Genomic DNA, 51,303 nt, shown 5'->3' with positions numbered 1-51,303 from the left:
AGAAATCAAGGGATTTTTATCATTTTCACTGTCTTTTCTGATACAAACGAGAGTTAATTACCATGGAAGTTCACATTTAATGTCAAGAGCACTTTTTTAATAAAATATCCTATTAAACCTATTGACATACTATGGAAATGGTGCTATTATTCATTCCAGAAAAAGGAAGGGAGAACAGTCATGGTTCCATTCCTTTATTTATAGAATAGAATAGAACGAAAAGGGTAGGGTATGAAAAAATACAATGAACTGGGAATTTATAGCGAAATATTTGCCGCTCTATCAAAAAGCAGCCTGGCTTACAGTCAGAATAGGCTTTGCCGGGGTTGCGTGCTCCGTCATACTTGGGCTGCTCTGTGCAGTGATCCAATATTATAAAGCTCCGGTATTAAGAAGGATCGTATCGGTCTATATTGAACTCAGCAGAAATACGCCGTTGCTTGTTCAATTGTTTTTTATATACTATGGGCTTCCCAAAATAGGAATCCAAAGTCAGGCGGAGACCTGCGGTATTGCAGGCTTAGCCTTTCTGGGAGGAAGCTATATGGCGGAAGCTTTCCGAAGCGGATTGGAGGCAGTGGCGGAAATCCAGACAGAGAGTGCGCTGAGCCTGGGAATGAATCATTATCAGGTCATGCGGTACGTGATCCTTCCCCAGGCAGTTTCCATCAGCGTCCCTGCATTTATGGCAAATGTTATCTTTCTGTTAAAAGAGACAAGTGTTTTCAGCGCCATCAGCTTAATGGATCTGATGTTTACAGCAAAGGATCTTATCGGTCTGTATTACAAGACAACAGAAAGCCTGTTCTTACTGGTAGTGTTTTACCTGATCATTCTGCTTCCGGTATCAATACTGGGAAGCCTCTTGGAAAGGAGGCTGCGCTATGCCGGATTTGGGGCTTGAGGTCCTTCTGAAAGGACAGAATTTTCTAAGACTTCTCGGGGGACTTGGAGTGGCACTGCAGATCAGTCTGATATCGGTATTGATCAGCATTCCTCTGGGAATCATACTTGGGGCACTGATGACATGGAAAAATCCTGTGACGAAAGCCATACTCAGGCTTTACCTGGAAATTATCCGCATTATGCCGCAGATGGTCTTGCTTTTTCTCGTGTTTTTCGGGACCACAAGAGCATTTGGTTGGAATCTGTCAGGGGAAAGCGCATCGATCATCGTATTTTCCCTGTGGGGAACCGCTGAGATGAGTGACCTGGTGCGCGGCGCTTTGATCAGCATTCCGGTCCATCAATATGAGAGCAGCGAAGCCTTAGGGCTGAATAAAATACAGACATACCGATATATTATTATTCCACAGACAATTCGGAGGTTAATTCCGCTGTCCATCAATCTGATCACCAGAATGATCAAAACCACAAGCCTGATCCTAATGATCGGCGTGGTGGAGGTTCTGAAAGTGGCACAGCAGATCATTGAAGCAAACCGAATGTCAAGTCCCAACGCGGCTTTTGGAATTTATCTGGTGGTGTTTCTGCTGTACTTTATTGCCTGTTGGCCGATCAGTATGGCTGCAAAATATCTGGAAAGAAAATGGAGGTGAGAGTTTGTGGCAGAGCCATTGCTTACAATTAATCATCTTACCAAGCTATTTGACGACAATCTGATTTTGGATGATATCAGCCTGACGGTTCAAAAGGGCGAGGTCATTGTGCTGGTTGGATCAAGCGGCTGCGGTAAGAGTACCATGCTTCGATGTATGAACGCCCTGGAGCCGATTCAGGACGGAACGATCCGGCTGGATGGCGAATTGATCGATCCCAAAAGTAAATCGATCACCAGTCTCAGGCAAAAGATTGGAATGGTATTTCAGAGCTACGAGCTGTTTCCGCACCTGACAGTTTTGGATAACATTCTGCTTGCACCGATGAAGGTACAGAAGCGAAAAAAGGCTGAGGCGGCTGCGGAGGCAATGGAGCTTTTGGAGCGTGTTGGTCTGAAAGAGAAAGCCGGCAGCTTTCCAAGACAGTTGTCCGGTGGACAGAAACAGAGAGTAGCGATCGTCCGTGCTTTGTGTATGCATCCGGAAATCCTGCTGTTTGATGAAGTGACAGCAGCGTTGGATCCGGAAATGGTCAGGGAAGTGCTGGATGTGATACTGGATCTGGCGGCTCAAGGGCGTACAATGGTTATTGTTACCCATGAAATGCAGTTTGCCCGTGCGGTTGCGGACAGAATACTTTTTCTAGACGGTGGAAAGATTATAGAAGATGAACCGCCAGAAGAGTTTTTTGAAAATCCAAAGACGGAAAGGGCAAGGCAATTTTTAAATACATTTACATTCCAGGCAGTGAAAACTGCGGACAAATTCATACAGTAAAAAAAAGGAGACTAAAACTATGAGAAAATTTGATGTGAAAAAAGTGATCGCAGCAGCAACCGTTTTGGCAACCGTATTTACAGTGCCTGCATATGCCGGGTCAGAGGATGCGGTATACCGTACTCTGGATGAGATCAAAGAAGACGGAACCATTAATATCGGCGTATTTTCCGATAAGAACCCATTCGGCTATGTGGATGAAAACGGAGAGTATCAGGGATACGATGTTTACTTTGCAAACAGGATCGGGGAAGATCTGGGCGTGGATGTGAATTTTGTTTCTACGGAAGCAGCAAACCGTATCGAATATCTCCAGACAGGAAAAGTAGATGTGATCCTGGCAAACTTTACCGTAACAGAGGAACGTGCGGAGGAGGTTGATTTTGCACTGCCGTATATGAATGTTGCACTGGGTGTTGTATCACCGGACAGCAATGTAATAGAGAGTCTGGATGACTGGAACAGCGATGACCAGATGATCGTGATCTCCGGTACAACGGCAGAAACCTTTCTGATCGAAAACTATCCGGATATTCCGTTGCAGAAATATGATTCTTATGCAACCGCAAAGAATGCACTTGAAAATGGAAACGGCGCTGCATGGGCAAATGACAATACGGAGGTTATTGCATTTGCGCTGCAGAATGAAGGCTATACGGTAGGGATTCCGGAACTGGGAAATAAAGATACCATAGCTCCTGCTGTTTCAAAGGGAAATGAGACGCTGCTGAACTGGATCAATGAGGAGATCAAGGGACTTGCGGATGAGGAATTTTTCCATGCAGATTATGACGCTACCCTGGTTGACACCTACGGTGATGAATATAAAGAAGAGCTTGTGGTAGAAGGCGGCAAAGCGACAGATGAGAACTAAAAAGAAAGCGCTGATAGCGATGAGCGGTGGAGTTGACAGCTCCATCGCTGCTTTGCTTACATGTAAGACCGGAGATGAATGTGTGGGGATCACATTAAAGCTATACCATAATGAAGATATCGGTGTGGATCGCCAAAAGACCTGCTGTTCCTTAGATGATATTGAGGATGCAAGAGCTGTTTCAAGAAAACTGGGAATGCGGTTTTATGTGTTTAATTTTACGGACTGTTTCAAAGAAACTGTCATCGATCATTTTACAGAAGCTTATCTTCAGGGAGTCACCCCCAATCCCTGTATTGACTGCAACAAATATCTGAAGTTTGGAAAGCTGATGCAGCGGATGCGGGAGCTTCAGATGGATTATGTTGTGACAGGACATTACGCCCGGGTGGAATATGATGAAAAAAGGGAAAGATACCTTTTAAAAAAGGGAAAGGACAGGGAGAAAGACCAGTCGTATGTATTATATATGCTTACCCAGGAACAGCTTGCGCATATTAGATTTCCTCTTGGAGAGTACACGAAAAAGGAAGTACGCCAGATAGCAGAGGAGAATGGGCTGATCAATGCAAAAAAACGGGACAGCCAGGATATCTGCTTTGTACCGGACGGTGATTATGCCAAAGTGATCGAGGTGGTTACCGGGGAAAAGTCAGTTCCCGGAGATTTTGTGGATGTAAATGGAAATATTCTTGGAAAGCATAAAGGCATTATTCATTATACAGTTGGCCAAAGACGGGGTCTTAACATTGCCGCAAAAGAGCGGCTTTATGTGGTGGAAATTTTGCCTGACCAAAACCGTGTGGTTTTGGGCTCGGACAAGGATTTATATAAGAATGAACTGATCGCGGAACAGGTGAATCTGATCTCCTGTGAAAGAATAGAGGAGCCAATACATGTCACGGCAAAAGTGAGATACCGGCAGCAGGAGCAGCCGGCATTGGCATGGCAGAGTGAGGATGGGAAGCTGCATGTGAAATTCCAGTATCCGCAGCGTGCGATCACAAAGGGACAGGCTGTGGTCCTGTATGACGGCGAGCTGGTCATCGGCGGAGGCGTCATAAGTGAAATATTATAGAGATGATTTGTTTATCAAAAATGGGAGCGTGACAAATTTTTGGTCATTGCGCCCTTTTTGTCAATTGAACCGCGAATAGAATCACGATATGATGGCAACATACAGAGAAACAAAACAAATCGATCATATATAAGAAAGGCGGTTATTTTTTATGGCAAAAAAAGGAATGAAGCTTGGAACGGCGACAGTGCTTATCGCAGGTGCCGGGGCAGCAGCTATGATGGCAAAGAAAGCAAAAGAAAATGAAAAAGAGGCTCCAAAGAAGGCTCCGGAGGTAAAAAATGACTACCGCAATACCGAGCGTGGAAAAAATGCCAAAAACGGCAAGGGCATTTACTATACAAATGGAAACTACGAGGCATTTGCCCGTCCGGAGAAGCCGGAAGGTGTGGAGGAAAAAAGCGCTTATCTTGTGGGAAGCGGACTGGCATCCCTGGCCGCAGCATGTTTCCTTGTAAGAGACGGGCAGATGCCTGGCTCCCAGATCCATATCCTGGAGGCTATGGATATTGCCGGAGGCGCCTGCGATGGGATCAACGACCCAACCCGCGGATATGTGATGCGCGGCGGACGAGAGATGGAGAATCATTTTGAGTGCCTGTGGGATCTGTTCCGCAGCATCCCGTCCATTGAAACACCGGGTGTTTCCGTACTGGACGAATACTATTGGCTGAATAAGCATGATCCAAACTACTCCCTGTGCCGTGCTACAGTAAACAGAGGCAAGGATGCGCATACGGACGGAAAATTCAATCTTAGCCAGAAGGGCTGCATGGAGATCATGAAGCTTTTCATGACAAAAGATGAAGACTTATATGATAAGACCATTGAGGATGTGTTTGATGAGGAAGTATTTGATTCTACCTTCTGGCTGTACTGGAGAACCATGTTTGCATTTGAAAACTGGCACAGCGCCCTGGAAATGAAATTGTATTTCCAGAGATTTATCCATCACATTGCAGGACTTCCTGATTTCAGCGCATTGAAGTTCACAAAATATAATCAGTATGAATCCCTGATCCTTCCTATGCAGAGATATCTGGAGGCTGCGGGAGTAGATTTCCAGTTTAATACGGAAGTGACAAATGTTGTATTTGAATTCAAGGATGGCAAAAAAATTGCCAAAACCATTGAATGCAATGTAAAGGGCGCGAAAAAGCAAATCCTGCTTACGGAAAATGATCTTGTATTTGTAACAAATGGAAGCTGTACAGAAGGAACCATCTACGGTGACCAGAATCACGCGCCAAACGGCGATGCCGAGGTACGCAAAAGCGGATGCTGGGATCTCTGGAAAAATATTGCAAAACAGGATCCGGCTTTCGGTCATCCGGAAAAGTTCTGCTCCGATATTGCAAAAACCAACTGGGAATCCGCTACGGTCACCACACTGGATGATAAGATCCTTCCTTATATTACAAATATCTGCAAGCGCGATCCAAAGAGCGGAAGGGTTGTAACGGGAGGTATTGTAAGCTGTCAGGATTCAAGCTGGCTGATGAGCTGGACTATCAACAGACAGGGTCAGTTCAAGGAACAGGATCCGGATAAGGTATGCGTTTGGGTATATGGATTATTTACCGATGTTCCCGGCGATTACGTGAAGAAGCCAATGAAGGATTGTACCGGAAAAGAGATCACGGAAGAGTGGCTGTACCACCTTGGCGTTCCGGTGGAGGAAATTCCGGATCTGGCTGAGAACAGCGCAGTGTGCGTTCCAACGATGATGCCGTACATCACTGCATTCTTCATGCCCAGAACAAAGGGTGACCGCCCGGATGTTATCCCGGATGGATGTGTAAACTTTGCTTTCCTGGGCCAGTTTGCCGAGACACCGAGAGATACCGTATTCACAACCGAGTATTCCGTGCGTACCGCTATGGAAGCTGTATACGGACTCTTGGGCGTAGACAGAGGCGTGCCGGAGGTTTGGGGAAGTGTCTATGACATCCGGGAGCTTCTAGATAGCTCCGTAAAGCTGATGGACGGAAAATCCCCGCTTGAGATCCAGTTGCCAGGACCATTGAACGCGCTGAAGAAGCCGCTGATCCATGTGGTTAAAGGCACCGTTGTGGAGAAGGTACTGAGGGATCATGATGTTTTGAAGGACTATATGCTTTAATAGGATATGCAAAGCGCCGACGGGAAATCCTGCCGGCGCTTTATATTTTTTAAAGATGGATCATATCTTTGAAGCCCTTGGCAAAAGGACCGGGAATGGGTGTTATGTCTCTCTTGTTTCCGAAATAGTCACGGTCAAACAGGATCGGGGAACCATCCGGCGCTTCAAATTTTTGTTCAGGCTCAAAGGCTTCTCCCAGCGTTGAGGTGCTGACAAAAGGTATCTCGAAGTCAGGAAGATGATCATACAGATTTGTTTCCAGGGTAAGTGTACCCTCTGACTCTTTTAATTCCAGCTCTATTTTATTCGCATCGTCAATCTTATAATTCTCCTCATTGTTACAGGGCACAGCACCGTTAAAGTATACATTTCCGCCTGTGTAAACCGGAAGGTGGTCATAGTAAATATCCTTTCCCAGATGATCAAGGGCGCTGTCCGGTGTGAACTGTGCAAAATAAGTCTCCGCTTTGGGATAATCGTCATAAGGCTTGGTGCCACAGGAAAAATGAAGGAGATCGTCACCCGCCAGGCCGCTTTTCTGAGCATAAGCTGTCAGATCTTCCCGGATTTCCTTTTGAACAAAAATATTATTGTAAAAGCGGGCATCGCCGTGAAGAATTGTCATAAAACCAGCCACCTCTGTGCGGTGGGGCAGATGATACGGTGTGTAGCGTGTGGTTGGCAATCTTTGACCGCCGTTATCGGTACCGGAACCTACATAAGTAAAGGAACCGGCGATCAGGTTGTGCACAAAGGCAATGCCCTGGGTGCTGATGCGTGCCGCACAGTCCGACAGCAGCAGGTTGTTGTCCACCAGCGTAGGACCATGCGATACCTCAATGAAAATATCTTCTCCCACATCATCGATTTTCGATTCTCTGGGAGGTACATTATCGTGGAACAGATTCTGGGTGACGCGGGTGCCCTGTGCCTGCCAGTCGAGCCAAAGCCCTCTGGTACAGTGGTGAAAGTGATTGCGGCGTATGATAACATCAATGGCAGCGTGCATTTTGATTCCGCCGATCTCTGCACCAAGTAGCTCCTGTTTATTATTGATGTGATGGATATGATTATCTTCAATGACAGAAAAAACACCGCCCAAATGACCGACGATACCAGTCTGGCCGCAGTCATGGATATTGCAGCGGCGTACCATATGAGAGCCGATTTTTTCTTTGCACCAGCCCTCTGTCTGAGCCTGGCAAACGGCATCTCGTTCTGTCTGGGTTCCATCTTTGAAGAATTTTGTTGTCCATTTGTTTTCGTTATTCGGCTGCAGATATTTTCCGAGTGAGATACCGGAACATTTTGAATGAGAAATGTCACAGTCTTCAATGATCCAGCCTTTGGACCAGTGAGGCCCTACCATACCCTCCTGATAAGCCGTTGGAGGCGCCCAGGTGGTGGCTGCCTGTCTGATCGTGAAACCGGACAGAGTAATATAGCTGATACCGGTTTTGTCGGGATAGAAGCAGTTGCGTCGGACATTGATCTCAACATTTTCCTTACGGGGGTCGAAGCTTTGAAAATTCGCATAGATGACCGTTGTATTTCCGTCCTGCTCCGTATACCATTTGTAGACTGTAAAGTCAGGATCCCAGGAATAAGGATATACGGAGGGGTGCAGCACCTCATCCAGTGACGATGCTTCATATAGAGATTTTCCGTTTAGATAAACCTCCCCTGTGTGAGATGACATGGTGGGCTTATACCAGTCACCTTTGATAATAGTAGTATATGGATTATAATCACCGAAAATCCCGTTGGGAATACGCGTCATCCACACGCTGCCTTTATATTTTTTCCAGTCTTTTATTTCCTCTGCGCCTGTGATGACTGCACCCAGCGGAACCTGGCTGATGTAGGTAATGCGATGGCGGTCATCCGTCCCGCCATGACGGGGGTTGACATATTCGCGGTAAATGCCGGGGGCAACGATGACAGTATCTCCGCTTTCCGCGATCCCGGCTGCCTGACTAATGGTTTGAAATGGCTGTTCTTTTGTGCCGCGGCCCTTGGCTGAAGCATCACCGGCTACGTAATAAATCATAAATGTATCCTCCTTTATCTTGACTTATGCGAAAAAAATGTTGATATAATAATACTGTAATAAATGGCTGAAATAAATAAGAATACTGCCTATAAATATAAAAATACTGCCAGAAAGGTGCGGATATAGTGGGAAATCAAAAAAAGAACGCAGACAGGAAAAAAAAGGAAACTATCATATACCGGCATCAGATGCTGAATTACGGATTATATTTGTCACAACCGGAGGATGCGGGAGGCGATATCCCCTGGCACTGGCACGATGAATTTGAGATCGGTTACGTTGCCGAGGGAAGTATACTTTATAAGACAAATCACCATGAATTTATATTAAACAGCGGGGACGGTATATTTATTAATTCCGGTGTCCCCCATTATCTCCATCCTGTGGAGGAGGGGCGGAAGGTAAATCTTCACACTCACTTTTTTGATAAGTTATTTCTGGCAGGATCGCCGGGAAGTCTGTTTGATATAGAATATATAACTCCTGTACAGGAGCAAAAGCATTTGGACGCAGTGCCGTTGTATCAAAATTCGGCAGAGGGCAGGAGATTTTTAGAAAAAATGCAGCAAGCAGAGATGTTGTGCCTGAAAGAGGAAAAATTTTTTGAGTTACGGTTAAGGGGCTTACTTTCTGAACTATGGGAGACCATATATACCTGGGCAATGGAAAAGAAAACAGGAGAGAAGTCCTATAATTCTCTGGAGGATGAGCGGATCAAAAAAATGTTGTCGTATATTCAAACACATTATGATGAAAAAATCACAGCAAATGAACTGGCGGAGGAAGCATATATCAGCGAGAGGGAATGTTACCGCCTTTTCCGGAACAGCTTAGGTACCACCCCTACAGAGTTCATGATATCCCTGCGTTTGCAGAAGGCCCAGGAGCTTTTGCGTTATACGGAGAAAAGTATAATTGAGATTGCCCATGAAACCGGGTTTGGTACCAGCAGTTATTTCTGTAAATTGTTTAAACAGAAGTATCACCTTACACCAAATCAATACCGGAAATATCAGGAGCATATAAAAATTTCATGAGAAAAATTGGGGAGGGGTTTCATGTCGTCTATTTTACAGAGAAATACCTATTTAAAGAGAGTGGTTCTGGTGCTTGTATTTTTTACTATAGTCATTTGTATTCCTTATGCCGCTACGATTTACAATACAGCGCAGGGAAAGGTTTTGAGTACGATTCAGAATGCCAATGACCAAAGCCTGCAGCAAATAAAATATAATTATACAGTTAATGAGGATACCATGGCGAATCTCTGTATGTCGATCTATTATGACCATGAGAATCAGGGACTTCTGTATAACAGCAATATTTCTTATGCGGAGTCGGGACAGCAGATGAGGGATATGAAAGCTACGATCCTTGCGATCTATCCATCCATTTATGAGGTATCCATTTATAATGGAAGCCGTAACGAGTTATATTCCACAAGGGACAACCAGCTTGGATACTTTAATAATACTACGGAATTTATAGAGAATGTCCAGGAAATCCCCAAGCTTCAGCCTATTCTCAGACGAGTGCCCTATGCTGGTACTGATAATTATATTTATGTATTTTCTTATTTCTTTTATGAATATACAGACGCTGAGAATAAGCCTTCAAGCTATGTGCTGGTTGAACAGAATGCAAACTGGCTGATAAATAATTTTACAACAGCGGGCTATATGAAGGGTGATCTTCCAAGCCGAATTTATTTGGTAGACAAGGAGAATAATATTTGTTCGGACACGGAGGTTTCCGATGTGGACCTGCAGTTGTTAAAGAATAATTCTGTGTCTGGGGAACGGACGGAGGAAGAAAAAGATGCGGTATATTATACTGATAGTGTTTCAGGCAAGGAATATCTGATCACAAGGCTATCCCTGAATAGCTGGGGTGATTCGCTGATCATGATTCAGGATTACGACCAGGTTTTAGCCGAGCTGAAATCACTTCAAAATACATATTGGCTGATCATCGGAATCTGGGCAGTTGTTTATCTGGTGGCAATTATTATAATAGGAAGGCATTTGTATCGTCCCATCGATAACCTGGTAAAATTCATCAATGACCTGGATGGTAAGGCAAAGGTGGCAGCCAATGCCAATGAATTCAGCCAGATCATGGAATTGTACAAAGAGGCCCACGAAAAGCTTCTCGATAAAAATGTGGCAAAACAGGCATTTATGAGAAGATATCAGTTCGAAAAACTGCTGACCGATGAAAAAGGTTCTGTCTGGAAAGAAATATGTTCCTATCTTCCGGAGCACTGGCTGGTGACAGCGAGGACGTATACTTTGCGTGTTTTGAAGCTGAAAATACAGATTAATACGGAACAGGTATGCGCAATCCCGGAGGATGACCATAATCTGTATCAGTTTGTTGTACAGAACGTGCTTTCTGAGTTGATGGAAAAAGAGTATCCGGCAGAGATCTTTCAACTGGGTGATGATTCCATCTGCGGGATCGTGCAGGCTTCAGAAGGAAATACGGATCTCATACTTGAGGGGATTCTTCAGGAAACGCAGCAATATGCGAAACGCTATATGAACATCTCGTTTTGCGCCGCATACAGCGATATTGCAGAGAGTCCGTTGAGTCTGAATGCTTTTTATAAGCAGACGGATTATCTGCTGCAGTACAGTTATGTCTTTGGCAAAGGTGCTATTATTAATTCACAGTTGTGCAAGGAAAATATTGATAACGAAAACGGCATGTATCCGGAAAGCCTGGAGCGGAAGCTGCTTGCAGAGGTGAAGTGCGGAAATATAGAAAGCGTACAGCGTCTGACAGAGGAAATCTTTGACCATATTGGAACAATGCGGTATGAGAATATCCGCACCTGTATTATGACGTTAGCCAATAACTTAAATACTACGCTAAAGGAGCTGTACAACCATAAGGGCGTACTGGTCAAATTCCAGTTTGACCAGATTTATCATTTGATCGAGGAAGCCGATTATCTGGAGGAGTTGGAAACCCATTGGAAAGAATACATAGAATCTGCTCTGTGTACACTTACACAAAAGAATGAAGAAGACAAAGGGCAGATATTTGTGACAAAGGTGCAGGCATATGTGGAGGAGAATTATAGTGATCCAAATCTGTCCTCCCACAGTGTGGGCGATTGCCTTGGGTTGACTGGCAAGTATGTGATGAAAAAATTTCAGGATTATACAGGAGGTTCCCTTAACGATTATATTTATAAAGTACGTATGCGTAAGGCTGCACAGTTGCTGATAAGCAGTAATACTCCTATTAGTAAAATAGCGGAGCAGGTGGGAATCATGAATGAGAATTATTTTTACAGGCTGTTTAAAAAGGCATATGGATGTACACCGAGGGAATTCTCGAAGCAAAACAGGCAAGCCTGAGAACAGGATATGGGAAGGGGTGCTGCAGGTATTCTGCGGTACCCCTGTTTTTAGCCGCACAGGGACTGTAATATTGTCTCTTTTTCTCCACAAAAGGCTGCAAATATGATAAAATCAGCCTTTTTTAACATAGATCAGGAAAATATTATACTATTTTTTTCAAAAAAATCCTCCTATACTGACAACCAGGAAGAGCAAATTCAGGAAAATAATTTACAAAACAAAATGAAAAAAGATAGGGGGTATAAATTTGAAAAAGAAAAAGAGCAGGAAAAAAATGAACTGGAATCTTATGATACTTGCAATTCCGGGTCTGTTTTTTTTACTTGCATTTAATTATGTTCCTTTATTTGGTTTGATCATTCCTTTTAAGAATGTGGATTATGCACGGGGTATATTTAGAAGTGAGTGGGTGGGATTCGACAATTTTAAATTCTTTTTCCAATCACAGGACGCGCTTAGAGTTACAAGGAATACGCTGCTGCTGAATTTTACATTCATTGCAGTAACCATGGTGTTGGCTATCGTACTGGCATTGATGTTGTTTGAATTATCAAAAGGAAAGGTGAAAATATATCAGACAGCGCTGTTCGTACCATATTTTATTTCCTGGATCGTAGCCAGCTATGTACTTTATGCTCTGTTGAATCCACAGTTAGGAATGATTCCAAACTTACTGAAAGATATGGGGAAAACAGTTCCGAATTTTTATAATGAACCAAAATACTGGCCGTTTATATTAACCATTTGCTATTTATGGAAAAATATCGGGTATATGACTATTCTGTTTTATACAACCTTAATGGGAATTGATACTTCTTATTTTGAGGCAGCTGCCATTGACGGAGCTGGAAAGCTGAAAAGAGCATGTTACATCTCCCTTCCCTGCCTGAAACCGGTTGTCATCATTATGGCTTTATTGCAGATCGGTAAAATTTTCTATGCGGATTTCGGAATGTTCTATTTCCTGACAAGAAATTCCGGAACCTTATACCCTGTGACAGATGTGATTGATACCTACGTTTTCCGTGCGCTGCGTGTTACCGGAAATATAGGAATGTCGTCCGCGGTAGGTCTATATCAGTCCTTAGTTGGGTTTGCACTTGTACTGATCAGCAATTTAGTAGTACGAAAAATTGACCGTGACAGTGCGATCTTCTAGGAGGTGACAAACTATGATAGAAAAAAAATCAAGCAGATATATACAGAAAATTGTTTTTAACGGAGTCTTTATTTTTCTGGCGGTTGTCTGTGTGTTCCCGCTGCTGCTGATCGTATCTGCGGCATTTACAGAAGAGACAAGCCTGGCGATTGAAGGATATAAGCTTTGGCCCAGCAAGTTCTCTCTGGACGCTTTTTCGTACATACTGCAAAGCCCCAAACAGATTCTGATGTCTTATGGGGTAACGATTTTTGTGACGGTTGTGGGGACTATAGGCGGACTGCTGACAACGTCAATGCTTGCCTATGTGATTGCAAGAAAGGACTTTAAATTTTCGGGAATTCTCTCTTTCCTTGTGTTTTTTACGCTGCTGTTTAACGGAGGCATGGTTCCTTCCTATATCATGATCGCGAAGTATTATCACCTGAAGGATACCATATGGGCATTGATACTGCCCTATATCGTCATTCCGTGGCATGTGTTTCTGATGAAAGGATTTTTTGCGGATATACCAATGTCCCTGGTGGATGCGGCTAAAATGGATGGAGCCGGAGAGATACGTGTTTTTTTCAATATTATTGTTCCGGTGTCTAAGCCTGCGTTTGCGACAATCGGACTTTTGACAGCATTTACCTATTGGAATGACTGGTGGCTGTCTATGCTGTACATTGATGATGCAAAGCTGACATCTCTTCAGTATTATTTATATCGTATCATGAATAACATACAGTTCCTTACAACATCTATGCAGGCGGGCAACATTAGTATTGATATCAGCAATATGCCAAATGAGACGGCGCGTATGGCGCTTTGTCTGCTGGCGGCAGGCCCTATGCTGGTGATCTTCCCGTTTTTCCAGAAGTATTTTGTGAAGGGGCTGACCGTAGGCGCCGTAAAGGAATGAAAAGAGAACCCGGTCAAATAAAAAGGGTTTTCGGCATTTTTATAAATGCCTATAAAAATGATAAATAAAAGGAGGAAAAGAAAAAATGAAACGAAAAACAGCGATTGTATTAGCCGCATCTTTGGTACTTGGTGCAATGGGAACAGGGGTTACCTGTTACGCAGAGGAGCCGGTAGAGCTGGTATGGTATGTGGGAGGGAATGGCCCGCAGGCAGATCTGAATACGGTATTGGAGGAGGTTAATACCTATTTGGAGGAAAAATTGAACTGTACTCTGAAAATTGTGGAGACCGATTTCGGAAGCTATGATCAGAAGATGCAGATGGTCATTGGTTCAGGCGAGGAGTTCGATCTTTGCTATACCGCAAACTGGAGCAATAATTTCTATAATAACGTAAATAAAAACGCATTTTTGGAGCTGAATGACCTGCTTGAAGAGTACGCTCCGGAGCTGATGGAAGCCGTACCGCAGGCGGGATGGGATGCTGCAACAGTAAGCGGAAATATCTATGCAGTTCCAAACATGCAGATCTGGACGATGACAAACTGCATTAGTATTGATAAAGAGTATGTGGACAAATATAATTTTGACGTGGATTCCGTAACAGAGCTGAAGGATCTGGAACCGCTTCTGGCCGCGATCAAAGAGGATAACCCGGATATGTATCCATTTGCTGCGGATGCAGGCGGAATCCTTGGAATGATGACACAGGCCATGGGTTATGATGAGCTTGCCGGAAGAAATATCCCGGGAGTTGTTATGCTGGATGATGAAGAACTGAAGGTGGTGAACCAGTTTGAGCTTCCGCAGGTGATGGAACACTATAAGCTGATGTATGACTGGAGCCAGAAAGGTTATATCCGTCCGGATGCTTCGACTATTACCAGCTATACGGCAGATCTTGCGGCAGGAAAACATGCGGTCAGAGTTGTAGGTAACTTAAAACCTGGCCTTGAGGTGGGCGAAGCAGAAATGTATGGCGGCAAAGAGGTGGTAATCGTACAGATGTCCGATTCCTGGCTTCCTACTTCCGGAATTACAGCAACTATGACAACCGTAAGCCGCACTTCTAAAAATCCGGAGAAAGCAGTGGAATTTTTGAATCTCCTTAACACAGATAAATATCTGTATAATCTGATCACACAGGGTGTGGAGGGCGTACATTACGAAAAGCTTGACGGAGAATATATTGCTCCTATCGAAAACTCCGGCTATGCGCCAAATGCAGACTGGATGTATGGAAACCAGTTCCTGGCATACTTAAAAGAAGGCCAGGTAGAGAATGATTGGGAACAGACTATTGCCATGAATGAAGCGGGAAAGACTTCTGTAGCATTTGGATTTGTCTTTGATTCCACAACTGTTCAGAATGAGATCGCAAGTGTCAGCGCAGTGGTGCAGGAATACCAGTTAAGCCTGGATACAGGAGCGGTAGATCCGGAAAGCGTTATGCCGGAGTTTCTGAATAAGCTGGAACAGGCTGGCAGCCAGGTCATTATTGATGAAATTCAGAGACAGTTAGACGAATGGAACGCAAATAAATAAGTCAATAGATGAATACGACAGGCGGCGGTCCAGGTTCATATAACCGGACCGCCGTATTGTTTAGAGAGAGGACATTATGGGATATCAGGTGATTTTGAAGCAGTATAATGGAAGCAGTCCTGTAAAAACGGAGCGATGGGAGCTTGATGAAAGGATGGCAGGGCAGTGTAAAAATATGGAGGAACTTCCCTGTGTACTCTGGTGTGGCAGAGAGGAAAAAAACGGAGCCGAGCGATTTGCCATCAAACTTAATTACCGGCAGCAGTTTATAACGGCAATCGTATGACAAGTATAAGGATTCCGTATCCGCCCTATCACGAAGAAAAAAAAGAAACTGGCTGGGAGCCGATTATCACGGATATTCCGCATTTGGATAAGGATGGAAACGCTTCCCGTATTCAATTTTGTTCCGGGGATATGAGTACCCCTGCTATGGGATATTATTCCCGGGAGAAAAAAGAGGGCTTTTTGATTCTGGCAAAGCATATGGTACACGGAAGATACACGGGATTCACCGTGAGTCAGGAGCCGGGACGGATGAGCTTTGCTGTGTCCTGCCCCGGGGTGAGGGAAGAAACAAGGTATTTTTTTGGAGAGCTTCCCGACGGTACCGGCTTTTTTCCTGCCTGTGACGTTCCTTCTGATGATGAGGGGATCATATTGCAGGCGGGAGAAGAACTGGAACTGGAGGTACTCTGTTGCCGGATTCCGGCACAGAATTTAAATGATTATTTTACCGGATTCCATGCTGTGAGGGAGAGCCTGGAAACGGGGGAAAATTATGTAAGCATCCCATTTTTCAAGGCATATACAGCTATCAAAGAAAAATATGTTCAAAAGAACTTCTCAGAAGAAGGATATTTCTGTGTTGGAACAGAAAGTGAAGCGCCCCCGGCTTGCTGGCAGGCGGGATGGGTAGGAGGCGGGATAAACTCTTATCCGTTTCTGGTGGAAGATGAGGGGGTGGCATATCAGCAGGCGCTCAGCACGATACATTTTATTACAGAGAAGCTTCAGTATGCAAACGGATGGTATGTTCCTATGTATGCAAAAGGGGTAAGATATGGAGACGGTTCTATGGAACCGGATGGTCAGCTCCTTCTGGTGCGTAAGGATGCGGATCTTCTGTATTTCCTGATAAAGCAGGCAATATACCTCCGTGCATATGGACGGCAGTGGGAGGGGCTGGAAAAAAGCATTGCACTCCAGGCAGACGCAATAGTACGGCTTTATAAGAAAAACGGTCAGTTAGGGCAGTTCATTCATATGAAAGAGGAGAGACTTGCGCAGGGCGGTACTGCCAGCGCTGCTATTGCGCCGGCTGCGCTGGCTTTGGCATATGAATATCTGGGCCAAAGGGAATATTTAGCCGCAGCGGAAGAACTGGGAGAATTGTACTGGAACCAATATTTAAAGCAGGGGATTATGAATGGAGGACCGGGAGAGATCTGTCAGGCTCCTGACAGTGAATCTGCCTTTGCTTTTCTGGAAGCCTGTGTACTATTGTATGAGACAACAGGAAAAATAAAATGGCTGCAGGCTGCAAAAGAAGCCTTTGAGCTGGCTGCTACCTGGATCATCAGTTATGATTTTTCCTTCCCGGAAGGCAGTGAGGCGAAAAAGCTTGGCATCCATACTATGGGAACCGTATTTGCAAATGCACAAAATAAGCATTCAGCGCCGGGTATCTGTACCCTTTCCGGAAATTCGCTTCTGAAGCTTTACCGTTTTACAGGAGATAAAAAATATCTGCACTGGCTTGGACGTATCAGCCATGCTGTTTCCCAATTTGTCTCCTTAGATGAAAGACCTGTTAAATCCCTGAGTGGAGAGTATCTTCCGTCCGGATATATCAACGAGAGGGTGCAGACCAGCGACTGGGAAGGAAAAGAAACCGTCGGCGGATTTTTGTATGCCTCTAATTGGCCGGAGGTGACAATGCTGCTTACTTATGTAGAAATTCCGGGAATTTATGTGGATCTTGACCGGAAGGAATTGTTCTGTTTTGATCATGTGTCTGCTAAGCTGGTTCAGAAAGAATCAGGAGAAATGCTGCTGACAGTGTCAAATGATACAGACTATGATACAGTTGTAACCCTGATGGCGGATCACAGCAGAAACGGAGAAGCTATGGGGCATGTATATTATGAAAAGATGAAAAAAATTCAGATTGGATCAGGAAAGGAAGTAACAATTGGATTTTGAAAAAAGAGCAAGAGAATTAGTTGGAAAAATGACCCTTGCGGAAAAAACGGCACAAATGAAATATGATGCTCCGGCAATCGAGAGACTTCATGTTCCGGCATATAACTGGTGGAATGAATGTCTGCACGGGGTTGCCCGGGCCGGAAGGGCAACTGTTTTTCCGCAGGCAATCGGAATGGCGGCAAGCTTTAACACGGAGCTGATGTTTGAAACAGCACAGGCAATATCGGATGAAGCGAGAGCAAATTACAATGAATACAAAAAATTCGGAGAAACCGATATTTACCAGGGGCTTACTTACTGGGCGCCGAATATCAACATATTCCGCGATCCAAGATGGGGACGGGGACATGAGACATACGGCGAAGATCCGTATTTAACAGGGAGAATGGGAGTTTCGTTTATTAAGGGGCTGCAGGGAGATGGAAAATACCGCAAATTGGATGCAACGGTAAAGCATTATGCAGTGCACAGCGGACCTGAGAGCGAGCGCCATTCCTTTAATGCGGTTGTTGAGAAAAAGGATCTATATGAGACATATTTATGGGCGTTTCAGTATTGCATAGAAAATGCTGATCCATCAGCAGTTATGGGAGCATATAACAGGGTGAACGGAGAACCCTGCTGCGCAAGTGCGTATCTGCTGGGAGATGTTTTGCGCGGGGAGTTTGGATTCAAAGGCTATGTTGTGTCCGACTGCGGCGCGGTCTGCGATATAAACCAGCATCATCACGTAACAGAAAACGAAGCGGAAAGTGCGGCGCTGGCGGTAAATAACGGCTGTGACTTAAATTGCGGAACTGCGTACAAGTGGCTGAAAACGGCTGTGGCAATGGGATTGCTTAAGGAAGAGATTATTACGGAAGCGGTTGTAAAATTATTTACCGCCCGTTTCAGGCTGGGCATGTTTGATGATGACTGCGAATATGACAAAATCCCGTATAGCGTTGTGGAATGCGAAAAGCATATGGAATTAAACCGGAAAATGGCAAGAGAAAGTATTGTTCTGCTGAAAAATAACGGGATACTTCCGCTGGGCAAAGATAAAAAAATAGCGGTGATAGGGCCAAATGCAGATTCAAAAAATATTTTGTTGGGCAACTACAATGGAACGCCTTCAAAATATTATACCATTCTGCGGGGAGTGCAGGAATACGCGGAAACGGTTTATGCAAAGGGCTGCCATCTCTTTGATGATAAAGCAAATGTAAACAGTCTGGGAACAAGTGAAAAAGAAGCGCTGATCGCACTGAATCATGCGGATGTTGTCATCTTGTGTATGGGGCTTGACCCATCTCTTGAAGGGGAGGAGGGGGATGGATATAACAGTGACGCAGGCGGTGACAGGCTTGATCTGGAGCTGCCTCCTTCTCAGAAGAAGCTGTACCATACTGTGATAAAATCAGGTAAACCCGTGATCTTTGTAAATGTAAGCGGGAGCTGTGTAAATCTTTCTGACCAGAAAAAAGAATGTGATGCAGTCATACAGTGCTTTTATCCGGGTGCAATGGGAGGCCTGGCTCTGGCAGATATTCTTTTTGGGGAGGTATCCCCAAGCGGAAGGCTTCCGGTTACCTTTTATGAAAACACAGATGATCTGCCGGATTTTCATGACTATTCTATGAAGAACAGAACCTATAAGTTTTACAAAGGAGAGCCAGTATTTGCGTTCGGGCATGGGCTTACTTATGCTGACATATTGGAAAACTGGATCGATGACAATACAGTGGAAGTGACAAATAAGGGAAACATGGATACCGATTATTCCGTACTGAAATTTGAACATATTCCCCATAAAAAATTGTGTGGATTAAAAAAGGTATTTATCCGCAATGGTGAGACCGTGAGGATAAAGTTTGACAGTGAGCAGTAAGGCAGAAACTGGGAATGGATACCGTTGTTTTTCCAAAAACTCTTAAAAAAAGAGAGAGCAGGTCTGGCAACATTATCCGAAAAACCTCTTGCATTTCCAATGTATTGGTGCTAGAATAAGAGAAACTTAGAACTTGTTGGCATAGGAGTGGGTATTAGCCCACTCCTATTTGCTGATATAAGGGAATGAAAGGCAGGTGGGAAAAATGAGCAGACGAGAGGAATACGAAAAGAAGGCAGAGGAATTGCTCTTGCCCATAGTGGAAGGACAGGGCTTTGAGCTTGTGGATGTGGAATATGTAAAGGAAGCAGGAAACTGGTATCTGCGCGGCTACATTGACAAGCCAGGCGGCATCACGGTAAACGACTGCGAAGCAGTGAGCAGGGTATTCAGCGACAGGCTTGATGAGAAGGACTTTATAGAAGACAGCTACGTTATGGAGATCAGCTCTCCGGGACTGGACAGACCGCTGAAAAAAGAAAAAGATTTTGCCAGAAGCGTAGGAAAATCAGTGGAGATCCGCACCTACCGGCCAATCGAAAAACAAAAAGAGTTTTGCGGCGTACTGACCGCATATGATAGTAACAGTGTGACGATTGAGGAGGATGGAGTGCCGAGAACCTTTGAGAAAAAGGAAATTGCCTTGATCCGTTTGGCTATCGAGTTTTAAAAATCAGGAGGAAAAGAGAAAAATGAACAGAGAGTTAATGGAAGCGCTGGATACTCTGGAAAAAGAAAAAAACATCAGCAAGGATACGCTTCTGGAAGCAATTGAGCAGTCCTTGATCCAGGCTTGCAAGAACCATTTCGGCAAAGCAGACAACGTGCATGTGAGCATTGATCCGGAAACATGTGATTTTGGCGTATATGCAGACCGTACCGTTGTAGAATATGTAGATGACCCGGCAGAGGAGATTTCCCTGGTGGAGGCTCAGAAGGTGAACACCAACGCGGAGATCGGCGATATTATCAAGGTACAGATCCACTCCGACAAATTCGGACGTATTGCTACCCAGAATGCCAAAAACGTGATCCTCCAGAAGATCCGCGAGGAAGAGCGCAAGGTTCTCTATGACCAGTATTACGGCATTGAGAAAGAGGTGGTTACCGGTATCGTACAGCGTGTCATGGGCAGAAATGTCAGCATCAACCTTGGAAAAGCCGATGCGATCCTCAGCGAAAACGAGCAGGTAAAGGGCGAAAGCTTCAAGCCTACCGAGCGTATTAAGGTATACATCCTGGAGGTTAAGGACACGCCAAAAGGACCGCGTATTCTGGTATCCAGGACACATCCGGGACTTGTAAAGCGTCTCTTTGAAACTGAGGTGACAGAGGTACAGGAGGGTACGGTAGAGATCAAGAGCATTGCCCGCGAGGCAGGGTCCCGTACAAAGATCGCAGTTGCCAGCAACGACCCGAACGTAGACCCGGTAGGCGCATGTGTAGGAGTCAACGGTTCCCGTGTGGGAGCAATCGTTAATGAGCTTCGCGGAGAAAAGATCGACATCATCAACTGGGATGAAAACCCGGCGATCCTGATCGAAAACGCTTTAAGCCCCGCTAAGGTCATTGCAGTTATGGCAGACCCGGATGACAAGACCGCTCTTGTAGTGGTTCCGGATTACCAGCTTTCTCTTGCCATCGGCAAGGAAGGACAGAACGCACGCCTGGCAGCCCGCCTGACCGGCTTTAAGATCGACATCAAGAGTGAGACACAGGCAAGAGAGTCCGGAGACTTCTACGACTATGATGAGGACGAGGACGAATACTACGATGATGAGTATGAAGAAGGCGGCTATGAGGAAACTGGTGATTACGAGGAAGGCGAAGCTGCCGACTCCATGGAAGAGCTTCCATTAACAGAGGAAGAACTTGCGGTTGAAGAAAATTATGAAGGCGAAGAGTAAGATCCCCATGCGCCAGTGTACTGGCTGCAGGGAAATGAAAAATAAAAAGGAAATGATCAGGATATTGAAGACCCCGGAGGATGAGATCGTTCTTGACGCAACAGGAAAGAAAAACGGACGCGGCGCATATCTCTGTCCATCTGGAGAATGTCTGGCAAAGGCCAGAAAAAACCACGGACTGGAACGCTCCCTGAAGGCAGCCATCCCGGATGAGGTTTTCGAGACTCTTGAGAAGGAGTTAAACGCGATTGAACAACAATAAAGCACTATCTTTGATAGGACTTGCCACAAAAGCGGGAAAAACCGTGAGCGGCGAATTTTCAACGGAGAAATCCGTAAAGACAGGAAAAGGGTTTTTAGTTCTGGTTGCAGAGGATGCCTCTGATAATACGAAAAAGAAATTCCGGAATATGTGTACCTTCTACGAAGTTCCGTTATATTTCCTTTCTGACAAAGAAGCTCTGGGCAGGGCAATGGGAAAAGAATTCCGTGCAAGCCTGGCGGTTCAGGATGAAAATTTTGCGAAAGCGATCATGAAAGTACTGGAGGAAAGATAAAAAGCGAAGTTAGCTTAAACAGGAATTTTGGTAAGAAGGAGGTATGGCATATGGATACGATCAGAGTCCATGAGCTTGCCAAAGAGCTTGGAAAGCAGAACAGAGAAGTTATTGAGTTTTTAAAGGCAAAAGGGGTGGATGTAAAGAGCCACATGAGCAATTTGTCACAGCCCCAGGCAGCCTTGGTAAGAGAAAAATATAAAGATACGGGAAAGGAGAAAAGTAAAGCATTGGATACTCCTAAGACAGAAGAACAGAAAGTAACACCGAAGAACGACGCTGAGAAAGCAGCAGAGGCGCCGAAAAAGAAGAAAAATATCATTCGTGTATATCACGCACAGAATGCCAGCGATGGCGGAAAGAATAGAAAACGACCGGCAGGAGAGAGAAAGCCCCGTCCACAGGGAAGCGCCCAGGGACAGAGCCGTCCGGCACAGCCGCGTCCAGCACAGGCAAAACCGCCTGTTAAGCCTCAGGAGGCAAAAGCACAGGAGCCAAAGCCGCAGGAGATGAAAGCGCAGGAGACGAAGGTACAGGAGGTCAGAAAAGAGACTGCCGTACAGCAGCCGAAGCCGCAGGCAGCGCCGGTGCAGCCAAAAACCACAGCACCGGTACAGCCAAAAACCGCAGCAACGGCACAGGGAAACCAGAGTGCAGCACCGGCAAGAAGCGCAGGAGCTGCTTCTCAGCCAGCGCGTGAGCAGAGAGATAACCGGAATACAGACAGAAGAGGCGACCGTCAGAGCCGTCCGGTCAGAAATTCTGATGGTGGAAACAGACCTTTCAGAAACTCTGATGGAGGAAACCGCCAGCCCAGAACAAACGATGGAAACCGTCCGGTACGTCAGGGTGACGGAAACGGACGCCCGTCACGTCAGGGTGACAGCAGAAACGACAGCAGGACCCCAAGATTTGGTCAGAACAGAAGCCAGGGTCAGGGCGGCCAGGGCAGATTTGACAACAGGAATGACAGCCGCGATAACAGAAACGAAGGCAGAAGCGATAACCGTTTCGGCGGACAGAACCGTCAGGGCCAGCGTCAGGGAAGCAGAAGAAGCAGCGGAGGCGGAGAGGCCTTGTTTACACCGGAGCTGACCAAGACTTCCAAGGACAGCAAGCGCGAGCGTGACAGAGAGAATAAGAATAAGAAAAAAGATTTTGATAAGAGCAGCGTAGGCGGACATAACAGACCAAACCAGGGCAATCACAAGCAGAGCCCCAGACTTCCAAAGGCTTTGCAGAAGATGGTTCCGCAGCCTAAGCAGGAAGAAAAGAAGATCGAGGTAAAGGAGATCACCATTCCTGAGAAGCTGACCATCCGTGAGCTTGCCGAGGCTATGAAGGTACAGCCGTCCGTGATCATAAAGAAGCTTTTCATGCAGGGTCAGATGGTAACGGTAAACCACGAGATCGACTTCGAGAAGGCAGAAGAGATCGCAATGGAGTTTGACATCATTGCCGAGAAGGAAGAAAAAGTGGATGTGATCGAGGAGCTTCTGAAGGAGGAAGAGGAGGATGAGTCCACTCTGACAGCAAGACCTCCTGTAGTCTGTGTTATGGGTCATGTTGACCATGGTAAGACATCCCTTCTGGATGCGATCCGTAATACAAATGTTACCAGAGGCGAGGCCGGCGGTATTACCCAGCACATCGGTGCTTATGTGGTGGATATCAACGATCAGAAGATCACCTTCCTGGATACTCCGGGACATGAGGCGTTTACCGCTATGCGTATGCGTGGCGCAAATGCTACCGACATCGCAGTTTTAGTAGTGGCTGCCGATGACGGCGTAATGCCTCAGACTGTTGAGGCAATCAGCCATGCAAAGGCAGCAGGTGTAGAGATTATCGTTGCCATCAATAAGATCGATAAGCCAAGCGCCAATGTGGAGAGGGTAAAACAGGAGCTTTCCGAGTATGAACTGATTCCTGAGGATTGGGGCGGAAGCACTGCTTTTGTACCGGTATCCGCAAAGACCGGCGAGGGTATTGAAGACCTCCTGGAAATGATCCTTCTGACAGCCGAGGTGTGTGAGCTGAAAGCGAACCCTGACCGTGCAGCAAGAGGTCTTGTGATCGAGGCTCAGCTTGATAAAGGAAAAGGTCCTGTTGCCACCATCCTTGTACAGAAGGGTACCCTTCATGTAGGTGATTTCATTGCCGCAGGCGCTTGCAGCGGTAAAGTACGTGCCATGATGGATGATAAGGGACGCCGTGTGAAAGAGGCAGGCCCATCCACTCCTGTTGAGATCCTGGGACTTGGAGACGTGCCGAACGCAGGAGAGGTTCTTATGTCCTTTGAAAATGACAAAGAGGCAAAGAACTTTGCAGGAGCCTTTGTTTCTGAGAATAAAAACCGTCTGCTGGAGGAGACTAAGAGTAAGCTTTCCCTGGATAATCTCTTTGACCAGATCCAGGCCAGCGATCTGAAAGAGCTTCCGATCATTGTAAAAGCAGACGTGCAGGGTTCTGTGGAGGCAGTAAAACAGAGCCTTGTGAAGCTTTCCAACGACGAGGTTGTGGTACGTGTGATCCACGGCGGCGTAGGGGCCATCAATGAGTCTGACGTCAGCCTGGCAGCTACTTCCAATGCCATTGTCATTGGCTTTAATGTCCGCCCGGATACGACGGCAAAACAGCTTGCTGAGCAGGAAGGCGTGGATTTACGTCTGTACAGAGTCATCTACCAGGCAATCGAAGATGTGGAGGCTGCCATGAAGGGTATGCTTGACCCGGTATTCGAGGAAAAGGTGATCGGTCATGCGGAAGTGCGTCAGATCTTCAAGGCATCCGGCGTTGGAACCATCGCAGGAAGCTATATTCTGGACGGTATTTTCCAGAGAAACTGCAAGATCCGTATTTCCAGAGAGGGCGAGCAGATCTACGAGGGCGAGCTTGCATCCTTAAAGCGATTCAAGGATGATGTAAAAGAAGTAAAAGCCGGCTATGAGTGCGGTCTTGTATTTAACGATTTTAACGATGTAAAAGAAGAAGATCAGGTAGAAGCATATATCATGGTGGAAGTGCCAAGATAGGAGAAAAGCATAAATGAGGAAAAACAGTATCAAGAATACGCGGATCAACGGAGAAGTACAGAAGGAATTGAGCAGCATCATCCGTAATGAGATCAAGGATCCGCGAATTCATCCCATGACATCTGTAATGGCAGTGGAGGTAGCACCGGATTTAAAGACCTGCAAGGCGTTTATCAGCGTCTTTGGAGGTCAGGAGGCAAAGGAAGACACCATTCGGGGTCTGAAAAGCGCCGAGGGCTACATCCGCCGTCAGCTCGCCAGAAATCTGAACCTTCGCAACACACCGGAAATCAGATTTATTCTGGACGAGTCCATTGAGTATGGAGTCAACATGTCGAAGCTGATTGATGATGTAATGAGCGATATAAAAACAGAGGATGCACTCCAGGAGGAGGACTCTGAGGCAGAGGACGAAGAATAACGAGGTGAAGGAATGGAAAGAATCGAAGAGATACTGGAGGGTGTAAAGACAATGGGCATTGCAGGCCACATCCGTCCCGATGGGGACTGTGTGGGCTCCTGCATGGCTTTATATCTTTACATCAAAGAGTGGTACCCGCAGATCCAGGTGGATGTCTATCTGGATAATCCAAAACCTGAATTTGCTTATATTGACCGCATGGATGAGGTGAAAACAGAGGCGGAGGGAGACAAGACCTACGATCTGTTTGTGACCTGCGACGTAAGTGCCCGGGATCGCCTTGCTGTTGCGGAGGATTATTTTGAAAAAGCAAAAAAGACAGCATGTATTGACCATCATGTGAGCAATAAGGGCTTTGCTCAGATCAATCATATCCGGGGCGATATCAGCTCCAATTGTGAGGTGCTTTACGGCCTTTTGGATCCGGATAGGGTGAATCTGAGCATTGCAACTGCTGTGTATACGGGAATGGCTCATGATACAGGGGTATTCCAGTATTCGTCCACCTCACCGGACACCATGCGGATCGCAGCGAAGCTGATGGAAACAGGATTAAATTTCAGTAAGATCATTGACGAATCCTTTTATCAGAAGACATATATCCAGAATCAGATCATGGGCCGTGTTCTGGCCGAGAGCATCATGCTTTTGGATGGAAAATGTATCGTAGGTTATCTGAAAAGAAGAGATATGGTTTTCTACGGCGTTGAAGGAAAGGATCTGGATGGTATTGTCAGCCAGCTCCGTCTCACCCAGGGCGTGGAGGTAGCCATGTTCCTTTACGAAGTGGAGAGCCAGGTATTTAAGGTATCCCTCCGCTCCAACGGACGGGTGGATGTGAGCAAAATCGCGGTTTATTTCGGCGGCGGAGGACATATGAGAGCAGCAGGATGTGATCTGTCCGGTTCCGTATATGATGTGATCAATAATATTTCCGAACAAATTGAGAAACAGCTTCTGGGAAATAATGCGTGATGGGAAATTTTAACGGAATTATTGTAATTTATAAAGAAAAAGGCTGGACCTCCTTTGATGTGGTTGCCAGACTCAGGAGAATCCTTGGTATGAAAAAGATCGGACATACGGGAACTCTTGACCCGGAGGCCCAGGGGGTACTCCCGGTCGCCCTGGGAAAAGGAACAAAGCTGGTGGATATGCTGACGGACAAGGACAAGACCTATGAGGCGGTTTTGCGTCTGGGCATTGACACAGATACTCAGGATATGACGGGAAGTGTACTTACAGAAAAAGAGGTGCGGGTTTCAGAGGAAGAAGTGCGCACTGTTATAGAAAGCTTTATAGGAGAGCAGATGCAGATCCCTCCCATGTATTCCGCTTTAAAGGTAGGCGGGAAAAAGCTCTACGAGCTGGCAAGGGAGGGACAGGTGGTAGAAAGAAAGCCGCGTCCTGTCTGCTTCCATGAAATACAGATACTGGAGATGAAGCTGCCGTTGGTGCGCTTTTTGGTGACCTGCAGCAAGGGAACTTATATCAGGACACTATGCCATGACATTGGAGAAAAGCTGGGCTGCGGAGGCTGTATGGAATCTCTCCTTCGTACAAGAGTCGGAAAGTTTACACTGCAGGATTGTCTGACGCTGGAACAGGTGGAGAATGCCGTATCAGAGGGGAACATTGAAAGCAGGATTTTTTCAATTGAAGAAACACTGGGAGATTATCCCCGCCTACTGTGCAGACCTGAGGGGGACAGACTTCTTTCAAACGGCAATCCCATGCCTGAGGGACTCATGCAGAGCCAGTATAAAGAAGGCTGTGTGCGCATGTGCGCAAGCAGCGGACTTTTTGCGGGCATTTTTAAATGGGATATAAAAAAAGAACGGTATTATCCGGTGAAAATGTTCTGACAGAAAATCGCTCCGGGAGAAGGCTTTTGCTCTTTCGGACAGGCATTAGGAGAAACATATGGAATACCTGAAAATAGACGGAGAATTTCCGAGACTTTCAAACTGTGCAGTTACAATGGGAAAATTTGACGGCATTCACCGGGGACACAGAAAGCTGGTGGAAAAGATCCTTGAGCGCAAGGCGCTTGGAGAGCAGGCAGTGGTTTTTGCCTTTGATGTGTCCAGCAGCATGATCCTGACCGGAGAAGAGCGTGCACACCTGCTGGAAAGCATGGGAGTGGATGTGCTCATAGAGTGCCCTTTAAACGACCAGATCAGGCATATGAAAGCAGAAAGCTTTGTCCGGGAAATCCTCATCGGGGATTTTCATGCCGCTTATGTGGCGGTAGGGGAGGATAACCGTTTTGGGTTTGAGAGAAAAGGAACCCCGGCGCTTCTTCGGGAGATGGGGCAAAAGTATGGTTTCGAAACAGAGATACTTTCAAAGGAGATGGATGGTCATCGCAAAATCAGCAGCACCTACATCCGGGAGGAACTGAAAAAAGGAAATATGGAAAAGATCACTTCTCTTTTGGGAATGGATTACCTGGTTGACGGAGTGGTGGAGCATGGACGGGGACTGGGAAGAAAAATGCTGCTTCCCACGACCAATGTGGTTCCGGCAAAGAATAAGCTGATGCCGCCAAACGGCGTGTATGTCACGGTTTCCAGATTTGGAAGCCAGATTTTCCAGGGCATTACCAATGTGGGATATAAACCTACGATCGGGGAAGCATTTGTGGGAGTTGAGACATATCTTTTTGATTGTGATGAAGACCTGTATGGAGAAAGCTGCCAGGTATATTTTAAGCATTTTTTGCGGCCGGAACAGAAATTTTCATCCCTGGAAGCTCTGAAAAGCCAGCTTCTGAGAGATGCAGAGGCAGGCAGGTCATTTTTTGCCGCTGAAAATAATTTCCCGAAATAGCGGTAGACAAAACGAAAAATATCATATATAGTAAAAGTGTACGCTTTTTTGTTAAAAAATAGTAAAGAAAAAGTGAATTATAGGTAAAATACAAGGGAGATAATTGAGCAATGGCAGAGATTATACTTGGTTTAATGGGAGGTTTAGGTCTTTTCCTGTATGGTATGAAGCTGATGAGCGACAGCCTGGAAAAGGCGGCAGGTGCCAAGATGCGAAGCATTCTGGAGTTCTTTACCAAAACTCCCCTCAGAGGAATCCTGGTAGGAACCTTTTTTACGGCAATCATCCAGTCCTCCAGCGCCGCTACAGTTATGGTTGTCAGCTTTGTTAATTCAGGGCTGATGAATCTGTATCAGGCAGCAGGCGTTATCATGGGTGCCAATATCGGTACCACAGTAACGTCTCAGTTGATTTCTTTTAACCTTTCCGCATTGGCTCCGGCTATTGTTATGGCAGGCGTCATTATGGTCATGTTCAGTAAAAAGATCAAGATTCAGCGGGTAGGCGAGGTTTTGCTGGGATTTGGTATCCTGTTCATGGGACTGACGACCATGTCATCCTCCATGTCCGTACTGAAGGAATCACCGCAGGTTGTGGAGGTTATGGGTTCCCTTACAAATCCAATCCTGGCGGTTCTGGTAGGAATGGTGGTTACAGCGGTGCTCCAAAGCTCATCCGCTACGGTTGGTATCGTCCTTTTGCTTGCAAACCAGGGACTTCTTGATATCCGTATCTGCTTCTTTATCATTTTAGGCTGCAACATCGGAGCCTGTGTATCAGCGCTCCTGGCAGGATTAAACGGAAAACGCGATGCAAAGAGAGCATCTCTGATCCATCTGCTGTTTAATATTATCGGTACCATTATCATGTTTGCTGCCCTGATGATCGCGCTGGAGCCGATCACACATTTTATCCAGGCTATTTCCGGTAATAGTCCGGGACGTGAGGTGGCAAACGCACATACTCTGATCAAGATCGTTGAGGTTGTGCTTCTTGCTCCGTTTAACAAGCAGATCGTGAAGCTTACCGGCCTGTTTGTCCGCGGCGACGAGAAAAAGGCTGGAGAGGGCTTTCAGCTTCAGTTTATTGGCGCCAAGTCCGTCTTTTCCCCGACTACGGCAGTGTTTGATGCAACCAGAGAAATGGAGCGCATGGGACATATGGCGATCACCAATCTGGAACGTGCTATGAATGCTCTTATCACTCTTGATGAAGATGATATCAAAGAGGTTTATGAGGTGGAGAAGCAGATTGATTTCCTGAACCATGAAATTACCAATTATCTGGTGAAGGTGAATGAAACCACGCTTCCCACGGATGACGCAAAAAGTATGGGCGGCCTGTTCCATGTGGTGAACGATATTGAGCGTATCGGCGACCATGCGGAAAACATTGCGGATGCCGCGATCTCCAGACAGGAGCAGAATATTGATTTCAGCGAACAGGCAAAACGGGAGCTTTCCGGTATGCTTGATATGGTTATCAAAGTGACTACATACGCATTGGATATGTTCTCTCACAACAATCAGGAGCATATGCAGGAGATCCTGGACCTGGAGGATAAGGTGGATCAGGCGGAGCGGGATCTTCAGGAATCCCACATCCAGCGTCTTACAAGAGGCGAGTGTACTGCAAGTGCAGGTATGATGTATTCTGATATTATTTCCGGTCTGGAGCGTGTGTCTGACCATGCTACCAACATTGCGTTCTCGCTTCTGGACGATGATCCAATCGAGCAGCAGAAGGAACAGCGGGCGCAGGCAGCAGGGCATTAATTTTAGTTGAAATTTGATGAAAAAATTGTTTACAGAAAAGTTCTGGTATGCTATACTAGGCAAGGTGTGAAAATAGCCCATGTTCAGGGGTTGGAGACTCCGACCGTCTCTTAATATGCGGCGTTACCAAAAAATTTAAGGAGGATTTGAAACATGATTTCAAAAGAAAAAAAAGCAGCCATTATGAAAGAGTATGCAAGAAGCGAGGGTGATACCGGTTCACCGGAGGTACAGGTAGCAATCCTGACCGCCAGGATCCAGGAGCTTACCGAGCATTTACAGAACAACCACAAAGACCATCATTCCAGACGCGGTCTGCTGAAAATGGTAGGTCAGAGACGTGGACTGTTAGCTTATTTAAAGAAAACAGACATCGAAAGATACCGTGCACTGATTGAAAAATTAGGCTTAAGAAAATAATTGGTATGCGGAGGGGCGGATATCCATCCGCCCCTTTTTTGAAAGCTGAACAGCAGAAGTTATTTCCGAGACTACTGAAAAGCCTGTTTATGCGGGCATAAAGCGTCAGATAAACAGGTTTTTCAGTTGTTTCGGGCTTCTGTTTTCATGTTCATAATATTATTTAAGAAAGAAAAGGAGAAAAGACATGTACAAAAGTTATTCCATGGATTTAGCTGGAAGAACGCTTACCGTAGATATCGGTCGTGTGGCAAAACAGGCCAACGGTGCAGCTCTGATGCACTACGGCGACACCACCGTACTGGCTACCGCAACAGCATCAAAGGCACCGAGAGAGGGGATTGACTTTTTCCCGTTAAGTGTTGAGTATGAGGAGAAAATGTACGCCGTGGGAAAGATTCCAGGCGGATTCAATAAGAGAGAGGGTAAGGCAAGCGAGCATGCGATCCTGACCTCCCGTGTGATCGACAGACCGATGCGTCCTCTGTTTCCTAAGGATTACAGAAACGATGTAACACTGGTAGATATGGTTATGTCCGTAGACCCGGAATGCAATCCTGAGATTCCGGCTATGCTGGGTTCCTCCATTGCCACCTGTATTTCCGATATCCCCTTTGACGGTCCCTGTGCTACTACTCAGGTGGGACTGATCGACGGAGAGTTTATCATCAATCCGACCCTGGCTCAGAAGGATATTTCCGATCTGCAGCTTACTGTTGCTTCCACCAGAGATAAGGTCATCATGATCGAGGCCGGCGCGAATGAGGTACCGGAAGCAAAAATGATCGAGGCTATTTACAAGGCTCATGAGGTAAACCAGGAGATCATTCAGTTTATTGATAAGATCGTGGCAGAGTGCGGAAAAGAAAAGCACGCATATGAATCCTGTGCTGTTCCGGAAGAACTGTTTGAGGCTATCAAGAAGATCGTACCTCCGGAAGAAATGGAGGTTGCAGTTTTCTCCGATGATAAGCAGACAAGAGAGAACAACATCGCAGCAGTGACAGAAAAGTTGAAAGAAGCCTTTGCTGATAATGAAGAGTGGCTTGCTGTTCTTGGCGAGGCTGTTTACCAGTACCAGAAAAAGACTGTCCGCAAGATGATCTTAAAAGACCACAAGCGTCCGGATGGACGTGAGATCAAACAGATCCGTCCGCTTGCAGCAGAGGTTGACATTATCCCGAGAGTACACGGCTCCGCTATGTTTACACGCGGACAGACCCAGATCTGTACCGTCACCACTCTGGCACCCCTTGCTGAGGCACAGAGACTGGACGGCCTGGATGAGTTTGAGACATCAAAGAGATATATGCACCACTACAATTTCCCGTCCTACTCCGTAGGAGAGACAAAACCGTCCAGAGGACCGGGACGCCGTGAGATCGGTCATGGCGCACTGGCAGAGAGAGCACTTGTTCCGGTACTGCCAAGCGAGGAGGAGTTCCCATATGCGATCCGTACCGTATCTGAGACTTTTGAGTCAAATGGTTCTACCTCACAGGCAAGTATCTGCGCTTCTACTATGTCTCTGGAAGCAGCAGGTGTGCCGATCAAGAAGCCGGTTGCCGGTATTTCCTGTGGTCTGGTAACAGGCGACACAGACGATGACTATATCGTGCTGACTGATATCCAGGGCCTGGAGGACTTCTTCGGTGATATGGACTTCAAGGTTGCCGGTACCCACGATGGTATCACTGCAATCCAGATGGATATCAAGATCCACGGTCTTACAAGACAGATCGTAGAGGAGGCAATTGCCCGTACGAAGGAAGCCAGAGAATATATCCTTACAGAAGTAATTGAGAAATGTATTGACGGACCTCGCGAGACCGTAGGCAAATATGCGCCGAAGATCATCCAGATCCAGATTGATCCGCAGAAGATCGGTGATGTTGTGGGACAGAGAGGAAAGACCATCAATACCATTATCGAGCGCACAGGTGTGAAGATCGACATTACAGATGAGGGAGCTGTTTCCATCTGCGGTGTGGAAGATAAAGCAATGCAGGAAGCAAAACGCATGGTTGAGATCATTGCCACTGATTTTGAGCAGGGTCAGATCCTTACCGGACGTGTAGTAAGCATTAAGGAGTTCGGTGCATTCATCGAGTTTGCTCCCGGAAAAGAGGGAATGGTTCACATTTCCAAGATCTGCAAAGAGAGAATCAACCGGGTGGAGGATGTCCTGACACTTGGTGATAAAGTAACGGTTGTTTGCCTTGGCAAAGACAAGATGGGAAGAATGAGCTTCAGCATCAAGGATGTACCTGCTGAGAAATAATTGACCCGAAGCGCGATTACCGAAAAAATAAAATAACCTGGAATGCCGGACAGATCATGCCCGGCATTCTTTCGTAATTTGCACGGAAGAAAGGAGAGCCTATGAAACGAATCGGAAAATTTCATAAGGTAAGTTGGGAACGTTTTGCAGAAGACTGGAAGGATACCTTTGGGGAGACTTCGGAGGAAGAACTGCAGAAAATCTATGCGGAAATCAAACTGCCGAGACGGGCCACTGCCGGAAGCGCAGGATATGATTTTTTTGCCCCTGTGGAGTTTACACTGGAACCGGGAAAAACTGTAAAAATTCCAACGGGGATCCGTGTTGAGATGGAGCAGGGATGGGTGCTGAAATGCTATCCCAGAAGCGGGCTTGGTTTCAAATACCGTTTACAGTTTAACAATACTGTTGGGATCATTGACAGCGATTACTTTTACTCAGACAACGAAGGCCATATTTTTGCAAAGCTTACCAATGATACCAATGAAGGAAAAACTGTGACAATTCCCGCCGGAACCGGCTTTGCCCAGGGAATTTTTGTAGAATACGGAATTACGGTAGATGATGATGTGACAGACATCCGAAACGGCGGCCTTGGAAGCACCACAGGAAAGTAAAATACCCCGCAGCAATAAATAAAAAACGGGAAGAACTTACCCCATAAGCTCTTCCCGCTTTTTTATTCCATTTTACAAACATCTGTTGGCCCTTATACCAGCGGTTCGCCTGCTTCCTCCGCCTCACGGGCATTCTGGAGAACTGTGTCAAAGGCAATCGCAGCCTTCTGGTACTCTTCGTCATCCTCTATGTTAGCAAGCATCGGATCCCCGTTTTCAGTACGGCTGAAAGCATAGAGATAAACCTCACCACTCTCATTCTGCCCATTTTCATCCAAAGGAAGAAGCGCAATATACTCCTTTGCATCCACCGGAAAAACTGTCAGGATGGCGCATTCCACCTCCGTATCGTCCTCCATGGTAAGGGTAATCGTACTATGCTGCTCTGCTGAACCGCAGCCCCCTCCACAAGATGCACAATCACTAGGACTACAACCCCCAGTAGTACCGCAGCTTCCATTGCAATCACATGTATCGCTCATAAAATTTCCTCACTTTTCTCTAAAATTCTACTATTTCCTACTAAGTTCATGCCGCCCTGCATTCCCTAAGCATCCCCATTGTATCAGAACCCGCCAAGGAAAGCAATCCCAATCCATATGTTATCTAATCTTCGTCTATAAATTCCCACAGATTTCCACCCAACCGCCCTACCACTCCCAAAAACCAACCGCCTTCAAGCGGGCCAAAAGGGGGAGCGCGAGGGGGAATGCGGCCTTCGCTCTCCGAGCTTTCCCCCTCGCCTACTTCCTACTGTACAAAACCTTCAACAAAATCGGCGTAGCAATCGAGGACACCAGGATCAGCAAGATAACCGCTGTAAAATATTTCGACTGGATCATGCCCACCTGCAGTCCCTTCTGTGCCACGATCAGGGCAACTTCGCCGCGGGTCATCATACCCACGCCGATCTTCAGAGCATCCGAACCCTTAAAGCCCAGAACCTTGGACATAAGCCCGCATCCAATGATTTTGGTAATAAGTCCCACTGCCACAAAAAGAATACAGAACAGAAGCAGGGACGGAGTTATCTGGTCAATATTTGTCTTTAAGCCGATGCTGGCAAAAAATACAGGCGCAAACAGCATGTAAGAGCTGACATCCACTTTTCTGGCTATGTACTCGGAGTCATCGATACTGCACAGTATGATACCTGCCACATAAGCTCCGGTAATGTCCGCAATACCAAAAAACTTCTCTGCCACATATGCCATTGCAAAAGCAAGTACGAATCCGAAAATAGGGATACGTCTTGTATGAGGATATAACTGATCCAGCCATTTGAAAATGCGGTAAATGATCATACCCAGCACAAGAGCCAGTACAAAAAACAGTACGGTATTGATGATCACGGACGCTGGCTTTGTCTCCGGATCTTTCATTCCGATCACAAAGGTGAGTACGATAATGCCGATCACATCGTCAATGATCGCCGCACTCATAATAGTCGTTCCGGTTTCAGATCTCAGATATCCAAGCTCCTTTAAGGAAGCTACTGTAATGCTGACAGAAGTGGCGGTAAGGATAACACCTGTAAAAACTGCGGAATAAAACTGGCTGGAGCCATTTGGGGCAAAGCCATAGTAGCAGCTATGAAGCAGGTATCCGCCCAGCAGTGGTACAAATACACCGGCACACGCAATAAGAAGCGCTTTCCAGCCTGTTTTCATCAGGTCTGACAGGCTTGTCTCCAATCCGGCAAAGAACATCAGCAGTACAACACCGATTTCCGCCATGCCGCTGATCAGCTCTGTCTGCTGTACAAGACCAAGCACACAGGGACCAATGAGAAGACCGGCCAAAATCTCGCCTACGACCTGGGGTGCCTTCAGTTTCGCAGCCAAAAGTCCGCACAGTTTGGCTGATATCAGGATGATCGCCAGGTCCTTAAAAATTACATAAGTTTCCATCTTTCGTTCCCCCTCGTATATGAGAAAAATCAGAATACTTTTTACAGGGCAATTATAGCACCGACATTTTGGATGTGCAAGTAAATGAAAAAGATCGGCTGACAGCCGTAATTGTTGATATTGACGGAAAAAGCTGAAAAGAAGGTTTTAGGTTAGAAAAAAGTATGATATAATATGAACACTTGATGAGCACAAGCCGCAAGCGCATAAATAAAAAAGATTGGAGGTCCATATGAAGCTTATATCATGGAATGTGAATGGCATCAGAGCTTGCCTGACAAAAGGCTTTGAAGAAAGTTTTCGCGGTCTGGATGCCGATATTTTCTGCCTTCAGGAGACAAAGTGTCAGGAAAATCAGGTGAAGCTGGACTTGCCGGGATATTATCAGTATTGGAATTATGCAAACAGAAAGGGCTATTCCGGGACTGCCGTCTTTACAAGAGAAGAACCCGTATCCGTATCATACGGAATTGGAATATCAGAGCATGATAAGGAGGGGCGTGTGATCACCCTCGAGATGAAGGATTTTTACCTGGTGACCGTGTACACCCCAAATTCCCAGAGTGAACTGAAGCGTTTGGCCTACCGGATGGAGTGGGAGCGGGATTTCCTTTCCTATCTCCTGAAGCTGCAGGAAAAGAAGCCGGTGATCTGCTGCGGGGACTTCAATGTGGCACATCAGGAAATTGACCTGAAAAATCCAAAAACGAATCGAAACAATGCCGGTTTTACCGATGAGGAGCGTGCCTGCTTTACAGAAGTATTGAACAGCGGATTTATTGATACTTTCCGGTATTTTTATCCTGATGAGACAGGAATTTACTCCTGGTGGTCCTACCGTTTCAAAGCCAGGGAAAAGAACGCCGGATGGAGGATTGACTATTTTATCACATCTCCATCTTTAAAAGAGCGTCTGAAGGATGCAAAAATCCATACGGAGATCATGGGATCAGACCATTGCCCTGTGGAACTGGAATTAATAGACTGACATAAGGAGGGCTTTCAAATGACAAATCAGAAAAATGCCAGAATCCAATCCCGACCGGGATATCCGCTGGTATTAGGAGCAAACAGAATCGGGGAAGACTATAATTTCTGCGTGGAGACACAGGATGAGGACTGTGTTTCCATTCTGCTGTACAAGAAGCAGGGAAAGGAACCGTTTTTGGAGATCCCTCTGACAGAAGAACACAGGACAGGACGGATTTATTCTGTTCTTCTTACCGGCATTGATCCAAAGAAGTACGAATATAATTTCAAGATCAATGGCAAAATCTGTGCAGATCCCTGTGCTTACAGTATTTTGGGAAAGGGGCACTATGGCGCAGAGGCGGGAACTGATGAGCACAAGATCCGCTGCGGTTTTCTCATAGATGAAGCATATGACTGGGAAGATGATGTACAGCCGGGAATTTCCTATGAAGATATGATCCTTTACAAGGTTCATGTGAGAGGATATACGAAGCTTGCAAAAATAGAAGCAAAAAAGAAGGGAACCTTTGCCGGGCTTGTGGAGATGATTCCCTACTGGAAGGAGCTTGGGATCAATGCCGTTGAGCTGATGCCTGCCTGTGAGTATATGGAGGTGGAAGCGCACAAGAAGCAGGATTCTATGGTTTCACCGCGCCGGAAAGAGGGGATGTTGAATTACTGGGGGTATACCCGTGGATTTTACCTTGCGCCGAAAAGCTCATATTGTGCCACAAAAAATCCGGAGAATGAATTTCGGGATATGGTGAAAGCATTCCACAAAGCCGGGATTGCCTGCATTATGGAACTGTTTTTCACAAAGGAGGTCAATCCGCTTACCGCTCTGCGCACTTTGCAGTTCTGGAAACGGTATTATCATGTGGACGGTTTCCATATCCTGGGAGAAGGTGCGCCGGTTGAGATGATCCTGAAAGACGGAATCCTGGCAGATACGCTGGTCATGGCGGCAGGAATGGATACAGGAGCGGTTTATCACGGAAAAACTCCAAAAAAGAAATGCTTTGGTGAATATAATCCGGGATTTCTTCAGGATATGCGCCGCTTTTTAAAGAGCGATGAAGAAATGGTCCGGACGGTACAGTACAGGATCCGTCGTAATCCGGCTGACTTTGCAGTGATCAACTATATGACCTGTCAGGACGGTTTTACCATGAATGATCTGGTATCCTATAACTATAAGCACAATGAAGAAAATGGCGAGGACAATATGGACGGAAGCAGCTACAATTATTCCTGGAACTGCGGCGTTGAAGGTCCCAGCAGAAAGGCAGCTATCCGTCTGCTTCGGGAACGTCAGATCAGAAATGCTTTTGTCATGATGCTTTTTTCTCAGGGCGTGCCTATGATATACGGCGGCGATGAGATCGGAAATTCCCAGAACGGAAATAATAACGCTTACTGTCAGGATAATCCGGTTGGATGGATCGACTGGAAGGGGCTTAAGAAGAATGAAAAGCTTTTGGCATTTGTAAAAAAAGCGATTCAGTTCCGTAAAGACCATCCCATCCTTCATATGAAGGAGGAGATGAAGGAGACGGACTATCTGGCAAACGGTTTTCCGGATATGTCATTCCACGGGGAGCGGGCATGGTACTGTAATTCTGAGAATACGAGCCGGCTTTTGGGTGTGATGTACTGCGGGGCTTATGCAGAAAAATCCGATGGGACACCGGATGATTTTATTTATATCGGCTTTAATTTTCACTGGGAAAACAGAAAGATCGCCCTTCCAAACCTTCCGGACGGTATGGTATGGAAGAAGGTCATGGATACCGGTGAAGCAGACGGTTTTTGTACGGAACCGTCAGAAGGGTTCAAAAAATCCGTTGAGATCAGCCCGCGCACGATCGTGGTACTCATGGGAAGACAGGAGGTAGAAACAGATGCACCCGTGGCTTCACTTCAAAACGATCACAAAGCATAAACTTATGGTGATGCGCTACTGTTTTAAGATTGGACTATATAAACAGGGGCTGCTTCACGATCTGTCAAAATACAGCCCTGCTGAATTTCTGGTGGGCTGCCGGTATTATCAGGGAAACAGAAGCCCTAATAATGCGGAGCGGGAGGACATAGGAGTATCCACCGCGTGGCTTCATCACAAGGGAAGGAACCGTCACCATTACGAGCATTGGGTGGATTACTGTCTGGACGGTGAGCATGTGATCATGGGGGCACAGATGCCCAGAAAATATGTGGCAGAGATGGTGATGGACCGTATCAGTGCATCCCGTACCTATTTGGGTGATGCTTATAATAACAAACAGCCTTTGGAGTATTATCTGAAAAGCAAAGAAAAACTCTGGTTTGTACACCCACAGACAAAGAAGGAGCTGGAGGGACTTCTGCGTATTCTGTATAACTGCGGCGAAGAAAAGGCATTGTGGTATATTAAAAATATATATCTGAAAAAGGGGAAAAAGCATTCTCCTCTGAGAAAAAGGCAGATTGCACAAAGAGTTATGGCAAAGAAAAGGAAAGTTGAACAAAATACGTGTTGCAATCATGTACTATAATGTGGTAAAGTAATAAAGATTATTTTACTTTTTTTAAGAGGAGGAGAGATTTTGAGTGGAACAACATTGATCATTCTGGCTGCATTTGCTGTTTACCTGCTTATCATGATAGCGATTGGTGCAGTCTATATGAAAAAAACAGCAAGCTCTGAGGATTATTTCCTGGGAGGACGAGGACTGAACGGCTGGGTGGCTGCTCTTTCCGCTCAGGCATCGGATATGAGCGGATGGCTTCTCATGGGACTTCCCGGTTCAATCTATGCCTTTGGTACAGGGCAGGTATGGATTGCAGTGGGACTGTTTATCGGTACGGTTTGTAACTGGGTATTTATCTCCGGCAGACTCCGTAAATACACCATTGCAGCAAACAACTCCCTGACCATTCCGGCTTACTTTGAAAACCGTTTTCGGGATAAAAAGAAGATTCTTCTTCTGATCTCATCCATTGTGATCGTAGTCTTTTTCCTGGTATATACCGCTTCCGCGCTGGCAGCGGGAGGAAAACTGTTTACTACCATATTTGGAATTAACTACCATGTGGCTCTGGCAATCGGTGCTGCAGTTATTCTGTGCTATACCTTCATGGGCGGCTTTATGGCTGTCTGTGTGACAGACTTTGTACAGGGATTTCTGATGCTGATCGGACTGCTGGTGGTTCCTATTGTGGCATATATGATGCTTCCGGGAAATCTTACAGAGCTGATCAATGAGAGCGGTGCTGTGGGCGGCGCAGCGGCATTTATGAATCCGTTTCAGAATGGCGACCGTCCGTATACCTTTGTGGAAATCTTTTCACAGCTCGCGTGGGGCTTTGGCTACTGCGGAATGCCGCATATTCTGACACGCTTCATGGCAGTAAAGAACGAAAAAGAGCTGAAAAAATCCTGGGCTATTGCAATTGTTTGGGATATTCTTTCTCTGGGCACTGCAGTCGTGATCGGAGTTGTGGGACGTGCTTTCCTGCTTCCTGTTATTCTGGGAGAAAACGGAACTGCTTCCTCCGAGAGCGTATTTATTGAGATGATCCGTAAGCTGTTTACGGAGGAGCTGGCGCTTCCGTTTATCGGCGGCATTTTCCTCTGCGGAATCCTGGCTGCCATTATGTCCACCGCGGATTCACAGCTTCTGGTAACGGCGTCTGCCGTTTCAGAGGACTTGTATCACAATTATGTAAATAAGGATGCGGACTCCAAGGAGATTCTTCGCGTGAGCCGTGTTACCGTTATTGTGATCGCGGTTATTGCCTTTTTCATTGCATGGGATCCGGACAGCAGCATTATGGGGCTTGTTTCCAATGCCTGGGCAGGGCTTGGTTCCGCTTTCGGTCCTATCGTGGTCATGTCGCTGTTCTGGAAAAGAACGAATCTGCCGGGCGCTGTGGCTGGTATAGTAAGCGGCGGTCTTACGGTCATTATCTGGGATTACATACCGTTGGTCGGCGGACAGACACTTGGAGCTGTTACAGGACTTTATTCACTGGCAGTCGGCTTTTTGTTAAGCCTGCTCTGTATTGTGGTTGTCAGCCTTGCTACAAAGGCTCCGTCAAAGGAAATTACAGATGAATTCGATCGTGTAAAAGCCATGTAGCATAGGATTGGGGCCTCCGGATAAATCAAAGAAGGAGTATACCATGCAGGGAAAAAACGAATTATACAGGTTGAGTTTTTTTCTGAATGTAACGCCGAAAACCCTGGAAAAGCTTTGGAGTGCAGGAAGCATAAAGCAATTTCCCAGAGGGCACATTCTGATGAGGGCAAGGGACAAGGTTGATCAGGTATATATCCAACTGTCCGGAAAGTCCATGGTTTACAATCTGACGCATACGGGAAGAAGAAAGATCATTTTCATATATGGAGAGGGTGCTCTTCTCAATGAACATATGCTGTATGAACATGCGGCCTCGCTGTTTTGCGAAACTTTGGAAAAAAGCAGCATATTTGCGGTATCCAAGAAGCTTTTCCAGAAATGTATGGAGGAGGACTTTACACTTACCAGCGCTGTGCTGAAGCAGCAGGAGTGGAGACTCTGGCGGATGGGACATCAACTGAAGAATACCCTGGGAAGCGTTGGTATGAAACAGAAGCTGGCTGCAAAGCTCTGGAAGCTGTCCAGAGATTTTGGAATCCAAAGGCCGGATGGCGTTGAGATTGATCTGAATCTGTCTGTTACTATGCTGGCAGATATGTTAGGGGCATCCCGGGAAAATACATCCAGGCTGTGCAGTGAGCTGGTTGATCTGGGGCTTCTGAAGATACAGAAAAGGAGAATTACCATTACGGACCAGGAGAAAATAGCGGATTTTTATAAGACTGGTAAAATGGAATGAAAATATGAAGAGATTAAAAGAATTCTGTGATGAAAATCACAGAATTCTTTTTGCGTTTTTTGATAAAGTAAGGTCAGCAAAAAAATCAGAACGAGAGAGAAAGGAGTCGTTATGGGATATCAATTATCAAAAACGGAAGCCGGGCAGATGTTCCACAATTGGACGGAAAAGTATGAGGTATTTGCACCGAGGCTGATGGAAGGGGAGGGGTGTTTCTCTGATACGGATATTATCCGGTATGGAAAGGTCACTTCTCTCGATGAGATCGAATGGGTGAAAAAATCAGATTATTCATTTAAAGAAGTCCTGCTGGCGATCAATGAGACTTTGTTTTACTTTACGGAAGATCAGACAACCGTTCCGAAGGGACCGGAAAAGGATATTCTGATTTTCCTGCGCGCATGTGATCTTCATGCAGTCAGACGTCTGGATGAAATTTATCTGAGAAACGGCTTTGAAGACTTCTATTATGCAAGAGTGCGGGAACGCGCCAAATTCATCCTTATGGGATGCAGCAAAACCTGCGAGTCCGGCTTCTGTGTCAGCATGGGAACCAATCAGGCGGACAATTACGATGCCTATCTGAAGGCTGACGGGGAACAGGTTTATGTGGATATCAAATGCAGCGAGCTGGAAGAAACCGTAACAGCAGGTACTAAGGCAGAGGTACATCCCGACTATGTAACGGAAAATAAAGAAAAGGTCACACTTCCCAAAAATCTTTCCAATGAAAGCTTTACCAAAGAAATATGGAAAGAATATGGGACACGCTGTATCGGCTGCGGTCGCTGTAATTTCGTCTGTCCCACCTGCACCTGCTTTACTATGCAGGATATTTTCTATAAGGATAACCCCAAAGTGGGAGAGAGACGCCGTGTATGGGCTTCCTGCCAGGTGGACGGATATACAGATATGGCCGGAGGGCACGGCTTCCGTCAGAGCCAGGGAGACAGGATGCGGTTTAAGGTAATGCACAAAATCTATGATTACGAGAAACGTTTTGGATACCCGATGTGCGTAGGCTGCGGTCGCTGTGATGATGTATGCCCGGAATATATCTCATACGCAAACTGTGTCAACCGATTAGCAAAGGAGGAAGAAGCATGAGAAACGAATATATTCCTCAGTTATCAACCATTAAAGAAGTGATAAAACATACAGACCTGGAATATACGTTCCGTATGGAGTTTGACGGAGAGGTAAAGCCAGGACAGTTTTTTGAAATCTCCATACCGAAATATGGGGAGGCACCTATTTCTGTCAGCGGCATTGGGGATGGAACTGTGGATTTTACCATCCGTCGGGTAGGAAAAGTCACCAATGAAATTTTTGAAAACTACGCAGGCGACCGCCTTTTTATCCGCGGACCTTATGGAAACGGTTTTGACATAGAGAATTATAAAGGCAGGGAGCTGGTAGTCGTTGCGGGGGGTACCGGACTTTCTCCTGTGCGGGGCGTGGTAGATTACTTTGCACATCATACAGAGGAAGCCGTGAACACCACCTTGATCGCAGGCTTTAAATCACCAAAGGACGTATTGTTTAAAGATGATTTTACCTTCTGGAAGGAGCAGATCCAGGTGCTCCAGACCGTTGATACCGCGCCGGAAGGCTATGATGGACCAGTGGGAATGGTTACAAAATACATTCCGGACCTGAAATTTGAAAATATAGAGAATACGGCATTTATCTGTGTAGGACCGCCGATCATGATAAAATTCACAGTAATGGAAATACTGAAACTGGGAGTGCCGGAAGAGAATATCTGGATATCACATGAACGGAAGATGTGCTGCGGCCTTGGAAAATGCGGGCACTGTAAGATCGGCTCCACCTATATCTGTCTGGATGGACCGGTATTTAACTATGTAGACGGAAAAGAACTGATCGATTAGGAGGTGGCGTAAGTGGGATTGGATATTAATACAAAAAAATTAAAAAAGAACGCATTCCGTGTATCAAAGGAGAGAGGAATCGGGGCATCCAGAATCCGTGTCCCGGGCGGATACTTAAACGCAGAAGTGCTGGGAATGGTACAGGATATTGCACAGACATACGGAAATGGCTATGTGCATCTCACTACCCGCCAGGGATTTGAGATCGAAGGAATCCGTCTGGAGGATATGGATGAGATCAATAAAAAGCTTCAGCCCATCATTGAAATGCTGGAGATCAACCAGACAGACCCGAATACCGGATATCCTGCATCAGGAACCAGAAATATCAGTGCATGTATCGGTAATAATGTCTGTCCTTTTGCTAACTACAATACCGCGGAGCTGGCAAAGAGAATCGAGAAGGAGGTTTTCCCAAACGACCTGCACTTTAAGATCGCCCTTACGGGGTGCTCCAATGACTGTGCGAAAGCGAGAATGCACGATTTTGGGATCATCGGTATGACCATGCCGCAGTATGATCCGTCACGCTGCGTCAACTGCCAGGCTTGTGTAAAGGGATGCAAAAGCCTGTCCGTGGATGCGCTGCGCGTGGAAAATTATAAGATCGTCCGTGATGAAGAAAAATGTATCGGCTGCGGCGTCTGCATTACCAAATGTCCTACCAGGGCATTGACACGGAGCAAAAAGAAATACTATAAGCTCACCATCATGGGAAGAACCGGAAAGCGCAATCCCCGTCTGGGCGAAGATTTCCTTGTATGGGCAGATGCAGATAATATCGTCAAGATCATTTTGAATACTTACAAATTTGTGAAAGAGCATATTTCTCCCAACGCTCCGGGCGGAAAAGAACATATCGGATATATTATTGACCGTGTAGGCTTTGAAGAGTATAAAAAATGGGCGTTGGACGGTGTGGAGCTGATGCCGGAGACGATCATGAAAGAGTGCGTATACTGGAATGGTATCCATTTTGACCGGTAAAAGGGGGAGCTATGAAAAAGATACAATCTACCTGTAATTATTGTGCCATAGACTGTAATCTGGATTTTTATGTGGAAGACAACCGGGTGATCAAGACTGTTCCGACAAAAGGCTATCCGGTGAACGACGGCTTCTGTTGTATTAAAGGGTTATCTCTGGACAAACAGCAGCAGACCGTAAAGCCGAACAGCCTGCCGAAGATCCGGCAGGAGGACGGAAGCTTCCGTGAGGTTTCCTGGGATGAGGGATTCCAGTATGTTGCGGATAAGCTGAAAGAGCTGCAGGCAAAGTACGGCCAGGAAAGCGTGGCAGGAATCAGTACGGGACAGCTTACCATGGAGGAATTTGCCATCTTCGGCCATGTGATGCGAAACTATCTGAAAGCCAATGTGGATGGAAATACGCGTCTTTGTATGGCAACTGCGGTAGTGGCACACAAGCAGAGCTATGGCTTCGACGCGCCCGGATTCACGCTGAAGGATCTGGAGCTGTCTGACAGGATCATCTTTATCGGGGCAAACCCGGTGGTTGCCCATCCGATCCTGTGGGGAAGAGTAAGGCAGAATCAGGTGCCGGATCATAAGATCATCGTGATCGATCCCAGAAAATCGGAAACTGCCATGAATGCGGATCACTGGTACGGCCTGAAATGGAGGAGCGACCTTCTCCTTTTGTACACCATTGCCAACCAGCTTATTGAAAAGGATTATCTGGATCATACGTTTATTGAAGAGCATACGGAGAGGTTTGAGGACTTCCGGGAGTTTGTAAGATCCTATACCCTGGAACGGGGAGCAAAAGGAACCGGATTGAAGGAAGAGCAGATCCTGGAGCTTGTGGAGCTGATCCACAGCGGAAAGAGGGTATCCTTCTGGTGGACCATGGGTGTCAACCAGGGGTATGAAGCAGTGCGCACGGCGCAGGCGATCATCAATCTGGCACTGATGACCGGAAATATCGGAAAGCCGGGTACAGGGGCGAACTCCATCACAGGACAGTGCAATGCCATGGGGTCCCGTTCCTACAGCAATACCGCGGTGTTTTTCGGAGGCGGTGATTTTAGCAATCCTGCCAGAAGAAAGCGGATTTCCCAGGTTCTGGGAGTAGGGGAGGATATGCTTGCAGAAAAGCCCACCAAGACCTACAACCAGATCATCGAGGGCATCAATGCAGGGGAAATTAAAGGCTTGTGGATCCTGTGCACCAATCCAAGGCATAGCTGGACCAATAACGAAACCTTTGCAAGTGCGGCAAAGAAGCTGGAGCTTTTTGTTGTCCAGGATATTTATGACACCATCGAAAGCGCGGAGGATTGTACCGTATTCTTCCCGGTAGTGCCGGGGATCAAGAAAGAGGGAACCTACATCAATCTGGAACGCCGTCTGGCGGCTATGCGTCCTGTCCTTGAGCGGGGAGAAAATGAGATCTCCGATTATGAGGCAATCCTGGGCGTGGGAAAGGCGCTGGGGATGGGCGATGCCCTGAAGGGCTGGGAGACACCGAGAGACTGCTTCAATCTGATGCGGGAGTGCTCCAGGGGAATGGCGTGTGATATTACAGGCGTGACCTGGGAGATGCTGGAAAATTCTCATGGGATCCAGTGGCCTTATCCGGAAGGTAAGGAAGAGGAGAACAGGGAAGAACAACGGCGCCTGTACGGAGACGGAAAATTCTTCACGCCATCAGGAAAGGCTCAGTTTATGTTTGAGGAAGTGATGGAGAACCCGCTTCCCACTACGGAGGAATTTCCCTATGTGCTGAATACAGGCCGTGGAAGCGTGGGGCAATGGCATACACAAAGCCGGACAAAGGAAGTGCGGTTCGTGGAAGATGTTTCCGTGAAGAAAGCATATCTGTACATGAATACGGAGCTTGCCCGTGAGAATGGCATCCAGGAAACGGATGAAATACAGGTATACTCTGCAAACGGACAAAACGCCGTGTTTGCGGTGAAGATTACGGACAACGTGCAGTATGAGGAGCTGTACGCACCAATCCACTATATAGAATGCAACAAGCTGACGCCGTCCCTGTATGATCCTTACTCAAAAGAGCCATCGTACAAGGCAACACCGGTTCGTTTCGAGAAATGTTAGGAGGGGCTTATGTATCGTATAAAAATTGACCGAAGCCGCTGCATCGGCTGTCTGACCTGTGTGACTGCCTGTGTGGTCAGCCATGAGATGGAGAGCACGGATGCAAGAAACCGTGTGACAATAGACAGTGAGACAAAACCGGCGCCAATTTTCTGCCGCCACTGTGAAAGACCGGAATGTGTGTACACCTGCATGACAGGGGCCATGAAAAAGAATCCGGTTACCGGATATGTGGAGTATGACAAAGAACAGTGTGCAAGCTGCTACATGTGTATCATGTCCTGTCCTTATGGAATCCTGAAATACGACAGCATCCATCAGAAGGAGATCATGAAATGCAATATGTGCGTACACAGAAGTGAAGACGGAAGTGCAAAGCCCATGTGTGTGGAAAAATGCCCCATGCAGGCGATCACGTTGGTGGAGGTGTAGGCTGATGAAATATGTGGTTTTAGGCTCCTCGGCAGCAGGTGTCAACGGAGTAAGAGAATTACGGAAGCTTGATAAAAACAGTGAGATTGTCCTGATCTCAAAGGATAAAGCCATTTATTCCCGCTGTATCCTTCACCAGTATCTAAGCGGTGAGCGGAATATGGAACAGCTATGCTTCGCGGAACAGGATTTTGAACAGCTTTACAAGGTGAACTGGATGAAGGGGAGAAGCTGTGTGGGCTTAAAGCCCCGGGAAAAGCTGGTGCTCCTGGAGGACGGAGAAGAGGTCAGCTACGATAAACTTCTCATCGCCACAGGTTCCCATACCTTTGTGCCTCCGGTGAAGAACCTGAAGGAGGCAAAAAATGTGGTGGGCTTCCGCAACATTGAGGATATGGAGGTTCTGAAGGAGGTCGCAAAGAAAGCTGAGAACATAATCGTGATGGGTGCGGGCCTTGTGGGTATGGACTGTGCCGTGGGCTTTCTGGAGCTGGGTGTGAAGGTGACCATGGTGGAGATGGCAGGCTGGCTCCTTTCCAAGCAGTTGGACGAAAGAGCGGCGAAAACCTACCAGGATGCCTTTGAAAAGCAGGGCATCCGTCAGTATTACGGTGTGGGGATCAGCGAGGTGATTCTGGATGAGGAGCAGATGATCCGGGAAGCCGTGCTGACTGATGGGACAAGGCTGCCCTGTGATTATGTGGTTGTCACGGCGGGCGTGCGTTCCAATGTGGAATTTCTGGAGGGAACAGGAATTGAGACAAGCCGTTTCGGTTTGCTCTATGATGAAACCGGAAAAACAAGTGATGACAACATCTACGGAGCCGGAGACGTGTCGGGAACAAGCCCCATCTGGCCTGTTGCGGTTAAGGAAGGCATTGTTGCCGCCAGCAATATGGCGGGAGTGCCAAGAAAGATGACGGATTTTTTTGCCAGCAAATCCACTATGAATTTCCTGGGAATCCCAAGTATGTCCCTGGGAGATGTAAACTGCGGGGACGAAGGGGTTACGGCAGAGGTGAAGGAGACAAAGGACTCCTATAAAAAGATCCTGCATAAAGACGGAAAAATCGTGGGAGCCGTACTTCAGGGGGATTTGGCTTACGGCGGAATCCTGCAGCAGTTGATCGCGCGGAAGATCGATGTGAGAAAGGTGAAAAAGCCAATCTTTGATATTGATTACTCCGATTTCTTCCACATAAAAGAAAATTTTGAATTTTACTTTGATGAAGCATAAGGAGAGAGTGTATGGAACGATTAGAGAGAATGCCTGTGCCCGTGCTGCCCACCTTTGTGGGAGCCCTGACCCTCAGCAATGTATATGGGGGAATGGGATATACCTGGGTACGCCATCTGACTATGTGGGCGGCAACGGTGATTATCCTGCTGTACGTAGTTAAGATCGTAAAATTCCCCAAAACCTGTAAAAAAGAGTACGAAACAGTGGTTCCCTGCAGTCTCTATGCAGGCTTTACCATGGTTCTGATGATTCTGGGAAGCTATTATTTTGATTATGTGCCGGCTTTGGGAAAAGGAATCTGGATGGCAGCCCTTGCTGTTCATGCAGTACATATCCTGGTGTTTACCTACCGGAATGTGATCAAAAAGAGAGATATCAATACCTTTGTCCCGAGCTGGTACGTTACCTATAATGGTATCATGGTAAGCTGTGTCGTGGGCGGCTCCATGAATGCCGGACCGGTTTTGAAGATCGTGCTTTACTATGGGATCATCGTTTATTTTGTGATCCTTCCGTTTATGCTTCGCAGGCTGGTTACTGTGGAAGTAAAGCCTGCCGTATATCACACCATGGCTGTGCTTCTGGCACCCTGCAGCCTGTGTGTGGTCAGCTATCTGAATGTGGAGCAAAATCCCAATCAGATTCTGCTGTTCCTTTTATATGCCTGTGTGCTGGCATCTCTGGCTTTTATTATCATAAAGCTTCCGAAATTTTTCTCATTTCCTTTTGCACCGGGCTTTGCGGGCATGACCTTCCCCATGTGCATTGGAATCGTGGCAACGAACAAGATGACCGCATACCTGACGGGAGCCGGAAAAGATTCCTGGGCGGCTCTGACAGGGCAGCTTTCCGGAATCCAGATTTATCTTACCTCCATGATCGTGGGATATGTGCTCCTGCAATTTCTGATCATGGCGTTGAGAACAGAGCCGAAAAAGTAAAAAATCCCGATGTATTTTCTCAGGAAATGTGTTATACTAATTTATATTTACAAAATTTGTAAAGCAAAGAACGGAATATAAGCTTGCAGCCGAAAAAAGAGAAAATATGAGGAGGGCTACAAATGCGCAAGACAAAGATAATCTGTACGATCGGACCATCCAGTGATAATGAGGAAACCCTGACCCAGATGTGTCAGGCTGGTATGAACATCGCCAGACTGAATTTTTCCCATGGAAGCCATGAGGAACATCAGGTAAAAGTTGACCTTGTAAAAAAAGTCCGCGAAAAGCTGGATCTTCCCATTGCGATCATGCTGGATACAAAAGGTCCGGAATACCGCATTAAGACCTTTGAAAACAAGAAGATCCGCCTTGAGGACGGCGATACCTTTACCTTTACCACGGATGATATTGTGGGAGACCAGACAAGAGTTGCGGTTACCTACAAGCATCTTATTGAGGACCTGAAGGTTGGAGATACGATCCTGGTAAACAACGGACTGGTTATTTTTGAGGTTCAGAGCCTGGAGGGAACCAATGCTGTGTGTAAGGTGATCGCAGGCGGTGAATTATCTGACAGAAAGAGCATGAACTTCCCCAACCGCCTTATGGCGAATGAATACCTCAGTGAGCAGGATAAAGAAGACCTCCTGTTCGGTATTAAAAATGATGTGGACTTTGTGGCAGCATCCTTCGTATCTACGAAGCAGGATATGGAAGATATCCGTAACTTCCTGAATGAAAACGGAGGCAAAAATATTGATATCATCGCAAAGATCGAGAATCGTGCCGGCGTTGAGAATATTGACGATATCTGCAGCATTGCGGATGGAATCATGGTAGCCCGCGGTGATCTGGGTGTGGAGATTCCGTTTGTGGAAGTGCCTTCTGTACAGAAGCTTTTGATCCGCAAGTGCCGTCTGATGGGCAAGAGGGTCATCACAGCAACGGAGATGCTGGAATCCATGATCCACAATCCGCGTCCTACCCGTGCGGAGATTTCCGACGTTGCAAACGCAGTCTATGACGGAACTTCCGCAGTCATGCTTTCCGGTGAGTCCGCAGCAGGCGAATATCCGGTTGCAGCAGTAAAGAACATGGCAGAAATCGCAGAATTTACGGAGAAGAGGATCGATTATACGGAATGGTTCCATTCCACCAAGTATGAGATCCAGAACAACCTGGATGCCATCTCTCACGGTACCTGTGCAATGGCGATCGACGTGAAGGCAAAGGGAATCGTGGTAAGCTCCCTGAGCGGAATGACCGCCCGCATGGTCAGCCGTTTCCGCTGCCCTGTGGATATTATCGGCATGACCACCTCTGAGAAGGCATGGAGGAAGCTGAATATGAGCTGGGGTGTGACACCTATACTCAGCGAAGAATTCAATTCCCAGGATGTTATGTTCTACCACGGAACCAGATGTGCCCAAAAGCTTTTCGGCCTGAACAAAGGCGACAGCATTGTACTCACCGGCGGTCAGATCAACGGCAAGACAGGAAACACTAACACCATTAAAATCGAAACAATTTAAGTGCTGTAAGGAAAATAAAGCCATCGTTTGCAGGCCCTTTCGGACTGTAAAGCGGTGGCTTTTGGTTATTGGAACTCTTTTGGTTAGGGGCTATCATTTTTTAACAAGTTTTGGTATAATAAAACTTTATAAGAAGCACTGACAGAAAGGGGCATCAGGAATGAAAAAATATGATTATCTGATCGTGGGAGCCGGACTGTTTGGGGCAGTATTTGCCCATGAGGCTGCCAAGAGGGGAAAAACATGTCTTGTAATTGACAGAAGAGACCATATCGGCGGAAATATTTATACGGAAGAAATAGAAGGAATTCAGGTACACCGCTACGGTGCACATATTTTCCATACATCCAAAAAAGAAATCTGGGACTATGTGAATCAGTTTGCGGAATTCAATCATTTCGTGAATTCACCCATTGCGGTTTATAAGGATGAGCTTTACAATCTGCCCTTTAACATGAACACCTTCCATCAGCTCTGGGGCGTACGCACGCCTGCACAGGCAAAAGCAAAGATCCAGGAGCAGATCAGCAGAATGCATATCACCCACCCGAAAAACCTGGAGGAGCAGGCTTTGGCGCTGGTTGGTCAGGATGTGTATGAAAAACTGGTGGAGGGCTACACCAGAAAGCAGTGGGGCCGGGAATGCAAGGAGCTCCCTGCATTTATCATCAAGCGCCTGCCACTTAGATATACCTATGACAATAACTATTTCAAGGATCCCTATCAGGGAATTCCCAAGGGAGGCTATACCCGCATTATCAAAAAGCTTCTGGAGGGCATCCAGGTATGCCTGAAGACCGACTTTTTTGCAAACAGGGAGGCTTTGACGGCGCAGGCTGATAAGGTGCTGTTTACCGGAATGATCGATGAGTTTTACGATTACTGCTACGGCGAGCTGGAGTACCGTTCCCTGCGTTTTGAGACAGAGGTGCTGGAAATGGGAAATTACCAGGGCAATGCAGTGGTGAATTACACGGATTATGAGGTTCCGTACACCAGGATCATTGAGCATAAGCATTTTGAGTTCGGTACACAGCCTAAGACGGTGATCACCAGGGAATATCCGGCA

44 protein-coding genes (1 of these 44 running past the window's edge) are annotated in these 51,303 nt (G+C 46.4%); 41 read left to right on the top strand and 3 right to left on the bottom strand.

Annotated elements, in window-relative coordinates; translation table 11 throughout:
* Positions 1-244: 244 nt before the first annotated feature.
* The 6 genes from ACESZH_RS08195 (at position 245) to ACESZH_RS08170 (ending at position 6,410) form a co-directional block, all read left to right on the top strand.
* The gene (locus ACESZH_RS08195; protein WP_373214220.1) at positions 245-904 is read left to right on the top strand and encodes an amino acid ABC transporter permease; all 660 of its coding nucleotides are present in this window, start codon (positions 245-247) and stop codon (positions 902-904) included.
* The gene (locus ACESZH_RS08190) at positions 885-1,559 is read left to right on the top strand and encodes an amino acid ABC transporter permease (protein WP_373214219.1); all 675 of its coding nucleotides are present in this window, start codon (positions 885-887) and stop codon (positions 1,557-1,559) included. The genes ACESZH_RS08195 and ACESZH_RS08190 overlap by 20 nt, the downstream gene beginning before the upstream one ends.
* Positions 1,560-1,565: 6 nt before the next feature.
* Positions 1,566-2,336 carry an amino acid ABC transporter ATP-binding protein gene (locus tag ACESZH_RS08185; protein WP_373214217.1) on the top strand — a complete coding sequence of 257 codons (771 nt, stop codon included), beginning with the start codon at positions 1,566-1,568 and terminating at the stop codon, positions 2,334-2,336.
* A gap of 19 nt (positions 2,337-2,355) precedes the next feature.
* Positions 2,356-3,210: a transporter substrate-binding domain-containing protein gene (locus ACESZH_RS08180; RefSeq protein ID WP_373214215.1), complete on the top strand. Its 855-nt coding sequence runs from the start codon at positions 2,356-2,358 to the stop codon at positions 3,208-3,210.
* Positions 3,200-4,288, top strand: coding sequence for a tRNA 2-thiouridine(34) synthase MnmA (mnmA, locus tag ACESZH_RS08175; RefSeq protein ID WP_373214214.1), 1,089 nt, complete (start codon positions 3,200-3,202; stop codon positions 4,286-4,288). The genes ACESZH_RS08180 and mnmA overlap by 11 nt, the downstream gene beginning before the upstream one ends.
* A gap of 151 nt (positions 4,289-4,439) precedes the next feature.
* The gene (locus ACESZH_RS08170; protein ID WP_373214212.1) at positions 4,440-6,410 is read left to right on the top strand and encodes an oleate hydratase; all 1,971 of its coding nucleotides are present in this window, start codon (positions 4,440-4,442) and stop codon (positions 6,408-6,410) included.
* Between the two features lie 49 nt (positions 6,411-6,459).
* Here ACESZH_RS08170 and ACESZH_RS08165 read toward each other — a convergent pair whose 3' ends face one another.
* Positions 6,460-8,460, bottom strand: a complete 2,001-nt coding sequence (locus tag ACESZH_RS08165) for a right-handed parallel beta-helix repeat-containing protein (protein ID WP_373214210.1) — start codon at positions 8,458-8,460, stop codon at positions 6,460-6,462.
* Between the two features lie 128 nt (positions 8,461-8,588).
* Here ACESZH_RS08165 and ACESZH_RS08160 point away from each other — a divergent pair, with 128 nt between their 5' ends.
* The 21 genes from ACESZH_RS08160 (at position 8,589) to ACESZH_RS08060 (ending at position 33,366) form a co-directional block, all read left to right on the top strand.
* A complete protein-coding gene (locus tag ACESZH_RS08160) occupies positions 8,589-9,500 on the top strand; it encodes a helix-turn-helix domain-containing protein (RefSeq protein ID WP_373214208.1) in 912 nt (303 codons plus the stop codon).
* A gap of 21 nt (positions 9,501-9,521) precedes the next feature.
* Positions 9,522-11,831, top strand: coding sequence for a helix-turn-helix domain-containing protein (locus ACESZH_RS08155; protein WP_373214207.1), 2,310 nt, complete (start codon positions 9,522-9,524; stop codon positions 11,829-11,831).
* Between the two features lie 250 nt (positions 11,832-12,081).
* Positions 12,082-12,993, top strand: a complete 912-nt coding sequence (locus ACESZH_RS08150) for an ABC transporter permease (protein ID WP_373214206.1) — start codon at positions 12,082-12,084, stop codon at positions 12,991-12,993.
* A 13-nt stretch (positions 12,994-13,006) separates the two neighbouring features.
* Complete coding sequence (locus ACESZH_RS08145; protein WP_373214204.1) at positions 13,007-13,897, top strand: carbohydrate ABC transporter permease; 891 nt, start codon at positions 13,007-13,009, stop codon at positions 13,895-13,897.
* A gap of 85 nt (positions 13,898-13,982) precedes the next feature.
* Complete coding sequence (locus ACESZH_RS08140) at positions 13,983-15,443, top strand: ABC transporter substrate-binding protein (RefSeq protein ID WP_373214203.1); 1,461 nt, start codon at positions 13,983-13,985, stop codon at positions 15,441-15,443.
* Positions 15,444-15,519: 76 nt separating this feature from the next.
* A complete protein-coding gene (locus ACESZH_RS08135; protein WP_373214201.1) occupies positions 15,520-15,729 on the top strand; it encodes a hypothetical protein in 210 nt (69 codons plus the stop codon).
* Positions 15,726-17,648, top strand: coding sequence for a hypothetical protein (locus ACESZH_RS08130; protein ID WP_373214200.1), 1,923 nt, complete (start codon positions 15,726-15,728; stop codon positions 17,646-17,648). Before ACESZH_RS08135 ends, ACESZH_RS08130 begins: the two co-directional genes overlap by 4 nt.
* Entirely contained in the window at positions 17,638-19,521 is a 1,884-nt protein-coding gene (locus tag ACESZH_RS08125) for a glycoside hydrolase family 3 C-terminal domain-containing protein (RefSeq protein WP_373214198.1), read from the top strand. Before ACESZH_RS08130 ends, ACESZH_RS08125 begins: the two co-directional genes overlap by 11 nt.
* A 205-nt stretch (positions 19,522-19,726) precedes the next feature.
* Positions 19,727-20,191: a ribosome maturation factor RimP gene (gene rimP / locus ACESZH_RS08120; RefSeq protein ID WP_373214197.1), complete on the top strand. Its 465-nt coding sequence runs from the start codon at positions 19,727-19,729 to the stop codon at positions 20,189-20,191.
* Between the two features lie 22 nt (positions 20,192-20,213).
* The gene (gene nusA, locus ACESZH_RS08115) at positions 20,214-21,428 is read left to right on the top strand and encodes a transcription termination factor NusA (RefSeq protein ID WP_373214195.1); all 1,215 of its coding nucleotides are present in this window, start codon (positions 20,214-20,216) and stop codon (positions 21,426-21,428) included.
* Positions 21,412-21,690, top strand: a complete 279-nt coding sequence (gene rnpM / locus ACESZH_RS08110) for an RNase P modulator RnpM (protein ID WP_373214229.1) — start codon at positions 21,412-21,414, stop codon at positions 21,688-21,690. The genes nusA and rnpM overlap by 17 nt, the downstream gene beginning before the upstream one ends.
* Entirely contained in the window at positions 21,677-21,985 is a 309-nt protein-coding gene (locus tag ACESZH_RS08105; RefSeq protein ID WP_373214193.1) for a L7Ae/L30e/S12e/Gadd45 family ribosomal protein, read from the top strand. Before rnpM ends, ACESZH_RS08105 begins: the two co-directional genes overlap by 14 nt.
* A 50-nt stretch (positions 21,986-22,035) precedes the next feature.
* On the top strand, positions 22,036-25,020 hold the full coding sequence (gene infB, locus ACESZH_RS08100) for a translation initiation factor IF-2 (protein ID WP_373214191.1): 2,985 nt from the start codon (positions 22,036-22,038) through the stop codon (positions 25,018-25,020).
* 13 nt (positions 25,021-25,033) lie between these two features.
* Positions 25,034-25,441 (top strand): 30S ribosome-binding factor RbfA, encoded by a 408-nt coding sequence (gene rbfA, locus ACESZH_RS08095; RefSeq protein ID WP_373214189.1) that lies wholly within the window; start codon positions 25,034-25,036, stop codon positions 25,439-25,441.
* A gap of 12 nt (positions 25,442-25,453) precedes the next feature.
* Positions 25,454-26,416, top strand: a complete 963-nt coding sequence (locus ACESZH_RS08090) for a bifunctional oligoribonuclease/PAP phosphatase NrnA (protein ID WP_373214187.1) — start codon at positions 25,454-25,456, stop codon at positions 26,414-26,416.
* Positions 26,416-27,306: a tRNA pseudouridine(55) synthase TruB gene (gene truB, locus ACESZH_RS08085; protein WP_373214185.1), complete on the top strand. Its 891-nt coding sequence runs from the start codon at positions 26,416-26,418 to the stop codon at positions 27,304-27,306. Before ACESZH_RS08090 ends, truB begins: the two co-directional genes overlap by 1 nt.
* Positions 27,307-27,364: 58 nt before the next feature.
* The gene (ribF, locus tag ACESZH_RS08080; RefSeq protein WP_373214183.1) at positions 27,365-28,273 is read left to right on the top strand and encodes a riboflavin biosynthesis protein RibF; all 909 of its coding nucleotides are present in this window, start codon (positions 27,365-27,367) and stop codon (positions 28,271-28,273) included.
* 110 nt (positions 28,274-28,383) lie between these two features.
* Positions 28,384-30,048 carry a Na/Pi cotransporter family protein gene (locus ACESZH_RS08075; RefSeq protein WP_373214181.1) on the top strand — a complete coding sequence of 555 codons (1,665 nt, stop codon included), beginning with the start codon at positions 28,384-28,386 and terminating at the stop codon, positions 30,046-30,048.
* A gap of 153 nt (positions 30,049-30,201) precedes the next feature.
* Positions 30,202-30,468, top strand: a complete 267-nt coding sequence (rpsO, locus tag ACESZH_RS08070; RefSeq protein WP_373214179.1) for a 30S ribosomal protein S15 — start codon at positions 30,202-30,204, stop codon at positions 30,466-30,468.
* A 187-nt stretch (positions 30,469-30,655) separates the two neighbouring features.
* Entirely contained in the window at positions 30,656-32,749 is a 2,094-nt protein-coding gene (locus ACESZH_RS08065) for a polyribonucleotide nucleotidyltransferase (protein ID WP_373214177.1), read from the top strand.
* 101 nt (positions 32,750-32,850) lie between these two features.
* A complete protein-coding gene (locus ACESZH_RS08060; protein WP_373214175.1) occupies positions 32,851-33,366 on the top strand; it encodes a deoxyuridine 5'-triphosphate nucleotidohydrolase in 516 nt (171 codons plus the stop codon).
* A 92-nt stretch (positions 33,367-33,458) separates the two neighbouring features.
* On the opposite strand, the gene ACESZH_RS08055 is transcribed toward ACESZH_RS08060, so the two are convergent.
* Together ACESZH_RS08055 and ACESZH_RS08050 are read right to left on the bottom strand one after the other, a co-directional pair.
* A complete protein-coding gene (locus ACESZH_RS08055; protein WP_373214173.1) occupies positions 33,459-33,848 on the bottom strand; it encodes a DUF1292 domain-containing protein in 390 nt (129 codons plus the stop codon).
* A gap of 261 nt (positions 33,849-34,109) precedes the next feature.
* Positions 34,110-35,276, bottom strand: a complete 1,167-nt coding sequence (locus tag ACESZH_RS08050) for a cation:proton antiporter (RefSeq protein ID WP_373214172.1) — start codon at positions 35,274-35,276, stop codon at positions 34,110-34,112.
* Between the two features lie 232 nt (positions 35,277-35,508).
* Here ACESZH_RS08050 and ACESZH_RS08045 point away from each other — a divergent pair, with 232 nt between their 5' ends.
* The 14 genes from ACESZH_RS08045 to glf form a co-directional block, all read left to right on the top strand.
* On the top strand, positions 35,509-36,264 hold the full coding sequence (locus ACESZH_RS08045) for an exodeoxyribonuclease III (protein ID WP_373214170.1): 756 nt from the start codon (positions 35,509-35,511) through the stop codon (positions 36,262-36,264).
* A gap of 18 nt (positions 36,265-36,282) precedes the next feature.
* Complete coding sequence (locus tag ACESZH_RS08040; RefSeq protein ID WP_373214168.1) at positions 36,283-38,190, top strand: Type II secretory pathway, pullulanase PulA and related glycosidase; 1,908 nt, start codon at positions 36,283-36,285, stop codon at positions 38,188-38,190.
* Positions 38,150-38,782, top strand: a complete 633-nt coding sequence (locus ACESZH_RS08035) for a DUF5662 family protein (protein WP_373214166.1) — start codon at positions 38,150-38,152, stop codon at positions 38,780-38,782. The genes ACESZH_RS08040 and ACESZH_RS08035 overlap by 41 nt, the downstream gene beginning before the upstream one ends.
* Positions 38,783-38,833: 51 nt before the next feature.
* On the top strand, positions 38,834-40,369 hold the full coding sequence (gene putP / locus ACESZH_RS08030; RefSeq protein ID WP_373214164.1) for a sodium/proline symporter PutP: 1,536 nt from the start codon (positions 38,834-38,836) through the stop codon (positions 40,367-40,369).
* Positions 40,370-40,412: 43 nt separating this feature from the next.
* Complete coding sequence (locus tag ACESZH_RS08025; protein WP_373214163.1) at positions 40,413-41,108, top strand: Crp/Fnr family transcriptional regulator; 696 nt, start codon at positions 40,413-40,415, stop codon at positions 41,106-41,108.
* Between the two features lie 111 nt (positions 41,109-41,219).
* Positions 41,220-42,215 (top strand): anaerobic sulfite reductase subunit AsrA, encoded by a 996-nt coding sequence (gene asrA / locus ACESZH_RS08020; RefSeq protein ID WP_373214161.1) that lies wholly within the window; start codon positions 41,220-41,222, stop codon positions 42,213-42,215.
* Positions 42,212-43,003 carry an anaerobic sulfite reductase subunit AsrB gene (gene asrB, locus ACESZH_RS08015; RefSeq protein ID WP_373214160.1) on the top strand — a complete coding sequence of 264 codons (792 nt, stop codon included), beginning with the start codon at positions 42,212-42,214 and terminating at the stop codon, positions 43,001-43,003. The genes asrA and asrB overlap by 4 nt, the downstream gene beginning before the upstream one ends.
* A gap of 18 nt (positions 43,004-43,021) precedes the next feature.
* Entirely contained in the window at positions 43,022-43,990 is a 969-nt protein-coding gene (gene asrC, locus ACESZH_RS08010) for a sulfite reductase subunit C (RefSeq protein ID WP_373214227.1), read from the top strand.
* A gap of 11 nt (positions 43,991-44,001) precedes the next feature.
* Positions 44,002-46,086, top strand: coding sequence for a molybdopterin oxidoreductase family protein (locus ACESZH_RS08005; RefSeq protein ID WP_373214158.1), 2,085 nt, complete (start codon positions 44,002-44,004; stop codon positions 46,084-46,086).
* A 9-nt stretch (positions 46,087-46,095) separates the two neighbouring features.
* Positions 46,096-46,518: a 4Fe-4S dicluster domain-containing protein gene (locus ACESZH_RS08000; RefSeq protein ID WP_373214156.1), complete on the top strand. Its 423-nt coding sequence runs from the start codon at positions 46,096-46,098 to the stop codon at positions 46,516-46,518.
* Positions 46,519-46,522: 4 nt separating this feature from the next.
* Complete coding sequence (locus ACESZH_RS07995; protein ID WP_373214155.1) at positions 46,523-47,755, top strand: NAD(P)/FAD-dependent oxidoreductase; 1,233 nt, start codon at positions 46,523-46,525, stop codon at positions 47,753-47,755.
* 11 nt (positions 47,756-47,766) lie between these two features.
* Entirely contained in the window at positions 47,767-48,699 is a 933-nt protein-coding gene (locus ACESZH_RS07990) for a TDT family transporter (protein WP_373214153.1), read from the top strand.
* Positions 48,700-48,821: 122 nt separating this feature from the next.
* Complete coding sequence (gene pyk, locus ACESZH_RS07985; protein WP_373214151.1) at positions 48,822-50,234, top strand: pyruvate kinase; 1,413 nt, start codon at positions 48,822-48,824, stop codon at positions 50,232-50,234.
* Positions 50,235-50,394: 160 nt separating this feature from the next.
* A protein-coding gene (gene glf / locus ACESZH_RS07980; RefSeq protein WP_373214149.1) for a UDP-galactopyranose mutase crosses the window boundary here: on the top strand, positions 50,395-51,303 show its 5' portion. Its footprint extends 207 nt past the window's final position; only the first 909 of its 1,116 coding nucleotides appear in the window; its start codon is at positions 50,395-50,397; its stop codon lies off the right edge, out of view.

This window comes from Ruminococcus sp. 5_1_39BFAA, from assembly GCF_964240875.1.
GTDB lineage: Bacteria > Bacillota > Clostridia > Lachnospirales > Lachnospiraceae > Blautia_A.
The sequence above is the reverse complement of the archived record's forward strand: the minus strand, read 5'-3'. Positions and strand labels throughout refer to the sequence as shown.

Excerpts from the sequence above, each read along its gene's own strand:
- ACESZH_RS08195 (WP_373214220.1), top strand. The coding sequence starts at position 245 with ATGAACTGGGAATTTATAGCGAAATATTTGCCGCTCTATCAAAAAGCA.
- ACESZH_RS08190 (WP_373214219.1), top strand. The coding sequence starts at position 885 with ATGCCGGATTTGGGGCTTGAGGTCCTTCTGAAAGGACAGAATTTTCTA.
- ACESZH_RS08180 (WP_373214215.1), top strand. The coding sequence starts at position 2,356 with ATGAGAAAATTTGATGTGAAAAAAGTGATCGCAGCAGCAACCGTTTTG.
- mnmA (WP_373214214.1), top strand. The coding sequence starts at position 3,200 with ATGAGAACTAAAAAGAAAGCGCTGATAGCGATGAGCGGTGGAGTTGAC.
- ACESZH_RS08170 (WP_373214212.1), top strand. The coding sequence starts at position 4,440 with ATGGCAAAAAAAGGAATGAAGCTTGGAACGGCGACAGTGCTTATCGCA.
- ACESZH_RS08165 (WP_373214210.1), bottom strand. The coding sequence starts at position 8,460 with ATGATTTATTACGTAGCCGGTGATGCTTCAGCCAAGGGCCGCGGCACA.
- ACESZH_RS08155 (WP_373214207.1), top strand. The coding sequence starts at position 9,522 with ATGTCGTCTATTTTACAGAGAAATACCTATTTAAAGAGAGTGGTTCTG.
- ACESZH_RS08145 (WP_373214204.1), top strand. The coding sequence starts at position 13,007 with ATGATAGAAAAAAAATCAAGCAGATATATACAGAAAATTGTTTTTAAC.
- ACESZH_RS08140 (WP_373214203.1), top strand. The coding sequence starts at position 13,983 with ATGAAACGAAAAACAGCGATTGTATTAGCCGCATCTTTGGTACTTGGT.
- ACESZH_RS08135 (WP_373214201.1), top strand. The coding sequence starts at position 15,520 with ATGGGATATCAGGTGATTTTGAAGCAGTATAATGGAAGCAGTCCTGTA.
- ACESZH_RS08130 (WP_373214200.1), top strand. The coding sequence starts at position 15,726 with ATGACAAGTATAAGGATTCCGTATCCGCCCTATCACGAAGAAAAAAAA.
- rimP (WP_373214197.1), top strand. The coding sequence starts at position 19,727 with ATGAGCAGACGAGAGGAATACGAAAAGAAGGCAGAGGAATTGCTCTTG.
- nusA (WP_373214195.1), top strand. The coding sequence starts at position 20,214 with ATGAACAGAGAGTTAATGGAAGCGCTGGATACTCTGGAAAAAGAAAAA.
- rnpM (WP_373214229.1), top strand. The coding sequence starts at position 21,412 with ATGAAGGCGAAGAGTAAGATCCCCATGCGCCAGTGTACTGGCTGCAGG.
- infB (WP_373214191.1), top strand. The coding sequence starts at position 22,036 with ATGGATACGATCAGAGTCCATGAGCTTGCCAAAGAGCTTGGAAAGCAG.
- rbfA (WP_373214189.1), top strand. The coding sequence starts at position 25,034 with ATGAGGAAAAACAGTATCAAGAATACGCGGATCAACGGAGAAGTACAG.
- ACESZH_RS08090 (WP_373214187.1), top strand. The coding sequence starts at position 25,454 with ATGGAAAGAATCGAAGAGATACTGGAGGGTGTAAAGACAATGGGCATT.
- truB (WP_373214185.1), top strand. The coding sequence starts at position 26,416 with ATGGGAAATTTTAACGGAATTATTGTAATTTATAAAGAAAAAGGCTGG.
- ribF (WP_373214183.1), top strand. The coding sequence starts at position 27,365 with ATGGAATACCTGAAAATAGACGGAGAATTTCCGAGACTTTCAAACTGT.
- ACESZH_RS08075 (WP_373214181.1), top strand. The coding sequence starts at position 28,384 with ATGGCAGAGATTATACTTGGTTTAATGGGAGGTTTAGGTCTTTTCCTG.
- rpsO (WP_373214179.1), top strand. The coding sequence starts at position 30,202 with ATGATTTCAAAAGAAAAAAAAGCAGCCATTATGAAAGAGTATGCAAGA.
- ACESZH_RS08065 (WP_373214177.1), top strand. The coding sequence starts at position 30,656 with ATGTACAAAAGTTATTCCATGGATTTAGCTGGAAGAACGCTTACCGTA.
- ACESZH_RS08060 (WP_373214175.1), top strand. The coding sequence starts at position 32,851 with ATGAAACGAATCGGAAAATTTCATAAGGTAAGTTGGGAACGTTTTGCA.
- ACESZH_RS08055 (WP_373214173.1), bottom strand. The coding sequence starts at position 33,848 with ATGAGCGATACATGTGATTGCAATGGAAGCTGCGGTACTACTGGGGGT.
- ACESZH_RS08050 (WP_373214172.1), bottom strand. The coding sequence starts at position 35,276 with ATGGAAACTTATGTAATTTTTAAGGACCTGGCGATCATCCTGATATCA.
- ACESZH_RS08045 (WP_373214170.1), top strand. The coding sequence starts at position 35,509 with ATGAAGCTTATATCATGGAATGTGAATGGCATCAGAGCTTGCCTGACA.
- ACESZH_RS08040 (WP_373214168.1), top strand. The coding sequence starts at position 36,283 with ATGACAAATCAGAAAAATGCCAGAATCCAATCCCGACCGGGATATCCG.
- ACESZH_RS08035 (WP_373214166.1), top strand. The coding sequence starts at position 38,150 with ATGCACCCGTGGCTTCACTTCAAAACGATCACAAAGCATAAACTTATG.
- ACESZH_RS08025 (WP_373214163.1), top strand. The coding sequence starts at position 40,413 with ATGCAGGGAAAAAACGAATTATACAGGTTGAGTTTTTTTCTGAATGTA.
- asrA (WP_373214161.1), top strand. The coding sequence starts at position 41,220 with ATGGGATATCAATTATCAAAAACGGAAGCCGGGCAGATGTTCCACAAT.
- asrB (WP_373214160.1), top strand. The coding sequence starts at position 42,212 with ATGAGAAACGAATATATTCCTCAGTTATCAACCATTAAAGAAGTGATA.
- ACESZH_RS08005 (WP_373214158.1), top strand. The coding sequence starts at position 44,002 with ATGAAAAAGATACAATCTACCTGTAATTATTGTGCCATAGACTGTAAT.
- ACESZH_RS08000 (WP_373214156.1), top strand. The coding sequence starts at position 46,096 with ATGTATCGTATAAAAATTGACCGAAGCCGCTGCATCGGCTGTCTGACC.
- ACESZH_RS07995 (WP_373214155.1), top strand. The coding sequence starts at position 46,523 with ATGAAATATGTGGTTTTAGGCTCCTCGGCAGCAGGTGTCAACGGAGTA.
- ACESZH_RS07990 (WP_373214153.1), top strand. The coding sequence starts at position 47,767 with ATGGAACGATTAGAGAGAATGCCTGTGCCCGTGCTGCCCACCTTTGTG.
- pyk (WP_373214151.1), top strand. The coding sequence starts at position 48,822 with ATGCGCAAGACAAAGATAATCTGTACGATCGGACCATCCAGTGATAAT.